Here is a 57,671-nt window from a genome sequence, read left to right on the forward strand (position 1 = left end):
CGACGGTGACACGGCGCACGCCTTCAGCTACGGGAACTGGCTGCTCGTGCGCGAGGCGGCCGAAGGTGGACCGACCTGGACGGGCACCGGCTACTACGACGACGAGCTGGTCCGCACCGACGAAGGCTGGCGCATCAGGCGGCGCGTCTGCCGACTGCTGTCCTGGACCGGCAACCCCTCGGTGCCCGAGCCGCAGCGCGAACACCAGCCCGACATGAACGCGATCGGCCTGCACCAGTTCGCCGCGAAGGGCGACATCACGTTCCTGAAGGCCATCACCAAGAAGTAGAAGTGAGTGCACCTGTGATCCTCGTGACCGCCGCACACGGCAACCAAGGAAAGCGTCTCGTCCCACGGCTGGTGGCGGCAGGAGCCGAACTGCGCGCCTGCGTCCGCTCCGACACGTCCGCGCGAGCACTGCGCGCCGCGGGCGTGACCGACGTCCTCGTCGGAGATCTCGCCGATCCGGAGGTGCTGGCCCGCGCCATGCGCGGCGTGGAGAGGGTGTACTACGTCGGGCCCGCCCTGCATCCCGATGAGCGGGCGACGGGGTTCGCCGCCGTAGACCTCGCGAAACGGGCGGGCGTGACGCACTTCGTGTTCAGCTCGGTGCTGCACGCCATCACCACGGACCTGATCCAGCACGAGATCAAGCGGGACATCGAGGAGCACCTGGTGTCGTCCGGCCTGGAGTTCACCATCCTCCAGCCGGCCAACTACATGCTGCGGCACCGGCTGCTCCCCGCCTTCCAGGACGGCGTCTTCCGGTTGTCGTGGTCGCTCGACCGCCGCCAGTCGATGGTCGACGTCGACGACGTGACGGAGGTGGCGGCGGCCGTGCTGGCCGACCCTCGCAGACATGCGGGCGCCACGTACGAGCTCGTCGCACCCGGCCGTTTCACGGCCCACGACCTCGCCCGTGTCGTCTCCGAGGTGACGGGCCGTGAGGTCACCGCAGAGGAGATCGACGCGATGGACTTCCTCAAGGCGTCCCTCGGCGTGCTGTCCCTTGAGGATGTCCCCTACCAGGCTGAGGTGTTGCGCGCGATCAGCGCCCGCTACAGCAGCCACGATTTCATCGGGAACCCCAACGTGCTCACGTGGCTGCTCGGCCGGCGACCCACGTCTTTCGAACAGTTCGTCCGCAGAGAGTTCCGCGCCTTCGAAAAGCAGATGGAGAAGCCATGTCCGGGCCCGTAGACGCCGCCCTCTTCCGTGAGACCTTGGGCCACTATCCGACCGGGGTGGCCGTCGTCACGACGGTGGCGGACGGCGGGGCGCCGGACGGCATGGTCGTCGGGACCTTCTCGTCGGTCTCTCTCGATCCGCCGCTGATCGCCTTCTTCCCGGCTGCCGACTCGCGCAGCTTCGATCGACTTCGGACAGCCCCGGCATTCTGTGTCAACGTCCTGGCCTCCGACCAGGAGCCACTGTGTCGGCAGATCGCGACCAGCCAAGAAGGGAAGTTCGACGGAGTGGGCTGGCGCCCGGGCCCGTTGGGCTCGCCCGTCCTTGACGGGGCGGTGTCGTGGGTCGAGTGCACCTTCGAGGAGGTCCGCGAGGCGGGGGACCACTTCATCGTCCTGGGCCGGGTGCACGGTCTCGCTGTCGAACGGTCGACGCTGCCGCTGCTGTTCTTCCAGGGCGGCTACGGGCGCTTCTCACCCGGATCCTTCGTCGCCGCGCCCGACCCGGAGCTCATCCAGGCGGCCCACGTCGCCGAGACGATCAGAGCCCAGGTCGAGGAGCTCAGCACCGAGTTCTCGGTCACCTGCAGCGTGCTGGCCAATATCCGCGACGACGCGGTCCAGGTACTGGCCACCAACCAGGGCGTCGCCGACGACTCGCCCCCGCTCGGACACCGGCAGCCCGTCATTCCGCCGATGGGAGCCGTCTTCATGACGCACGCGACCTCGGCCGAGGTGGACGCGTGGCTGCGTCGCGCCCCTGACGACGACGGCGAGATGCGGGATCTCCACAGAGCCTTGCTCAACAAGGTCCGCGCGTGCGGCTACTCCCTCCTTGCGACAGAGCCGCTCCTGCTGGAGAGCCATCGGGCGGCGCTGTCCGCGTTCGAGAAGTCCGACCGTCTGCCGCGTCAGGAGCGCGTGGTCCAGCAGGCGACAGCGAAGCTGGCGGAGCTCTTCTGTCCCGACTTGGTGCCGGGGGAGAGCTACGACCTTGCTTCGATCGTCGTCCTCCTCCCCACGAAGGCCGATCTGCCCCAGATGGCGCTGCGGATGACCGGGCTGCCCGGATCCGCGTCGGCGGCTCAGGTCGAGTCGTGGATCGAGGGGCTCCAGCGGGTCGCTCAGAGCGTGCCCACCGCCTGATCGGCTCTCTCGACGCTGCGGGGAATGCGGCTACGCGCCCTGCCGGGGGTGCTGCGCCGCAACGGGGGCGTGCGGTGTGTCGCCGAGGGCGCCGAGAATCGTCCGCAGCTGGGTGAGCGCGTTGCTGAGGGCCGCGGTCGGTACGTCGGACAGAGCGCCGTGAAGCGCGGCGGCCGCCGCGGTGGTGACGGCGTGCGCGGCGGTGACACCCCCGGGCGTGAGGCGCACGTTGTGGCTTCGCCCGTCATGGGGGTTGGGCACGCGCGACACGAGGTCGCGGGCCTCCAGCCGGCGTAGGACGTTGCTCAGCCCGCCGGTGGTCAGCAGCAGGCGCGTGACCAATTCCTTGGGTCGAAGCTGGTAGGGCTCACCGGCGGAACGCAGCGCGCCGAGCACGTCCAGTTCCGCGGTCGTGAAGTCCTGTGCCGCAAGCGCTGGGGCGATGGCGCGCTCGAGCAGGCCCTGCAGGCGAACGACGTGTTGGGAGAGCACGAGCGTCAGACGTTCGCCGCTCAGCTCCAGCTCACTGTCACCGGTCATGGTCCGATCATAACCAACAATGCTTTCGTGATACCTTTCAGGAAAGGTATATCAAGGAGGTCCTGATGGCGGCCATAACCGCGATCGACGATGTCCGCGTGTTCAGGGGTGACGGCCTGACGGCGCCGCGGCGGGTGTTCGTCGACGGCGGGGAGATCGTCGCCGACGGAATCCCTGACGTGGTGGTGGCCGGCGCGGGCAAGTTCCTCCTCCCCGGCCTGATCGACTCGCACGTGCACACGCTGGGGCGGGACGATTTGGCGAACCTGGCCCGGTCGGGTGTCACCACCGGCCTGGACATGGCGACCTGGCCGCTCCCGTTCGTCACCGAGATGCGTGCGCAGGCAGGCGTCGCACAGATCCGTAGCGCGACGACGCCCGCGGTCGGCCCGGGCGGCAACCACGCGAAGATGCCTGGCTTCCCCGCTGACGGCATCGTCACGACCCCGCAGGAGGCGCACGCCTTCGTCGAGCGGCGGATCGCCGACGGCGCCGACTACATCAAGATCGTCACGGAGGCCGCGCCGCCGGAAGGCATGGACCAGACGACCGTGAACGCCGTCGTCGAAGCGGCGCACGAGCGCGGTCTCCTCGTCGTGGCGCACTCGATCACCACCGGCGCTTTCCGGGTCGCGGTCGAGGCCGGCGTCGACATCAGTACCCACGCACCCCTCGACGCCGTCCTCGACGACGACACCGTGGTGCGCATGCGGGACGCCGGGATGGTGTCCTCGCCCACCTTGACGATGATGAAGGGCATCGCAGGCGCCCGGGCAGGGGCAGGGCTCAAGTACGAGTACGCCCGCGACACGGTGACCAAGTTCCATGAGGCCGGCATCCGCCTCCTGGTCGGCACCGACGCGAACTCGGCACCCGGCGTCCCCTTCGCCCCCCGGCACGGCACCTCCTTCCATGCCGAGCTGGAGCTCATGGTCGAGGCCGGACTGACGCCCGTCGAGGCACTGCGCGGGGCCACGACGCTCACCGCGCGCACCTTCGGACTCGACGACCGTGGCGCGATCGAACCGGGCCGCCGCGCCGACCTGGTTCTGGTCAGGGCGGACCCGACCGCCGACATCACCGCGACGCGCGCCATCGATGGAGTCTGGATCGCCGGGGAACGCGTTCGCTGAGCGGCGGACAACATCTGAGGCTGCCGACAAGTGGCCCGTGCACATACGCACCATGAGGACAACAAGCAAGGACATGGCAATGGCCCACGCCGGCAAAGGCTCATCACCGCGACTGCGAACCGCGCTGGACGCTGTGCCGGTCTATGTTCCCGGCAAGGCGGCCGCCTCCGGCTGGAAGCTGTCCTCCAATGAGAATCCCTACCCTCCGCTCGCCGGCGTGCTGGAGGCCGTCACCCTTGCCGCCGGGCACATGCACCGCTACCCGGACCCGCATGGCACCGAGCTGACGGACCGACTGGCGGAGCAGCTCACGGTTCCCGCAGCGCACGTCGCTCTGGGTACGGGTTCGAGCGGGCTGCTGCAGCAACTGATGCAAACAGCCGTCGACCCGGGCGACGAAGTCGTCTATGCCTGGAGGTCCTTCGAGTCCTATCCCATCGTCACGCGCCTGTTCGGTGCCACCCCTGTGGAGGTGCCGCTCACCGGGGACGAGACACACGACCTCGACGCGATGGCACAGGCGATCACCGACCGGACCCGCCTGGTGTTCGTGTGCACGCCCAACAACCCCACCGGAAGGGCCCTTCGGCGGGACGAACTGGCGCGGTTCCTCGACGGTGTGCCGGTCGACGTGCTGATCGTCCTGGACGAGGCGTACGTGGAGTTCAATACCGACCCCCACTGCGCCGACGGCGTGGAGCTGTACCGGAACCGGCCGAACGTCGTCGTCCTGCGAACCTTCTCCAAGGCCTACGGTCTGGCCGGGCTGCGGATCGGCTATGCCGTCGCCCACGCACCGGTGGCCGAGGCGCTGCGCAAAACCGCCGTACCCTTCGGAGTCTCCACCGCGGCGCAGTGCGCCGCGCTCGCCTCCCTCGACCGGCAGGCCGAACTGATGGAACGCGTCGCCGACCTCGTCAGCGAACGGGTACGCGTACGCGAGGCGCTGCTGCGACAGGGCTGGACCGTGCCCGAGAGTCAGGCCAACTTCCTCTGGCTGCGCCTCGGCGAACAGACCACTGCTTTCGCCGAGCACTGCCGTGAGGCCGGAGTGATGGTGCGGCCCTACGGCCAGGACGGCGTACGGATCACCATCGGTGAACCGCAGGCCAACGACGTCCTGGTGGCCGCGGCCGCTCGGTATCGCTGAGTTGCAGGCGGCCAGAGGCGTCTCGGTCGCGAACGGTTCTAGGGCTCTTGTGGTGGAGGTGTGTTCGCCGGCCGGTGGTCGCCCAGGAGCGCAAGGGCGAAAGCGGTGAGGTGATCGGCCAGGACCTCGGCGTCGTCGGCCATGCCCTGCTCCAGCCAGTCGATCACCACCTCCGTCACTCCGGCCACCAGGCCGAGCAGGACGCGCTCGCGGCGCAGGTGATCGGCGGGCCCGGGCGCGGTGTCCTGGATGAGGCGGCCGAAGAGTTCGGCGTCCTTGCGCAGCAGCCCCCGGCGCCGGAGTTCCATGCGAGGGGCGTTGATGTAGATGACCCGTGCCGAGTCCGGGTGATCGGCGAGGAGGTGCACCAGCGCCGTCATCATGGGCCGTAGCAGCGCGTCGAGGTCGGCGGGCTCCTGCGGCACCGCCGCGGCCACGCCGGCGAGCAGCCATTCGTTCTGCTGACGGTGCACCGCGAGCAGCAGGCTCTCGCGGTCCGTGAAGTGTTCGTAGAAATAGCGCTTCGACACCTTCGCGCGCGCACAGACATCGGCAACGGTGACATCGTCGAACGCGTTCGCGGCGAAGAGCTCGAGGCCCGCCTGGATCAGGCGCTCACGCCGTTCGGCCACGCGTGCCTCGCGGGACCGTCCTCCGTATGTCTCGCCCCGTGTGCGTTCGCCCGCCGCATTCCCGCTCAACCCGTTCCCCTTCCCGGACGCGAACCCGTCCTGCTTCCGTGGCCGGTCCGCCGCTCAGACCCTAGTCACCAGCCCGGTGCGGAACCGGGAAATGAATCTGGAACTCTCGCGTTCCTGACTCTTGTGCGGCTGTCGGATCCGCTCACATACTGCTTGCCGCACCGCTCTCCCAGCGCACCCCTGCGCCGCGCCCCTCCATCTGGGGGCCAGCGGTGAAGCCGCACCCGGGCTACCCGGGCCGCTGCGCAGCCCGGCACATCTCTACCCACAGGAGTCGCCGCGTGTCCGTCCCATCCTCCGCCCTGGATGTCCCTACGCCGGGCGTGGTCGCCGCGCTCTGGCACCGAGAGCTGGGCAGCTATCCCCGACCGGCACGCCGCTACACGTATCTCGGGATCGTCGTCGTCACGACCGTGGTGCTGTACTACCTGCTCTACATCCAGTACGCCGTGGCCACCTCGATCATGGCCCACTACGACATGACATTCGGCTACTTCATCATGCTGTCGGTCGTGGGCAACGCCGTCGGCGCCTTCGCCTCCCTGGTGGCGGGCCTCGCCGATCGGTGGGGCCGGGCCAATCTTGTCGTCTACGGCGTGCTGCTGGCAGCCGTCCTCGTCCTGTTCCTCCCGAACGCACCGGACAAGACGACGTACCTGGTGCTGTTCTGCGCCCTGTACTTCATCGAGGGCATCGTCCTCGTCGCGACGCCCGCGCTCATACGCGACTTCTCGCCTCAGCTCGGTCGTGCCACCGCCATGGGCTCGTGGACGATGGGACCCATCGTCGGCAGCCTCGTCGTGACCACAGTGACCAGCGCGACCCTGGACACCGCCACCTGGCAGGACGAACTGCGCTATGCAGGGGTGGCCGCTCTCGTGGTCTTCGTCGTCGCCCTTTTCGGTCTGCGGGAGCTCTCCCCGCGTCTGCGCGACCAGGTCATGGTGAGCCTGCACGACCGTGCCCTGATCGAGGCCCGGGCACGGGGTACGGCCCCCGAAGTGTCAACCTCCGGTCACTGGAGGCAGATGCTGCGCCCCGGCATTCTGGGTCCGGCCTTCGCCATCAGCGTCTACCTGCTGTTCTATTACGCCGCCGTCGGCAACCTCGTGATCTACTACTCGGCCGTTTACGGCTACAGCGAACAGCGCGGGAACGCCCTCGGCAACTGGTACTGGGCGGCCAGTGCTCTCGCCCTGATCGCGGCAGGCGTGTCGTCCGACCGGCTGAAGGTGCGCAAGCCCTTCATGATCGTGGGCGGCGTCGGCTCGGTGGCATGCACGGCCGTCTTCGCCTCGCTGGCCACCCGGCCGGAGACGGGGTACTACACGTTCGCCTGGCTCTTCGTCGCCATGGGCCTTTTCAGCGGGCTCACCTACGCACCGTGGATGGCCGCCTTCACCGAGACCGTCGAGCGGCACAACCCAGCGGCCACAGCGACGGGTTTGGCCGTGTGGGGGTGGATCCTGCGTGTGGTGGTCGCCGTTTCCGCAGCCTTCCTGCCGGTCGCGGTGACCTCGGTGACCCCGATCGCCGAGCACGGCCACGAGGTCCAGATCGCGCAGGCCGAGGCCGGTCCCGCTCTGGCCGTCGTACATGCTCATCCCCAGCTGTTCGCCGAACTCGCCGAACACCCGCCGGGCCAGATCCCGCCCGAGCTGCAGGCGCGAGCCGTCGAGGAAGTCGGGCCGGCCGACCTGGCTCTCGTCCAGAAGGCGCAGCCGCAGATGGAAGTGCTCAAGGCGTACGGCTCCGAGGTGTCGAAGGCGTCGAAGGAGGGGCCCTCCCAGTGGCGTGACTGGTGGTTCGTGTGCATGGGCGGACAGGTCCTTTTCCTGCCGTTCGTCTTCGCCATGAAGGGCCGGTGGAGCCCACAGCGGGCCCGCGAGGACGCCGCGGCACACCAGGAGGCCGTTGACCGGGAGATGCGCCGACTGGAGCAGCCGGTCTGACCCTCAGCGCCCTGCCCGTGAGCGAGGGAGCCCATCGCGGCCCCTCGCCACGGTGGGCGCCGCCGCATCGGTATCGGCACGACGAACCAGAAAGTAGAGACCTCCGTGGCATCACATGCCCAAGTCCTCATTGTGGGAGCCGGATTCTCCGGCATTTCCCTGGGACACGCGTTGCGGGAATCCAAGTTCACCGACTTCCGCATCCTCGAACGTGGATCCGACGTCGGCGGCGTATGGCGTTCGAACACCTATCCCGGATGCCGCTGCGACGTCCCGTCCCACCTCTACTCCTTTTCCTTCGCCCCCAATCCCGACTGGACTTCCACCTACTCACCCCAACCGGAGATCCAGGACTACCTCCGGCGCTGTCTGGACCGCTTCGGGCTCCGCCCTCATCTGCGCACCGGAGTCGAGGTCGAGGAAGCCCGCTGGGACGAGGGCGACCAGCTCTGGCACGTGACCACGAACACGGGGACGTGGACCACCCAGGTCCTCGTCAGCGCCGTGGGGCCGCTCACCGAACCCAAGCTTCCCGAGGTGCCCGGCATCGACCGCTTCAGGGGCACGATCATGCACTCGGCGCGATGGGATCATGCGCACGATCTGACCGGGGAACGCGTCGCCTCGATCGGCACGGGCGCCTCCGCCATCCAGTACGTGCCCGAGATCGCCGACCGCACCGGCAAGCTCTTCGTCTTCCAGCGCAGTGCCCCCTGGATCACCCCGCACGACAAGAGGCCGATCCCCGACGCCGAACGCGCCAGATTTCGTGCACGCCCGTTGCGGCAGAGGATCGAGCGCGGAAAGGCCTACATTTCCAAGGAGTTGCTCGTTCTCGGCTTCGCCAAGCACCCACGCCTCATGGGGCTGCTCCAGAACGTCGCGCGCAAGCACCTGGAACGTCAGGTGAAGGATCCGATGCTGCGCCGCTCCCTCACTCCGGACTTCACCCTGGGATGCAAGCGGATCGTCCCCTCCAACGCGTGGTACCCCGCCCTGCAGAAGCCCGGTGTGGAGCTCGTTCCACATGCGCTGCGCGAGATCCGAGAACGCAGCGTGATCGACGCCGCGGGGGTGGAGCGCGAGGTGGACACCATCATCTTCGCCACCGGATTCCATGTCACCGACCTTCCCATCGCCGACAAGATCCGAGGACGAGACGGTGAGTTGCTGAGCGACGTCTGGGCGGGATCGCCGCGTGCCTACCTCGGAGTGTCCGTGCCGCGCTTCCCCAACTTCTTCATGTTCCTCGGCCCCAACTCCGGCCTGGGACACAGCTCGATGGTCTACATGATCGAAGCCCAGACCGCGCACGTGAAGAACGCCATCCGCGCCCTCGACGTCACCGGCTCGGCCACTGTCGAAGTCGACCAGCAGACCCATGACCGGTACAACGCCGAACTCGACCGCAAGCTGGCCGCGACGGTGTGGGAAACGGGCGGCTGTCAGTCGTTCTACCGCGACGCTAACGGCCGCAACGCCACCCTCTACCCCGACTGGACATTCACGTACCGACGGCATGCAACCCGCTGGAAACCGGACGCCTACCACCTGACCCCGCCGGCACCTCGATCCCCGTACCGGCAGCCCAACACCACCGTGGACGCCTCATGAAGGCCACGAGCCTCAGCCGGGGTCTCCTGCAACTGGTCGACCTGCCGACACCGCGGCCCAAGGCCGGACAACTCCTGCTCGACGTCAAGCGGTGCGGAATCTGCGGCTCCGACCTCCACTCCCGTCTCCACGGCGACGACCTCGCCGACGCGCTCGAACTGTGCGGCTATCCGCGCTACATGCGCTCCGACCAAGACGTCGTCATGGGGCACGAGATCTACGGCGAGGTGGCCGAGCACGGGCCCTGGACCTCGGACAAGCTCAAGCCGGGTACACCGGTGGTCACCATCCCTCTGATCCGGAGCGGCCGCCAGGTCGACGGCCTCGGCCTCTCCGCCCACGCTCCCGGCGGCTACGCGGAACAGGTCGTCGTCCAGGAGTCACTCACCCTGCCCGTCCCCAACGGCCTGCGTCCCGATGTGGCCGCGCTCACCGAACCCATGGCGGTCGCCTGGCACGCCGTCAACCGAGCCGAGACGACCCGCAAGGACACCGCGATCGTCCTTGGCTGCGGTCCCGTCGGCCTCGCGGTCATCTCCGTACTCAAAGCCCGTGGCGTGGCGACGGTGGTCGCGAGCGACTACTCCGCGGGCCGGCGGGCGCTCGCGAGGAACTGCGGCGCCGATATCGTGGTCGATCCCGCCGTCGAGTCGCCCTGGGCCACAGCGCCGGCAGCGCGTAACGGCTTCAGAGCCACCATGCCCGAGGAGTACAACGACGGCATTGACGCCATGGAGAAGATGGCACGGCTGCCCATGCCCTGGTGGACCACCTGGCGCGCTTTGGAGAAGGTGGGCGCGACCACCCCGAAGCGTCCGGTGGTGTTCGAGTGCGTCGGTGTCCCCGGAATGCTCGATGGCGTCCTGGCGGCTGCGCCGCTGCACTCGCGCGTCGTCGTCGTCGGCGTCTGCATGGGGGCCGACACCATCCGGCCCTCTCTGGCGATCAACAAGGAAATCGATGTGCGCTTCGTCGTCGGATACACACCGCTGGAGTTCCGTGACACCCTCCACGCTCTGGCCGACGGCTCCCTCGACGCCTCGCATTTGGTCACAGGAAAGGTGGGTCTCGCCGGCGTTCCCCAGGCTTTCACGGCGCTGAACGACCCGGAGACCCACGCCAAGATCCTCATCGACCCAGCCATCGGCTCGGAGCAGATCGCGACAACGTGACCGGGGGAGAAGCGCGGTCAGGTGCCGAGTCGCCGCAACCGTGTGGATGACCGCGGGCGGATCTCAGCCCGGAGCAGGCGGTGTGGGCGACTGGTGACTGTGGGAGGGGAGCGTTCTACTTGACTGGGCTGTCAGCGCTTTGTCGGCATCGGCTCGGTAGGGGGCGCGCTGGTGTTGTGCGCGTGAATGATGCGGAGCGCCTTCTCGCGGTCCCGCTGATCAAGGGCGTCGACCAGATCGCGATGGAGATCGTGCCGGTGCGCGATGTACTCGCCCAGCGGCTGGTCACTTGCAGGCAGAACCGACAGGGTATGCGACTCGATCAGGTCCAGCAGGTGGGTATAGAGCGAGCTGAGCAGCGCGTTCGGGCTGATTGCGGCAATGGCTGCGTGCAGACGCCAGTTGGCGTGGACGAAACCGACCGCGTCAGCGGCCGTCACGGCCTTCTCCATGGCGGTGATGTGCCGGCGCAGCCCGGCAACGTCGGCCGGTGAGGCGTGCCAGAGGGCGTCTTCGATCAGGAGCGGGTCAAGGGCGTCGCGAATGCGGACGGCTTCGGCGACGTCGTTGTGCCGGGCGTCGAGGGCGAGGACCGAGTTGCCGAGCCGGACCATCGGTGACTGTTCGGCACTGAAGATGCCACCCCCCGGGCCGGGCTTCACGGTGACCAGACCGCGCGCCTGGAGCAGGCGCAGAGCTTCGTTGAACGTGCCGACGGACACCGAGCACAGTGTTCGCAGCTCTTCCTTGGTTCCCAGGCGGGAACCCGGCCCGACGCTTTCGATCAGTTCTGCCACCCGGTCGGCGGCCCGATCGGCTCTGCCGGTCCCCCCGCCTCGGAGCGAGGTCTCGCTGCGAACTGCCCCGGGTTGTACGGAACCCGCGAAGCCGCGCGGCTTGTCGCCGGAACGGCTGGACACGGAGCGGCTGGGCCTGTCGGGATCCACCGATGTCTCGGTGGTGCTCTGGGCTGCGTGATCGGGGGTCGAGGGCACGGTGACTCCTTCAAGCCTTCATATTCATCATGCTCATTATGCTCGAACCTCTTGACGTTCGATATGCGGGGCTGCAACATCAAGGGTAATCATCATGATGAATTGCTGGTGGGTGGGCAAGGGGCCGTTGTCGCCGACGGCAGCCTCGCCGGCTCAGTGACAAGGCGCCCCCTTGTCGACATGGCACCGAGGGCCCGCTTCCCTTCCCTTCGGGAGACACATCGTGCGTATCGCCAACCTCTCCGGCCGTCTGGCCCTCATTGTCGACGGTCAGGCCGTCGACGTCGAACAGGCCAGTGCCGGACACTTTTCCGCCGACCCGCAGGCCGTCTATGAGCGATGGGAGGAGTTCCGCGCCTGGGCAGCAACCAGGCGCCTGCCTGAGGGCCGGGCGTTCCAAGCGGCCGAACTGGGCTCGCCCGCTCCTGCACCCCGGCAGACCCTGGCCATCGGGCTGAACTACCGGGACCACGCATCCGAGTCCGGATTCGCCGTGCCCGAAGGCCTGCCGCCCGTCTTCACCAAATTCGTCACCAGCATCAGCGGTCCGCTCAGTGAAGTGAAGCTGCCCGAAGGCGGTGACACCGACTGGGAGGTCGAGCTGGTGGCGGTCATCGGGCCCCGTGCGGAGGCCGTTCCGGAGGAGGACGCCTGGGGCCATGTCGCCGGACTGGCGGTGGGGCAGGACATCTCGGAACGGATCACCCAGCTGGCCGGTCCCGCACCCCAGTTCAGCCTGGGCAAGTCGTTTCCCGGATTCGCTCCGATCGGGCCGTGGCTGGTCACGCCGGACGAGTTCGACGATCCCGACGACCTGGAACTGAGCTGTGCCATCAACGGTGAGGAGGTCCAAAAGGGCCGCACGCGTGACCTGATCTTCTCCGTGCCCGCCCTGATCTCCAAGCTGTCCGCCGTGCTGCCTCTGCTGCCCGGCGACGTTGTCTTCACCGGCACGCCGGCCGGCGTAGGCCTCGGCCGAGATCCGCAGCGATTCCTCTACGCGGGCGACGAACTCGTCAGCACGATCGAGGGCATCGGCGAACTGCGTCAGACATTCACCGTCTGAGCCACCCGGGCCGACAGACGAAGGAGTCGCGAAGTCCCATGGCACTACACCGTCTGACCTCCATCACCATGGGGGTCCCCAACATCGTCGAGACCGCCGCCTACTACACCGACTTCGGGCTCGCCGCAGACGGCGACGGCTGGTTCACCACTCGCGACGGCGGACGCCAGTTGCGTATCGTCCACGCCCCGGCCCGCCGCCTCGTGGAGGTCCGTGTCGGCGTGGACGCGCCGGACGACCTCGCGGAAGCGGCTTCGCGTCTGAAGCGGCTCGGCAGTGACAGCGTGATCGAGGGCGGCATGCTGACCGCGTACGACAAGGCCACCGCCGTACGCGCCGTTCTGGAAGTCGCCCCCCGCCTGGCCCAAGCTGCGGTCGCGGCCACCGTCTACAACGGACCCGGACGCACCGACCGCACCGGCAGCCGTGCGCCCGGCGTCCTGCGCACCGACCGGGTCCGGCCTCGCAAGCTCGGGCACGCCGTCATCGGCACCACCGACTTCGATGCCACGACCGCGTTCTTCCGCGACGGGCTCGGCTTCAGGGCGTCCGACTACATCAAGGGCCATGGCGCGTTTCTGCGCTGCTCCACCGACCACCACAACATTCTGGTCCTGGCCGCGCCGGTCGCCTTCCTGCACCACTCCTCCTGGCAGGTCGATGACATCGACGACGTCGGCCGGGGGGCCGCGGCCATGCTGGAGGACAACCCCGAGCGGCACATATGGGGTCTCGGACGCCACCACGCCGGATCCAACTTCTTCTGGTACCTCAAGGACCCGGCCGGCAACTTCAGCGAGTACTACTCCGACATGGACTGCATCGTCGACGACCAGCGATGGACGCCCGAGGTCCTGGAGGGCGCCAAGGGCCTGTTCAACTGGGGACCGCCACCCCCGCCGTCGTTCCTCGCTCCTGACGATCTCGCAGCGCTGATGACCGGCAGCCACAGCGAGTCGAGGTAACGCGGTGAACACACCATCATCGAAGGTCCACGACGTCGCGATCGTCGGCTACGGCCCGGTCGGCCAAATGCTGGCCCTGCTGCTGGGCAGGGCCGGGCACGACGTCATCGCCTTGGAGCGCTGGCCCAAGCCCTACCACCTCCCGCGTGCGGCGCACTTCGACCACGAGATCGCCCGGATCTTTCAGGGGGCGGGGGTGGGACAGCAGGTGAACGCGGTCGTCGACCCAGTGCCGGACCACTACGAGTGGCGCAACCCGGCAGGTCAGGCCCTGGTGCGCATCGACTGGTCCGGCAACGGCATCTCCGGCTGGCCCATGGCGAACTTCTTCAACCAGCCCCAGGTGGAGGACATCCTCACCGCGGCCGTGGAGAACCTCTCAACGGTCGCCGTCCGCCGCGGGTGTGAGGTCGCCGGTCTGCAGCCGACCGGCGACCACGTCCTATTGACCACCAAAGGCCAGGACGGCGCAGGTCAGGTCCGGGCCCGGTACGTCATCGGTGCCGATGGTGCGAACAGCCTCGTCCGCTCCCACATGACGACGTCCGTCACGGACCTCGGCTTCTTCTACGACTGGCTCATCGTCGACACACGGCCGCACGACCAGGCCGAATGGTCTCCGAAAAACTGGCAGTTGTGCGATCCGAAGCGCCCCACGACGATCGTCTCGGGCGGCCCCGGCCGACGCCGCTGGGAATTCCTGCGCCTTCCCCACGAGAGTGTCGACGAACTCAGCACCGAGCAGATGGCATGGCGCCTGCTGGAGCCCTGGGGCCGCACGCCGGACAACACCTCGATCGAACGACACGTCGTCTATACCTTCCAGGCCCGCTGGGTCGACCGCTGGCGTGAGGAACGGCTCCTCCTCGCCGGTGATTCGGCGCACCTGATGCCACCCTTCGCCGGACAGGGCATGTGCTCCGGAGTACGTGACGCCCTCAACCTGGCCTGGAAACTCGACCTTGTTCTCCACGGCCTTGCCGATCCAGCGCTGCTGGACACCTACACGTCCGAGCGCAGCGAACATGTGCGGCACGCGATCGGTATGTCCATGGCCTTGGGGGAGGTCATCTGCGTCCTTGACCCGGACGAGGCCGCGGCGCGTGACGCCCGCATGATCGCCGCAGGTGCCGACCCCCGGCACGCACTGCCCCCCACTCCACCTCCTCTACTCGGCGACGGCATCCTCCAGCGAAAGGCCGACGGCACCCGGGCCTCCGACGTCGGCCACCTCACTCCGCAATACGAGCTGACGCATCAAGGCCGCACCGCTCTGCTCGACGACTTCACCGGTGGCGGTTTCACACTCCTGACCGATGGCGCCGCACAGCTGGGGGCCCTCGACACCGCCGACCGGGACTTCCTCACCACCATCGGCGTCGCCGTCGTCGCTCTGTACGAGGACAGCTCCCCGCGTGACGGCTACCTCGACGCTCCCGACGGCTACCTGTCGCACATGCGGGAAAACAGGCAGGTCGCGGCCCTGGTCCGCCCCGATTTCTACCTCTTCGGCACCGCAAACGACGCGACAGGCCTGCGAGAACTAGTGGCCCAACTGCGCGGACAGTTGCAACAGCCTGCCGCTCCCTCCGACCGCACAACGGCGCCCGACGCTTTGAGGGCCGTCTCCGAACAGTGAAACCCGCTCGCAGACGGCGCCGTCACCGACCGTGGCGCGCGGGAACCCCACACCCGTGAGCCATCGCGCCTCCGGCACCACGAGCCGGGAGCACGCCTCCACGCCCGGGCCCCCCTACCACCGCTGCCGGCCCCGGGCCCGGGCGCAGCCGGGCGCCAGAATCCGGACGCGCTCGATCAGATCCTCGAAGGACGTCAATGGACAAGTCATCTCCCTCCGCGGCTGACGCCGTGGCCGACATCGCCAACGGTGCGTCACTCGCTGTCGGCGGCTTCGGCCTCTGCGGCATACCCAGCACCCTCATCTCAGCCCTCTATGTGCAGGGTGCGGGCGGCCTGCACATCGTCTCCAACAACTGCGGCACCGACGACCACGGACTCGGCATGCTGCTCGGCGCGGGCCGCATTGCCCGCGTCACGGGCTCATACGTCGGTGAGAACAAGGAGTTCGCCCGCCAGTACTTGACCGGTGAGCTGGAGGTCGAGCTGGTGCCTCAAGGCACCCTGGCCGAACGGCTGCGGGCAGGGGGCCATGGCATTCCCGCCTTCTACACTCCTGCGGGCGTGGGCACTCCCTTGGCAGAGGGTGGCATCCCCTGGCGGCACAACGCTCACGGTGATGTCGCCGTTGCTTCGCCGGCCAAGGAGACTCGCGTCTTCGACGGGCGGGAGTACGTCCTGGAAGAGGCCCTCATTTGTGACTTCGCTCTGGTGAGGGCGGCACGGGGGGACCGGCACGGCAATCTCGTCTTCGACAAGTCCGCCCGCAATTTCAACCCCCTGGCCGCGATGGCCGGCCGGGTCGCCATCGCCGAGGTGGAGGAGTTGGTCGAGCCGGGTGTCCTGAGCCCGGACGAGATCCATCTGCCTGGGGTCTTCGTCCAGCGCGTCGTGGCGCTCACTGCGCAACAGGCCGCCGACAAACAGATCGAGAGGCGCACGGTCTCGGCGCCCGAAGCACGAGGAACGGTGGCAGTCTGATGGCCTGGAACCGCGAGGAGATGGCGGCCCGCGCGGCGACCGAACTGCGGGACGGCGACTACGTCAACCTCGGCATCGGCCTGCCCACCCTGGTCCCCGGCTTCCTCCCCGACGGCGTACACGTGGTCCTCCAGTCGGAGAACGGCATCCTCGGCACCGGGCCCTACCCCGCCGAAGCCGCGGTGGATCCGGACCTGATCAACGCGGGCAAGGAGACCGTCACGGTCCTTCCGGGCGCCGCCTTCTTCGACTCGGCCCTCTCCTTCGGCATGATCCGGGGCGGACACATCGACACCGCCGTCCTCGGAGCCATGCAGGTGTCCGCCTCGGGCGACCTCGCCAACTGGATGATCCCGGGCAAGATGGTCAAGGGCATGGGCGGCGCGATGGACTTGGTGCACGGCGCCCGCCAGGTCATCGTCCTCATGGAGCACACCGCCAAGGACGGCAGCCCCAAGATCGTCGAGGCGTGTTCCCTTCCGCTGACCGGACGCGCCTGCGTGCAGCGGATCATCACCGATCTCGGCGTTGTCGACGTCACCGACCGCGGCCTCGTGCTGACCGAGACGGCGCCGGACGTCACGCCCGAGCAGGTAGTCGCGGCCACCGCGGCAAATCTGCGGATATCCGAGACGGTCATGGCAGCGACCGGGTGAGATCCTCCGCCGGCCCGGTGTGTCCCCAGCTGCCACCGCTGACGGTCTCGGCGGACACCCTCCCGCTGCCTTCCACGTCGCCGGGGTCGAGGGCGCCGTTGAACGCGATGTGGGTGGCGAGGTCGGCGCCCACCGCAAGAGCCCTGGTTCAGGTGTCCGGTAGGCGGCCGGGGTGTCGTCGATGGGGGTTCGACCGCAGCCATGGTGACTGCTTGCGAACCTCCGTGCGTCGGAGGTCCTCCCCGTCCGCACTCGCGGACGCGTGCGATCAGGCTGGTCCGTGGCAGCCGCCCCGGAGCGGATCGTCAGCACGGACTTGAGATCGTGATGGTGGTGTCCCAGACCTTGCTGGCCCACCGAGGGCCCGGCACGTACGCGGCCGTCTCCCGGCACCCGATGGAACGTCCCAGGCGAAGAGCGGCCCCACCGTGATGGTCGCTGCTTTCCACCCGGACCTCAGGCCGAGAGGTGACAGGCGTTGGCGTCCGCAAGACGCTCGTAGACACGACGCACCGCAGGCACCAGCCCGGCGGCGGCTTCCGGATCGGCGCGCTCGTCGCGGAGGCGCAGGATGTTGCCGTTGCGCCGGTCCGAAGGAACGTGGGCGTCGCGCGCGGTGATCAGCGCGTGGAAGTGCGGATGGTTCTCGCCGAACACCATCAGGTACGTTGCCGGCGCACCGGTCGCTTCGGTGACTGCCCCGACCAGGTCGCGTGCGCGGCGACCGAATGAGGCCAGTTCGGTGTCGTCGAGGCCGGTGATGCGTTCGGCGTGCCGACGTAGCCGCAGGACGAACCAGCCGGGCACGTCGTAGCCGGGCACCACTTGGCCGGACCACAGAGGGTCGCGGAACACGACGGCACTGTCTTCGGTCTGTTCCAATCCGCACATGAAGCAGTCGGCGTGATGGCTGGAGGCGCTCAAAGGTTCCCCTCGACAGTGGTTAATGGGGGCTGCACCGGTGTTTCGGGGCACCCCAGGGTGCCGCCTCGTGTCGGCACCCCTGGTGATCCGGCCTTGTGGCCCGCCGCGTGCTCAGACGGCGCCGGTGAGGACGAGCATCGGGTCGGGCATGGGCGTCCTGAGGGCCCAGGCCCGGTGCACCAGGTCGTCGACCGCCGCCCCGGAACGACGGGCGGCGAGCATGGCCTCCGGGTCGAAGGCAGGGCCGACGGCATCGGCGCTGTACTCCGGACCCCTCATGTAATGGGTGGCCTCGTCAGGATCGGCGAAGTTGTCGATCTGCATCTCGACGAAGCCCCCGTCCGGATCCTGGTAGTACAAGGACGTGGTGACACCGTGCGCGATGCACACCGCAGGCGCCACCCCCTTGTCGCGCAGCAGTTCATAGCGGCCGAGAAGGTCGTCGAGGTGACCGAAGGTATAGGCGACGTGGTGGGCCGAGGCCGTCGTGGGCTTCTTGCGTTCCAGAGGCACCGGGGGAGTGAGCAGGGCGACGCGGTGGTGCTCCTCGTCGTAGGTGATGAAGCAGAGGCTGTCGTTCTGGAACACCACGTGGCCGTCCAGAACGGCGCAGTACCAGTCCCTCATGGCGGTGGGATTGCTGGTCTGGAACACGACGTGCGCGAACTTCGGTGTGGCGGTCATTCGATCCTCCTCGATCGAATCTGCGGGCGTGCGCCCGGGCGGGCTGTCACCGGGCGGCGGTCAGGCGGGCGATCCGGTGACGCGTTGGCGCTCTCACCATCTGTCAGCTCCCAGGTACGCGGGAGCGTGAGGCTGGGGGGTGTCAGGTCTGGGCGACGAAGCGCTGGCGCAGTTCGCCGATGCCCTCGATGGTGCTGACCAGCTCGTCACCGGGGGCGAGCCAGCGCTGTGGATCGCGGCCCAAGCCGACGCCGGCCGGCGTACCGGTGAAAATGACGTCGCCGGGCAGCAGCGGGATCACGGAGGACAGACGGGCTACCAGCTCGGGCACGGAGAAGATCAGGTCGCTGGTGCGGCTCTTTTGTACCTCTTCGTCGTTCACCGTGCACCGCAGCGCGAGGTCGTCGGGGTCGTCGAACGCGTCGGGAGTGACCAGGTAGGGGCCTATGGGGGCGAACCCCGGGAAGGACTTGCCGAGACTGAACTGCGGTGCAGGTCCTTCGAGTTGGGTGATGCGCTCGGATATGTCCTGTCCCACGGTCAGGCCGGCGACATGGCCCCAGGCCGAGTCGGCGCAGACATGATGGGCACGGGTTCCGATGACGGCGACGAGTTCGATCTCCCAGTCGGTGTGGCCGCCGGGCGGCAGGACGACATCGGTGACCGGGCCGGTGATGCTGGTCGCGAACTTGGTGAAGACCGGTGGCATGGTGACGGGGAGGGCGAAGCCCGACTCGGCCGCGTGGTCGCGGTAGTTCAGGCCGGCGGCGATGATCTGCCGCGGGGCGGGCGCGGGGGCGCCGAGCCGGACCGGATCAACGGGGTTCCCTTCCGGCAGGCGGGCTTGCGCCGCCCACGCGCGGAATTCCTCCCACTCCTCGTAAACGGCCTGCGGGTCCGCGGCGAAGCGGCCACTGCTGGCCTTCTCGACGTCGACGGCGAGACCGTTGACGATGAGAACCAGGCGGCCGGAGAGGTTGGCGATGTGCACGGAGCTGCTCCTGAGTTTCTTGGGTGGAGTGGCGCTCGACGCCAGGCAGGGGCCTGCTGCGGCGAGAGCCACACCGGATCCGCCAGGACTGCGCTGAGGTCGGCAGGGCTGTCGTAGAGCCCCGCACCGTCGGGCCGCGCGGCGGACGTGGTCCTGATCACACACTAGGTAGCTATATGTGATAACAGCAAGGACTTGGATCGACTTTTTTCGTTCACGTAGTCAGCAGGCCTGCATTGAGGGCAGCGCTGGCACCCGAGGACGGGCTGGTGCGCCGCTGGATCAGCGGGCCGCGGTCCGGCGCAGTAGCGGGGCGAGCCGGAAGGGGACCAGCTGACGCATGACGAGCGCGGTGCTGGTGCGTTCCACTCCGGGGATGTCGAGGATGCGGCCTGCCACGCGGTACAGGTCCTCGGCGTCGGTCGCGGCCACATGGACCAGTAGGTCGGTGTCGCCGCTCAGCCCGTGCACCTGGAGGACCTCGGGAATTGCAGCGAGCGCACGTGCGACCTCGTCCAGCCTGCGTTGGGCGACCTGGGTGGTGACGAACGCGCTGAGCGGATAACCAAGAGCCGCAGGATCGATACGTCGCTCGAAGGACTGCACGGAGCCGTTGCGGTCCAGGGCCGCCAGGCGTGCCTGGACGGTGTTGCGGCTCAGTTCGCTCGCCTCGGCGAGGGCCACCGTGGTGGCCCGGGGCTGAGCGGCAAGGGCGAGGAGCAGGCGCGCGTCGGTGGGGTCGATCCGCTCGGAGCTGGGCACGATGGGCACCTTTCGAGGCTGGGAGGACGGGGGATTGGGCATTCTGCGCAATTTCTCAGCTGGTTCTTGTGCAGCATCCCTGCCCGGTGGTCAGCTCGTCCACAACGATCCTGCCCCTGGCGGCACGCCGCCGACCGTGATCCGGTCGTGAGCCGGCCCGATGTGCGCCGGGGCACCCGGTGCGCGCCTCCACGCCGCCGTGGCACGTCCCAAGTCACAGCCAGCCGCTCGTCCGCGGGCTGGGTGTGCCCAGCGCGAGGGAGACCGTTTCGCCATGACCACCGCACCAGCCGCCCCCCGGCGGACCACAGCCGTCGCCCACGACGTGCTCCACGAGATCGAGGACCGCCTGCTGTGGCTCTCCAGCGCGATCGTGCACCACGCCAACCGGGTGCGGCCGAACCCGTCCGGACTCAAAGTGGGTGGTCACCAGGCCTCGTGTGCCTCGATGGTGTCGATCATGACGACCCTCTGGTTCCGTCATCTGCGCCCTGAAGACCGGGTCTCCGTCAAGCCGCACGCCTCGCCGGTCCTGCACGCCATCAACCATCTGCTCGGCGAACTCGACGCCTCCCACCTGACCACGCTGCGTGCCTTCGGCGGGCTCCAGAGCTACCCGAGCCGGTCCAAGGACCCGGACACGGTCGACTACTCCACCGGCTCGGTCGGCATCGGCGCCACGGCGACGATCTGGGGTGCCCTGGCTCGCCGTTACGTCGACAAGCGCGCTGATGGGGCCTTCAAGGGCCGCCAGTACGCGCTGGTGGGCGACGCCGAACTGGACGAGGGCGCGGTGTGGGAGGCGGTGCTCGACCCGCAGGTCGCCGACCTCGGTGAACTGGTCTGGATCGTCGACCTCAACCGGCAATCCCTGGACCGCATCGTGCCGAACATGTCCGCCGGGCGACTGCACGCGATGTTCGCCGCGGCGGGCTGGCAGGTGCTCACCGTCAAGTACGGCACCCTGCTGGAGCGGCTGTTCGAGCGCCCTGGCGGTGCCTCGCTGAGAGCCCGAATCGACGAGATGGCCAACCCTGAATACCAGCGTCTGCTGCGCTGTTCGGCCGATCAACTGCGTGAGCGGTTGCCCGGTACGGGCGCGGAGGCCTCGGCGATCGGTGCACTGCTCGCGGAGACCGACGACGACACCCTGATGAGGGCGGTCCGCAATTTGGGTGGCCACGACCTCTCCGCCCTCGACAACGCGCTGTCCGAGGTGGATGACCACCGTCCCACTGTGATCTTCGCTTACACCATCAAGGGCCACGGCCTGCCCACCCAGGGGCACCCGCAGAACCACTCCTCCCTGCTGACCGATGACCAGATGCGGCAACTGGCCGACGAGGTGGGCACCGACCTGGACACCCCGTGGCAGGGTTTCCCCGGAGACTCGGCGGCGGCCCGCCTGTGTGCCGAGACCGGGACGCGGTTGCTTCGAAACCCTGTCACCGAGGCGCCGCCCCCTGCTGTCCCCACCGACATCGGCCGTACGCCGACAGGGGTGGCGACGACCCAGGCAGCCCTTGGCCGTACGCTGCTCGACCTGACCCGCAGCGCGCCCGAGGCGGCCCGCCGCGTGGTCACTGTCAGTCCCGACGTCAGCTCCTCGACCAATCTGGGCGGCTGGGTCAACAAGGTCGGCGTCTGGTCGCCCACCGAGCGCGTGGACTGGTTCGCCGACGACACGGAGACCATCCTGCACTGGCGTGAACGCCCGACCGGCCAGCACATGGAGCTGGGCATCGCCGAGACCAACCTGGTCGGTGCGCTCGGCGAGTTGGGCGCGACCTGGAGCCGCTGGGGCGAGCCGCTGCTGCCCATCGGCGTGATGTACGACCCCTTCGTGAACCGTGCTCTGGAACCCTGGTCCTACGGCATTTACGCCGGCGGCCAGTCGATCCTGGTCGGTACGCCGTCCGGCGTCACCCTGGCCCCCGAGGGCGGCGCCCATCAGTCCATCACTACGCCGTCCCTCGGCGTCGAACAGCCCGGCTGCACGACCTGGGAGCCCGCGTTCGCCCTCGACACCGAGTGGACGCTGCTGGCCGCCCTGTCCCGCCTCGGCAGGGCCGACGGAGGTTCCGCCTACCTGCGCCTGTCCACCCGGCCCGTCGACCAGGCCCTCGCCCGGATCCCGAGCGACCCGGCGGCGCGGGAACGCCGCCGCCGCCAGGTCGTGGCCGGCGCGTACCCACTGCGCCGGCAGGGCGGGGCGAAGGTCACCATCGCGGTCATGGGCGCTCTGGTGACCGAGGCCCTGGCCGCTGCGGACCGGCTCCAGAACCTCGGTATTCCGGCCGACGTCATCTGCGTGACCAGCCCGGGACTGCTCTACAAGGCCATGGACGCCCGCGCCGGCCATGGTGAGGCGCCCGACTGGATCCTGGACCAGGTCTTCCCCACGGAGCGGGCCACACCACTGGTCACCGTCCTGGACGGGCACCCGCACACACTGGCCTTCCTGGCCACGCTCCACCGCGTGCCGAACCGTCGCCTGGGCGTCACCCGCTTCGGGCAGTCCGGGTCCCTGGACGAGGTCCACCGGTACCACGGCATCGATACCGACAGCATCGTCAGTGCCGCTCTGGACCTCACGCAGTGAGCCGCCGACAAATGCCCTTCGGGGCCGACGCGTTGTCGTCGGCCCCGGAGGGCTGCAGGCCTGTCACTCAGTCCACTTCAAGGACGTCTCGACAGCAGATTCGAACAGGCGTGGATGCCGCGCATGTGCGGTGGCCCCGGCTGGTCCGGCACGGAGCCGACACCGGCGCCCAGGCAGGAGTTGCGGCCGGACCCGGCGCTCCCACGGTGTCCGCCGCGGACTTCGTCGCCGGTCCGGCACAGCCCGGGGGAGCACGCTGGACAAGAGGTTGAACGTGCCTGACGGCTGGGCAGCAGATCGTGGATCACGGGTACACAGCCGTATGTCCCCTCGCTGTGTGCGGACGACCAGGGGACACACGGACACCGTGGTGGAGCGGGGAGGAGGTCAGCCGGTGACAGGTGCGTACTCGATCCCGCCCACCCACACGCGCCGGACGGCACGTGTGGCGGTGATGTCGGCAAGTGGGTCGCCATCGATCAGCACGAGGTCGGCGCGATTGCCGATGCGGACGGCGCCGCGGTCCCGTAGGCCGAAGGCCTGGGCCGGCAAGCTCGTGGTGGCCCGCAGCGCCTCACGGGTGGTGAGCCCGGCACGGACCAGCAGCTCCAGTTCGTGGTGCAGGCTGATGCCGTAGGGCGGCTGCACCGGGATCCCCGGTGTGAGGTTCGAGTCCGTACCGGCCAGGATCCGCGCCCCCGCCCGGCGCAGAGCGGTGACGCTGCCTTCGGCAGCCGCGTAGTTCATACCCGGAATCCCCAGGTTCCCGAATCCCTCCATCATCGTGAGAGTGGGGACCGCGACGGTACCCGAGGAGACGTACCGCGCCGCCACCGAGGCCGACAGTGCGCTGTCCATGGGCACGTGATGGATCATGTCGACGCCCGCGTCCAGGGCGCGCACCACCGTTGCCGTCGAGGTCGCGTGGGCCATGACGAGCTTGCCTGCGGAGTGCGCCGCCGTCGTCACCGCCTTGATGGTCTCCGGCGACAGCCCCGGTTCGTCGATGATGATCTTTATGTAGTCCGAGCCCTCGGCGACCCGGGAGCGTACGAACTGGGTGGCCTGCTCGGGCGCGGTCAGCACCGCGTCCGAAGGGAAGGCCGGGATCTGGCTCTGCGGACTCCCGGGTGCCACCGCGGGCGTTCCTGCGCTCCGGATGTCCGTCAGACCCGGCAGTCCGCGCAGCGAGTTGACGAGCGACGGCGGAAAGGTGGCCATGTCCAGGCCGGTCGTCACGCCGGAACCGGCCAGCGCGTGCAGGGTGTTGACGTCGCGCAGGTGAATGTGCGCGTCGGTCAGACCGGGGAGCAGCACCGCACCGCCGCAGTCGATCCGGCGCGCACCGAGCGTGCTGATGCCGATTCGTCCGTTCTCGATGACGACGGTGCGTCGGGAGGTGATCTGATCGCCGTCGAAGATGCGGACATTCGTCAGGGCCATCTTGTCGCCTGGCTGGGCGGCGTGGTCGTGCGCGTCCGCCGAGGCGGGCGCGGCCAGCGCCGACACTCCCGCGACGGCGGCGCCGGTCGCGGCCGTGATCTTGAGGAAGTCACGCCGGTTCGTGTGGTTGATACACATCGTTGTGCCTTTCTGCGGGGCGGGTGCGGAAAGAACAGCGTTCGTGTCCCGGGCTGCGCTGAACACTTCGCAGATGGCCGTCCGCGCGTCGTGTCCGAGGGAGCGGCCTGCGCCATCCAGCCTGGCCGTGCGGGCGTGGACGGTCAGAGGGTGGCGGTGCCGATGGAGCGCGGCTCGGCGCCGCCGGTCGAACAGCGGGTGCCACGAAGACGCACCGACCGTAACCGCTATATGTGATAACAGCAACCCTTCGGCATCCTCATGTTCATCCGCCGACTTCCCTGTTGGATCGGCCCGTTCGGATTCGGCCTCGCCCGGGCATTGACACGAGCAGGGAAGGGACTTCAGCATCACTCCCAGTTCCCTGCGGTGCGACCGCGTCGGATGGAGCTTTCCACGTTCCATCCGGGTCCGTACCGCCATCACGTCCGTGCGCCCAGCGACGCTCACGGCGACCTCACGCTCCGCCTGCGGCACCGTGTCGGTGTCTCCAGGAGCGCACCCTTCCGAACGCAGATGCCCGCCGCTGCGCTGCGTGGCCCACGGTTGCGAACGAACCTCTCCTTTCCGTACCGCTGCGCGCGGTCCGGTGTCGTCGGGCAGCCGTGCTCACCCACACCGCACCGAGTCTTCGACGGCTCGTCGTGCCTTCCCACGCGCGCATTTCCACATGAGGAGTACGGACATGAACCCCACTCCCGGCACACCCACGGCCGGGGCTCGCCCCGCGGCCGCGGTGGCCCTCGGGATCGTCATCCTGTGCATCGAGGGCTACGACCTCTTCATCCTGGGTGCAGTCGGCCCCTCCCTGCTTCACCATTCCGACTGGGACGTGACCAAGTCGACGCTCGGTCTCCTGGGCGGGATCACGGCACTTGGCATGCCCCTGGGCTCCATCGCCGCCGGCTGCCCATGGTCATCAGCCTCGCCTGGCTCTCCCTGGCCATGCTGCTGAGCGCCGTGGCCGCCGACCTTGCGCAGTTCGGCGCGACCCGCTTCCTTACCGGTATGGGCATCGGCGCTCTGATCCCCTTGGTCACCGCGTACGTCAGCGAGGCAGCTGACCCCAGTCGGCACTCCCTGCAAGTGGGCACCGCCACGACGGGGTTGGCCCTGGGCGGCATCGTCACCGGCGTCGCCGGCCGGCTGCTGCTGCCCGAGTGGGACTTCCGCACCCTGTTCCTCTTCGGCGTCTTCCCCCTGATCCTGATCCCCGTGGTGTGGCGTCTGGTGCCCGCCGCGCTCCAGGACCACCCGGCGGAGCCACTGATGGAGAGCGCCCCGCGCGCCGAGCCGGAGCAGCCCGGCAACCGGCTGCGCGAGCTGCTCGGCCCGCGGTACCGCCGTTCCACCCTGCTGTTCTGGGCGGCCACGTTCGCAGGCCTCGTCATCGTCTATGGCGCCAGCACCTGGCTGCCGACTTTGATGGTCGACAGTGGGTACGACCTCAGCTCCTCGCTGGAGTTCTCCATCTCCTTCAACGTTGGAGCGGTCATCGGCACTCTCGGGGCTGCTCTGGTCGCCGATCGTGGACTGTTGAAGATCTCCACGATCGTCAGCTTCCTTCTCGCCGCCGTCGCCATGATCACGTTGAGCACCCCGCAACCCCGCCCCCTGCTCCTGGCCGCCTCCGCCCTTGCCGGCTTCGGCGCCCTCGGCACCCAGGCACTCGTCAACATCTACGTCGCCCACGCTCACCCGGCCCGGCTGCGGGGCACCGCACTGGGCTTCAGCCTCGGCGTCGGCCGCCTCGGAGCCATCGTCGGCCCCAGCTACGTGGCCGCCGTCACCGTGCTGATCCCGTCGTCCAAGGCCGGCTTCTACGCCTTCGTCGCCCCCGCGCTTCTCGGCGCGCTCCTGACAGGCCTGCTGCGCGCGGGACACCGCACGCCCGCCGCGGCGCCCGCCGGCGCACCCGCGCCGGCGGAACCGCCCCTCGCTCATTAGCCCCGGCCCTCACGCGAAATCCCCGGCGATGCGCGACCTGTAGAGCAGTCGTGCACCGCCGGGGCGACGGCGTTCAGGACAGGGCGGAGATGGCGATCTTCTCGTTGCGCGCGAGGTGCTGCTCGACGGCGGCCGCGACCGCGGCGGGGTCGCGGGTGCGGAAGGCGGCCACGAGGTCCATGTGCGCCCTGCCGCGTCGCTCGTGCTCCGCGGGGTCGGGGTCGAGCTGGCCGAAGCCGATGCGGATGTAACGCTCACCGGCTCGCCACAGCGTGGTGAGGACCCGGATGTCCCAGGTTGTCGCGGCCGGCGCCAGAAGCGCCAGGTGGAAGGCGTGATGGTCGTCGTAGATGTCGGCCATACCGTGCTCCCGGGCGCCGAAGTCGGCCGCTCGGGATTCCAGCCGGTCCAGATCCTTGTCGGTGAGAAGCGTGCACGAACGCTGGGCGATTTCCGGCTCCAGGGCGCGCCGCAGGCGGTAGATGCCATGCAGGTCGTCGAGGTTGAGCGGGGCGATGACCGCACTGCGGCCGGGCCGCAGTGTGACCAGGCCGTCGCTCTCCAGGCTTCGCAGAGCCTCGCGGATGGGAATGAAGCTGATGTTGAGCATCCCGGCCAGCTCCCGCAGCGAGTATTCCTCGCCGGGAGCCAGGTCTCCGGTGAGGATCGCGCGCCGCAGTTCCTCGGTGGCCTGTTCCACCACGGACCGCGACATGATGGGCTGGATCCCCCCTCGGGGTGTCGCCACGCTGCATCCCTCGCTTCGGCCGCCCAGTGGTAGAGGCCAACTATAACGACGACCCGCCGCTGAGCTGTGCGCATGGCAGAGGTGCGAGGAGGTGGGGCCGTCGCACGACATCGCCCCGCGTCGTGACGGGCACGACGTGGGGCGGGAATCATCGAGTGGCGGGGCAGTCAGAGCTTCAGGATGCGCTCTGCGTTGCCGCCGGCGATCTTCCTGCGGTGGCCCGTCGACAGGCTCGCGTTGCGTAGAAAACCGACGGCCTGCTCGCTCTTCTCGAAGGGGTAGTCGATGGCGAAGAGCACATTGTCGATGCCCACCGATGTGATGGCGGCCTGGAGCATGTTGTCGTCCATCACGCCCGAAGTGGTGATGGCGACGTTCTGCGTCAGGTACTCGGAGGGCTTCTTCTTCAGGGGCACCTTGGTGTTGATGTTCTGGATCTGCACATCGAGCCGGGGGATCATATAGGGGAGGAACTCGCCCATGTGACCCACGATCAGCTTGGCACCCGGGAAGTCGTCGAAGACGCCGCCGAGGATGACCCGCAGGGCATGCCCGCCGGTCTCCGCTGCCCAGCTGTACAGGGGGCCGACCAGCTCGGGGCGGTCCTTCAGCAGTCCCCAGTCACCGGTCGGGGCCGGCGTCGGGTGGAGGTAGACGGCGGCTCCCAGTTCCTCCAGCGCCGCCCATACAGGCCGGAACTGCGGCTCGTCCAGGTAGTGGCCGCACGTGTGTCCGTTGACCAGGAAGCCGGCCATTCCGAGGTCGCCCATGGCGCGGTGGGCCTCGCGCACGGCTGCCTCGGGGTCTTGGAGGGGCAGCGCGGCGAGCCCGCCGAAACGGGTGGGGTGCGCGTCGATGACGGCGGCCAGTGCGTCGTTGGCGACCTGCGCATCCCGTACGGCGATGGCTGCGTCCGCCTGCATCTGCACGCCGGGCGGTGTCAGGGAAAGCACTTGCATGGTCACGCCGTTGGCGTCCATGTCGGCGAGCCGGTACTGGGTGACATCGGGGAGTCGCTTGAACCACTCGGCGGTGACCTCGGGCTTGAACGGGATCACGCCATTCAGCGCCGTGCCCTGAGTGATGAGTCCCGGCAGGATGATGGCTTCCTCAATGGCGATGATCCGCAGTTTGCCGTGCGGGTCGGGCCTGCCGCCGTGGGCCTCGGCGGTAGCCGGCGTCATCAACGTGGATGCGCCGGCGAGTGCCGCCGTACCGGCCGCGGTGTTCAACACCTGACGTCTTGTCCACTGGTCAGCGCTCATAGGTACTGCTGTCCTCTCGGCAGAAGGGGGCCATCGGCAGAGTGCCGTTGCGTATGGGCCGCCCCGGCCGCGAGGCAGGTACCTCGGACAGGACGCGGCCGGGGCGGGGTCTGGTGGGCAGCGCGCGGACGCACCGGTCAACGGGGCGAAGCAGCCGCTGTGTCGACCGTGCGGGCAGGATGCTCATCGGTGAGGCTCAGGGACTGCGGAATGCCTTCTCGCTCCGCTGGGCATCGCCGATCAGGATGTCGACGAGGGCGAGGGCGTCCTGCGGGGCCTCGTCGCCGAGCCAGGCCACTACCTGGTCCGGGCGGACCAGGGCGAGGCGGGCGCCCAGGAGCTTGGCGTACTCGACGGCCACCGGCCCGGACAGCCGGACCACGGTGAGCGGGACCCCTCGTAGCCGGGCGGCCTCCTCGACCGCGGGCACCAACACGTCCGGCGCGAGGGCGAGGAGTGTCATGTCGGTACCGAGGAGGTCGTAGAGGGACTGGCCGCCCTCCAGGAACAGATGGGGCAGGCGGGCACCCGCCCACGTGGTTCCGTGCTGTCCCTCCGGCTCGGCGGGAACGATCGGGGAGGCGGCTGTACGGAGGCCGAGGACCAGGTCGAGCGAGTGGAACTCCGCCTTCTTGGTCTCCTGGATTCGCCTGCCCGCGGCCCGTCGAGCCTGAGCGCCCGCCTCGTCGTCCGCTTCCAGGTTGTCGGCGAGCAACTCGGTGGACAGCACGCGCATGTTGGCGGTCGCCTCGCGGATGACGCGCTCCTGTACGGGGCGGCGCTCGCTCTCGTAGCTGTCGAGGATGTCTGGGCCGCCCCAGCCCTCCAGCACGGCTGCGAGCTTCCACCCCAGGTCGACGGCGTCACCGATGCCCGTGTTGAGTCCGTGTCCGCCGAACGGCGGGTTGAGGTGAGCGGCATCACCGGCGAGGAAGATCCGCCCGTGCCGCATGCGATCGACGATCTGCATTCGTGCCGTCCACGGGTCGGTGGACAGTACCTTCGCCTCTATGGGGCGGCCGGCTACTCCGTCGATGATCTGCTGCGCGTCGTTTTCCCCGGTCTCCCGGTCGACGCCGAAGCCGATCGCCCACCATGTGTCGGTCCGGTCCAGTGGCCCGACCAGCGCCGGCGCCGTCGCGTTGATCACCCAGTACTGCACGGCCGGGCCGTGCGCCACGTGTTCCCACAGGCCGGGGCTTTCGAAGACCATGCCGAAGTTCGGCCGCAGGGCCTGCTCGCCGACGTAGCGGGCACCGATCTCGTCGCGCACGACGCTGCGCGGGCCGTCACAGCCGACGACGTAGTCGGCGGTGACGGTTGTGAGTTGACCGGCGCCGTGCTCGACGGTCACGGTCACCAGGTCGTCGCCGTCGCTCACGCCGACGACTTGCGAGCCCAGGACGAGCCGGCCCGGGCTCGTTTCCTCCACGGCCTCACGCAGCACCTCCTCCAGGACGTACTGCGGCGCCTGTTGGCCGATCTCCGCAAAGCGGCTGCCGTCCGGGACCAGTCCCAGGACGCCGGTGAAGCGGGACAGTTCCCTGCCGGTCAGTGAGGTGCAGAACACCACGTCCTGGGCCCAGGAGGCGGGCAGCGGGGCGCGCTGACGCAGCCGCTCGGCCAGACCCCAGCGACGTAGGTGCTCCATCGTGCGTACGTTGAGGGTTTTGCACCGCGGGCGCGCGCGGGACACGGTGACGCGAGGTTCGACGACCAGGCAGTCGACGCCGCGCCGACCCAGCTCGACGGCGGCGGCGAGTCCGACCGGCCCGCCGCCGGCGATGAGGACCTGCACGTGTGGTGGGATGCGCTTGTCGTCGGTGGAGGGCATCAGGCCTCGTTCATCTGTCGTGTGGCCCACTGCGTGCACTCCTCGGCGAACGCGAGCTGGCGCAGCTGCGTCGCGAGGCCGAGCGTGTGGTGATCGATGCAGTGGCCCGTTCCGCGTGCGACGCTCGCGTCGACGAAGGGTGCGGCGGTGAACAGGGCGGCGAAGTCGGCGACGTTTTCCGGGCTGCAGCTCCACAGGGCGTCGAACTCGGCGAGTGCGTTGTGCACGGGCACACGGACCTTGGGCGCGACCGTGGGTAGATGTTCCTTCGGCCACTTCGGCGCCTGGACCAACTCCCGTACCGGCGTGGGCGCGTAGGACTCGTGCGCCTGGCGCAGACCCTCCGTCCGGTAGGTGTGCTCGGGGCCGAACATCACCTGGTCCCGCTGGTCGTACGGCAGGTCCACGGTTGCGTCCGCGGGCAGGGAGCCGAGAGCCTCGGCGGCTCCACCACTCGGGATGACGGCACCCATGCCGGTCGCCGAGACGCCGATCAGCGGGATGTCCGGCTCGGAGGCGGCGATCATCAGCGCGATCATGCCACCGATCGAATGCCCGACCAGGAAGACTCTGTCGGCTCCCAGGCGTTCGACGGCCTGTGCCAGGGCGGTGCTGAGTAGCTCTGCATGGTGGGAAAACGTGTTGGCGTCCGGCTCGAGCGCGGTGCTGCCGCCGTAGCCGGGGCGGTCGAAGGCAACCACCGGGTATCCGTGCGCGACGGCGACGTCCAGGAAGGATCCCTCGGGGGAGCCGGCGACGTCGTAGTACCGCGCCGTGTACGTGCCGCCGTGGAGGGCGGCGATCAGTGGTTTTCCGGAGGACTCGACGGGACCGGCGACCAGCGCCGTGATCTTGTGCCCGTCGGCCTCGAAGGTCAGAGAGTCACGCTGCTTGGCCATCTTTGGCCTCCTGCCAGGGTGGTTTCCGGCGTGCTGCATGAACAGGGCGCTGCGTGCGGCTGATGACGACGCACGGCTCCCGAAAGAGCCGGCCGCCCGGATGAGGGCGCAAAGCGGTCCCGGGTGCCTCAGGGCTTTGCGAGCCTAGGCGCTATATGTAATAACAGCAAGAGTCTGTGTGTGCTACCGGGCATGGGCGTCGGCCCCACTGAACCAGCACGGACCAAGGCATCGGCGAGCGGGACAGCCCCGCGGGCCGGACGCTGCGGACGCGGTGTCCGGCGTGGCCGGAGCGTCCCGTCAGTGATGCTGCGGCACGTAGTCCTGTGTGATCTGCTTGTACTCCAGGAAGTCCTCCAAGGACGCCAGGCCGCCCAGTCGGCCCACGCCGCTGGACTTGAAGCCGCCTTCCTCGAATTCGATGGTCAGGTTCGCCCAGCTGTTGATGGAGATCAGACCGGCGTCGAGCCGACGAGCGACCCGCATCGGACGGTCGGCGTCGCGGCTCCAGACACAGGCGCTCAGTCCGTACGCGGTGTCGTTGGCGAGGGCGATGGCCTCTTCCTCGGTATCGAAGACCTGGACGGTCTGGACCGGGCCAAAGGTCTCCTCCTGGACGATCGGCAGCGAGGAGTCGGTGACCGCGAGCAGCGCCGGGTGGTAGAAGGCGCCGCCGGCCAGCTCGGGCCGGGAGCTGGGTCCGCCTCGGACGATGGGCTTGGCGCCTGCCGCGATGGCCGCTTCCACGGCGGCGTCGACGCGCGCCACCGACGCTGTGTCGATCAGGGGGCCTATCTGGCTCTCGGAGTCCGCGGCCGGGCCTGGCCGCACGGCCTCCAGGCGCCCGGCCAGGGCGGCGGTGAACTCGTCGGCGATCTCCCGCTGGACCAGGACGCGGCTGCCGGTCATGCAGAACTGGCCGGCGAAGACCGTGCACGACGCGACGGCCGTGGCCAGTGCGGCCTCGATGTCGGCGTCGGCGAAGACCAGGTGAGGAGTCTTGCCTCCCAGCTCCAGACCCACCCGCTTGAAGTGCGCCGCGGCGCTCTGGGCGATGAGCCGCCCGGTGGCCGTACTGCCGGTGAAACTGATGACAGGCACCTGCGGGGACTCGACCAGCAGGCGGGCGACGTCGGAGCCGGACTCGACGACGACGTTGACGACGCCCTTCGGCAGCTCGGGCACGGAGGCGAGGATCTCGCTCATGAGCGCGGCGGTCCGGGCCGCCTGCCCCGGCATCTTCACCACGGCTGTGCAGCCCGCGGCGAGGGCCGGCGCGAGCGCGCGGATGCATAGGTAAGCGGGGGAGTTCCACGGGACGACGATGCCGGCGACGCCGACCGGCTGACGGATGGACATCGCCTGGCGGCCCGGCTGGGTGTCGGTGACCCGGCCGTGCGGCTGGACCGCGAGACCCGCCGCGAAGCGCAGCGCGCGCAGGATGAAGTGAGCCTCGAAACCTGCCTCGGGGCGGAGCTTGCCGTTCTCCAGGCACAGCGTTTCGATCACCTCGTCCATGCGCGCGGCGTACGCGTCGGCGAGGTGACTGAGGGCAGTGGCCCGCGTCATCGGATCAAGGCGCCAGTCTCCTCCCTTGAATGCCCGGTCGGCCGCGTCGATGGCCCGCTGCCCCACGTCTGCGTCGGCGTCCGCGTACGTTCCGATCACTCCGCCCGTGGCCGGGTTGATGCTGTCGCAGGTACGGGCGGAACCGACCCAGTCGCCATCGATCCAGTGTCGTGCGGTGTTCTCTCGGGTCATGCGGCGACTCCTTGCGTGAGGAAAAAGAGGGAAGGGTGGCGGAATCGAGGGGAGCGGAGCGCGGCGACACGCAGCGCTCCCTGTCACTCGCGAACGGGTCTTCAGAGGCCGAGCAGCCGCTCGGCGTTGCCGTGTGCGATCTTCTCGCGGTCGGCCTCGCTGATCGGGGCCGTCCGCAGGAACTCCGTGGCGGCGGCCATCTCCTCGAAGGGGTAATCGGTGCCGAAGAGGATGTGGTCCGAGCCAAGTGCGAGCAGCGCGCACAGAAGGGGCGGCGCCGAGCACACTCCGCTGGTCGTGATGTACAAGTTGTGCCGGACGTACTCCGAGGGGTTGCCCCGGGCGAGCTCGACGCCCTGGTGGTTGTGGTAGTCCCAGCGGGAGTCCATCCTCCACAGCGCGTAGGGCAAACCTTCGCCCATGTGCCCCAGCAGCATCTTGGCATCGGGGAAGTCGTCGAAAACGCCGCCGAACACACACCGCATGAAGTGGGTGGCGGTGTCCGTCCCCCAGCTCCACATCGGTCCGATGAGTTCCGGGTGTCCTTGGATGACGTGCGGGACATCGACACTGTTGGCCGGGTGAAGGTAGAGGGGCACGTCCAGGGCTGCGGCGCGCTCCCACACGACGCGCAGCTCCGGGTGGTCGAGGTAACGGCCCTGGGTATGCGCGTTCACCAAGGCGCCACGCATGCCCAACTCGGAGACGGCGCGCTCCAGTTCGTCGGCGGCCGCCTTTGGATCCTGCAGGGGCAACGCGGCGAAACCCGCGAAGCGGGCGGGGTGGTCGGCCACCACACCGGCGAGCAGGTCGTTCACGGCCGTCGCCTGGGCGACGGCGGTCGCGAGGTCCTTCTCGGCCTGGATGCCGGGTGAGTTGAGGGACAGCACCTGCGTGTCGAGACCCACCGCGTCCATCTCGGCCAGCCGCTCGCCGGTGATGTCCAGGAGTCGCCGGGATGCCTCGCGCCACTTGTCCGGCTGAAGGATGGCCGCCGCCGAGGCGCCGTACTTCTCGAGCTCGGGCGTGACGAAATGTTCCTCAAGACCGATGGTCCGCACCGCGACTCCTCATTTCACTTATGTGCATTGACTTCACCGATCGTGAAACGTACGTTCCGTCGGTGTCAACCCTTTGGAACGCCCGAGTAGCTGGAGGTGCCCGATGACCGGTACGGATGTCACGGTGGTGGATCCGGTCCAGAAGCCGACCGCGGTGGATGTGGTCGTGGTGGGGTACGGCCCGGTGGGCATGGTGGCGGCCGCCCTGCTGGGACAGGCCGGTCACCGGGTCCTGGTCCTGGAGCGCTACCCGGGCCTGTACAACCTGCCGCGCGCCGCGAGCTTCGACGACGAGACCATGCGCACGCTCGCCCGTCTGGGTGTGGCCGAGAAACTGCTGCCCAAGCTGCGCGTGCAGCCCACCTACGAATGGCGCAACGGCCAAGGTGACTTGCTGATAGAGCAGACCTTCGCCGAGAACGGGCGCAGTGGCTGGGCCGAGTGGCACATGATGTACCAGCCCGACCTCGAAGAGGCACTGGACAACGTGTGCCGTTCGATGCCCGAGGTGCAGGTTCGGCACTCCCACACCGTCGTCGGCCTGGAACAGACCGAGGACGGCGTCACAGTCATCGTCGAGGGGTCCGAGAACCGCGAAAAGGTCGCGGCCCGGTACGTTCTGGGCTGCGACGGCGGCAACAGCTTCGTACGGACGGCCATCGGTGTGAACCTGCACGACTACGGCTTCTCCGAACCGTGGATGGTGTGCGACTTCCGCTTTCGACGCCCGGCCGAGGTCCCGTGCGCGCTGCAGCTCGGAGACCCGCTGAGCCCCACGTCGATCATCTCGCTCGGTCCCGCGCACCACCGGTTCAGCTTCATGCTCGACTCGGTCGACGACTTCGAGACCGAGCGCGACCCACAGCGCGTCTGGAAGCGGGTCGCCTCTCACCTCACTCCCGACGACGCCGACCTCATCCGCGTTGCCACCTACACCTTTCGGTCCCTCATCGCCGACGAGTGGCGCCGCGGCCGCGTCCTGCTCGCCGGCGACGCGGCCCACCAGATGCCCCCGTTCCTCGGCCAGGGCATGTGTTCCGGCTTCCGTGACGCGCAGAACCTGGCGTTCAAACTGGACCTGGTGCTGCGCGGTTTCGCATCGGACGACATCCTCGACACGTACCAGTCCGAGCGTGAGCCGCATGTGCGCGCGGTGACCGAGAAGGGCATCGAGCTGGGCCACCTCCAGACCCTGCGCGACCCGGAGCGGGCCGCCGAGCGCGATCGGACCCTGCTGGCCCGTCGCGCGGAGTCCGCCGTGCCCGAGCCCACCCGATTCCCGGACCTGGTCGACGGCCTGTTCACGCGGGGCACGGGTGCCGGCCGGGGCCAACTGTCCGTGCAGGGCGTCGTCGACGACGGCACCCGCCGCGACCGCCTGGACCAAGTCGTGGGCGGCGGCTTCCATCTGCTCGTCGATGAAAAGCATCTCGCAGCACTCGAGAACCGCCGGCTGCTCGACGACCTCGCCAGCGTGGGTGTCCGTGTCATCGTCCCCGGTGAGCGGCACGCCCAGCATGTGCAAGCGGCTGTCGTCCAGGACGTCGACGGCATCTACCGCGCGTGGTTGGCCGAGCTGGACTGCTCTGCCGTCGTGGTCCGGCCTGACTTCTACGTGTACGGCACGGCGAGCGGATCCGACGCCGTGGCCGGACTCGCGACCGAGCTGCTGGGCGCGATCCACGGAAACATGACAGCCCAAGGGACGGGAACGGGTGTCTGATGTTTCCCTGCCGCGGTCACAGGAAGCCCTGGGGTGTCCTGTGCGTACGGTTCAAAGGCTCGGCGGGGGCGCGATCACTATGATCACCTCTGTGAAGACACAGCGTCCCGACTCCGAGCCCAGCGAGGCATCGCCGGCCAGGCAGGGCATCCAGTCCGTCGAACTGGCGATGACGGTCCTGCAAGCCCTTGAGGAGGGGCGGGGCCCGATGAGCCTGACGCAGATTGCCACCGCCAGCGGCATGCAACCCAGCAAAGCTCACCGCTACTTGGTCAGTCTGACCCGCGTCGGTCTCGTCGCCCAGTCGCCCAGCTCCGGGCACTATGACATGGGACCGGCCATGCGACGACTCGGTGTCGAGTCGCTGCGCAGGATGGACGAGGTGGCCCTGGTGAGCGAGCACCTGCCCGGGCTGCGGGACAGTACCTCGCACGCGGTCAACCTGGCGGTGTGGGGCGATCACGGTCCCGTCGTCGTGCGGTGGGAATACGGTGCCCACGCCTTGCCGATCACCGTCCGAGTCGGTGCCACCATGCCCGTACTGACGTCGGCCATGGGAGGTGCGTTCCTCGCGTACCTGCCTGAGCAGCTCACGACCCCAGTGCTGTGCGAGCAGTTGGAGGTGGAGACGCTGGATGCGGCCACCCGCGAGCGCGTCGACCGAATCAAGGCCGGGGTGCTCCGGAAGGGCGTTGCCAGCACCGTCGGAGGGGTCATTCCCGGCATCACGTCGGTGGCTGCTCCCGTGTTCACTGCCGGTGAGTCCTTCCCGCTCGTCGTGACCCTGGTGATGCCCGTGCGGGGGGTTACGGAACAGGACGTCGAGCGCCTTTCGTCCGAACTGCTGACTTCGACCCGTGCCATGTCCGAAGTACTCGGCCACGCCGTGGACCTGCACCGACGTTAGGACGGCCGCGTTCCTGTGCCCCGCACCTCAGGAAGGGAACCCGCGCGACACCGGATCGCTGCACGGGCTTAGGAATGTGGGGACCGTCCCGGTCTCACCCCAGGAGAGGGGCAATGATCGCCCTCGGCTCGTGCCTCAGGAGACTTCGTCAAAGCACCACAGGGCGTCGCAGTGTATTGCGGATGCCAGGCCATGGACGTCATTTTCGTCGCGAAGAGGCTGGGGATCTCGTCCTGGCGCCAGATCCTCACGCGCCTTTCGCGAAAGCGGGCCACGCCGCTGTACCTGTGTGAGGGGACGTTCGTCGAGCACTACCGGGTGCTTCCTACGGAAGAGGACTTAGCGCGTTGAAAACCTACGAAAGGGCACGCCGAACATGAGCAAGCTGGAGATCATCGTGGCGAGTACTCGGCCTGGGCGCGTCGGTCCGAGCGTGGCCCGCTGGATCGGGACAGAAGCCGTGACGCACGGCGCTTTCACGGACATCGAGGTGGTGGATCTCGCCGACGTGAACCTCCCGTTCATGAACGAACCCCACCACCCTCGGCTCGGCCGCTATACCCACCAACACACGCGTGATTGGAGCGCCAAGGTTGCCGAAGCGGACGCATTCGTGTTCGTCATGCCGGAGTACAACTACGGCTACAACGCCGAACTCAAGAACGCGATCGACTATCTCCATAAGGAGTGGCAATACAAGCCGGTGGGCATGGTCAGTTACGGCGGTGTGTCCGCGGGCACGCGTGCGGCCCAGATGATCAAGCAAGTTGTCACCACTTTGAAGATGACCCCGGTCTTCGAGGCCGTATCGATACCTTTCGTGCAGCAGTTCCTTGACGACGACAAGCGACTGGTGCCCAACGAGGTCATGACCAGCTCGGCCACGGCGATGCTCGATGAACTGGTGCGTTTCGCCGACGTGCTGCGGCCGCTGCGCGACTCCGCGAGACCATGACCTCCGAGTCGCCGTCGCGAGGTGGGACCGCACGCCCACGACGGTGGTGGGCGTCGGGGCGAGCATGATGCTCTGCCCGGTGTTCCCGGCGACGGCGCCTGTGCCCGAGGCGGCGCTGATCATGTCCGGACAACTGTGTTCACGGACAGCGTGGTCTTCTCGAATCGCCTCGGCCACGGTGAGGTCGTCATAGGGTCCCAGCCTGCCCGATTGTGTTGGCTTGGCTGTCCGCACGGACCAGAGGTCGGTCCGTGCGGACAGCCAGTTCACTCAGGAGCGATGGACAGGACGGTTTGTCAGCCCACCTTGACGCCGGACCCGAGGGTCCAGTTCTGGTTGGCGCCGCCATTGCAGTTCCACAACTCCAGGCCGGAGCCGTTGGGGTTGGTGGTCCCGGTGACGTCGAGGCAGAGCCCGGACTGAACTCCGGTGATCGTGCCGTTGGAGTTGACGGTCCACTGCTGGTTGGTGCCGCCGTTGCAGTCGTAGATTTCCACGTGCGTGCCGGCGGTGGTAGCGGCGCCGTGGGCGTCGAAGCACTTGCCCAGCACCTTCAGTGTCTTGGCCGAGGAGCTGTAGGTGATCTTTTGGTTGGCGCCGCCGTTGCAGTCCCACACGTTCAGCTGAGTGCCGTTCACCAGGGTGCTGTTCGGGTCGTCGGCACAGCGGCCGGAGAGGCCACTGGTCAGGCTGCCGCCGACGGGAGTCGAGGAGCCGGACGGAGTGACCTTGAACAGTGCGGACTCGTGCGGGGCCAGACTCCGGCTGACGGAGTTGGTGAGAGTCTCGTTCGACTTGCCCCAGAGGTTGCGGACCGTGGCGGAACCGCTGAACCCGAGGTCGGAGAAGTTGGCCGTCACCGTCTCGTTGCCGGCTCGGTCGGATCGGTTGAACAACGCCACGGTGTAGCTGCCGTCCGGGTTCTTCTGCCTCGTGGCCCACACCTGCAGGTCGTTGTTGTTCGAGATCTGGCTGGCCACTACGGAGTCGGTCTGGTTGACGTTGGTGACCTCGGCATTCTTCAGCATGTTGAGATCACCGGCGTCCAGGTTGGTCAGGTCGCTCCCCAGCATCATCACCGACCGCGTGATCGCCCACAGAGTGATCACACTCTGCCGCTCGTTCACAGTCAGACCGTTGTGGTCGCCGTTGCCGACCTCGATCGAGTCCGGGTCGTTCCAGCCGCCCGGGCCGGCGTACTGCCCCCACTGAGCCAGGTTCGCCCAACGCGGTCCGACGTTGCTCCAGTTGGTGAGGGTCGAGCAGTAGCACTCGATGTCGCCTCCCGTCCGCCAGCTGTTGGCGTACTGCTGCCAGGTTCTGATGTTGTTGATGTCCAGGGTGTTCGACAGGCCGTAGTGGATGGTGCGGCCGGTCTGGTTCAGCGCCTTCGACCAGGCGATGACGTCGTCCTGGTCGCTGGTGTGCACGCCGTCGATCTTGATGTAGTCGACCCCGTAGGAGGCGAACAGGTTCGCCCACGAGTTCACGAACGCCTGTGCCGCGGTGGGGTTCTTCTTGTAGTCGATGAAGTACATGACATCGCCGAACCCACCGTAGTTCGACTCGAAGGTCGACGTGCTCGAGACGATGTCCCGTGTGTGGTACGACGTGCCCTCGATCGGGGTGTTCTGGTCGTACGCCGCCTTCGGGATGCCCGGCGTCACGTACATGCCGAACTTCTCGCCCAGTCCGTGGATGAAGTCGCCCAGGTTCTTCATACCGTCCGGGAACTTGCCGGTGTCGACGACCCAGCGACCGTACTGATCGACGGTGGTGCCGGGGTTCTTGATGTAGTAGTCGTCCAGGTTGATGTATCGGTAGCCGGCAGCCATCAGGCCCGAGTCGTGCATCGCCTGAGCCTGGGCCTTGATCTTGGCCTCGGTCGGGTTGTTTCTGACAGAACTCCAACTGCTCCACCCCATCGGGGGTGTCCGCGACGCGCCGTTGTCCTGAGCTTGCGCCGGGGGAGCACTGACGGCGCCTGCACCATAAAGGAAGGAGCCCAGCAGTGCGGCCGCGCCGAGAAGACTCGTCCACCCCCTCCGCCGGTGTCTGTCCTTCTTGTGTGGCCGTTGCCGCGTCGGGAGGGTCATGGCGACTCCTTGCACAGGTTGTGGGAGAAGTACGGTCTGGCGGAACCCGTGTGCATTCGTGTCGCACTGTGATGGAGTTTGAGTGAACCTGTCAACAGAGCTGACGTGATCCAAACACAAAGGATCAAACACCCATGGGCTCGCACGAGGATGGGGGCAGGCAACCCCCGAATCCCCCGGGCATGTCGTCGAGTTGGCGCGCGGTCTCGGAGGCGGCATCGTCGTCAGTGCCGGCCTGTCGGCATCGCTCACGATCGTCGGAAAGCGGCCCCGGCCATGACCGGGCGGATGCCGCGGGCCCGGAACAGTCGGCAGTACATGTCGTGGTCGTGGGGGCGGTCGGCGAGCAGGGCACAGGGCCGGCCGACGGCGCCTGGTACCAAGCAGAAGAACGTCGACGGGCGCTCCTCGATGAACAAGCAGCAGTTGGCGAAAGCGCTCGGCCGCTGATCGAACCACTCGCGACGGAAACGAGTGCCGTCCGTTGCGGCGGGCGGGGCGGCGCCCCTGAGGCGATTGTCGACGGATCACTCCGAGGAGCGCTGTTCAACCAGCTGGCACGCGGTTGTCCCTGGCGTTGGGAGTGTCGGCGGGTTCCTGGCGCAGTCGGGGTCTGGGGGCGTGGGTGAGGCCCGGACCTTCAACGGACACTAGTCCGGGCCCCCACGTTTCGCGCAACGGCGAGCGCGACCCGCTGGCCGCGGTTCCGACTACCGGCGGACCGAGCGGCAAGATACGGGCAGGAGGCTCACCGACCCTCCCCCCAACCATGCTCCCCGAGTGGGGTGCATGCGACCCACAGGACTCCCCGCGGGGCGCCGTGGTCCGCTCGCGCTGGTTGGTGGCTTCTCAGGCTGACGGGCCGGGGACGGCATGGAGGCGAGCGGTCCGCCTGGGCGGAGATACCCGTCCGAGAGCTTCTCAGGCCTCCGTATGTGCTCTCTCTTCCAGGGCTGCCCCAGCAAAGCTGCGTTTGCGGCCACTCCTCACGCTGCCCCCACACGCGTGGCCAGCTTCGCCCGATCGCCGGGATTACCCAGTGGTGAGGAGGCCTGTGCCGGGTCTGTGGCACCCGTGCCACCGGTTGCGAGCACCCTGCCCGGCGACGCTGAAAGCCCGCACCAACTGGTTCCAACGCCGACCGCGCGGGCGCGAGTGATGAGGCTGCCCGGGACGGCCATGCGCGCGAACGGCAACTGAGCCGACGCCACAACCGGCGAGAGGAAGCGCAGGCGACGCATGGACCCAGCAAGTTTCGGCGTCAGTCTCTGCCGGGATCTGGCAATGCCCGGCCATGGCGTGTGTGTGAGGCTCCGGGCCACACGAGACACCTTCGGGCTGCGGGGGTGGGGCCGCGTGATCGGTCGGACGTGCTCGCAGAGCGGCTGAATTTCCAACAGTCGGTGCTCGGGACGTCGACCGGGCAAGAAGGATGAGGGGCATTGAATATTCCGAGGCGGCAGGCACCCAAGCATCGGTGGTATGCGTGCTTCGCCGCGGTCTGCCTCGGCACCACCTGCCTCACGGTAGGCATGTTGGTGCACGAGTGGCGGCAGGCGGAGCTCCTCGACAGAACAGGGATACGGGTGACGGGCGTTGTCTCTCGCATCGTTCCCCCTGGCAGAGGCGGTGGGAACGACAGCGGTGAGATCGTGTACACCGTGGCGGGCCACCGGCACACGGTCGTGAAGGAACTCGGCGGCAAGCATTACGCCTCGCGTAAGGGTCAGAAGGTGTGCCTGGAGGCATCAGGCGAGCGGCCTCTGCTGACCCGGCTGTGCGGTGACCGATACCCGGACGGAGACGACGGCTTCCCCTGCGGTGTGCTGACCGCGGTGGCGGCCACGATCGGCTTCTTCTTCGTCATCGGCCGCTGGGGCATCAGGCGCCGTGAAGCGCTGGCCGCATCTCCGCCTCGTCCGCAAGCTCGGCGTGTGGGGATCAAGCACTGACAGTGGCGAACCCTAGCGGTCTCCGGCAATCGAGCGTCGCGTCCTGAACTGCTGCCTCCGACAAGCGGGCTTGCCCAGCAAAGCTTGGCCCTGAGGCGGCACCTTCGGCTGATCCCGCATTCAACGATGACGCGGTCTATCTCAGCCGCCTGCCGGCCGATGCCCTGCGATCAGGCGCAGATCCTCGGCACGGTCGTCCGGGTCCTGCGAAATCCCTTGGCGAAGAGCCGGCCGGCCATGCCACGCTGACTCCTAACGAAGGGGCGTAGCTCAGTTGGCCAGAGCGCCGGTCTCCAAAACCGGATGCCGCAGGTTCGAGTCCTGCCGCCCCTGCCAGACGAAGTCGGCGCGGAGCCACCGGGTTTCACATCGCCGGCGTCACGCCGATCCCGACAAAGCTGATGAGGACGGCCACCAGGGCCCGGTCTCGCGCAAGCAGATCTGACGCTAGGCACGTTACGGCTGGACGATCAGTTCGCGGGGCTGACGTTCGGACTGTTGGATGGCGCCAGCTGATCAGCTTTCAGCCTTCGGCCTTCCCGACGATCCCCGTGCTGCTGGGGAGGCGCGGCGGCACGTCCGGGAGCAACTGGGCCTTCGGGGATTGACCGATTCGGAGATGACCACGGAGCCCGTGGTCAGCGAGCGGGTCGGCAACGTGGTCCGCCGCGAGCGGCCCCATGAGGATGCGTACGCTGCGCGGACCTCCCTGATCTGCGAGGTCTACGACAGCAGTCCCACCACCCCGCGCATCCGGCGTGCGGCCGCCACCGACGAGGGCGGACGAGGTCTGCAGCTCGTGGTGGCCGTGTCCCGGCGCTGGGGCACGCGCTTCCTGCCCGAGGGCAAGTGCATCTGGTCCGAACGGCCGCTCACGGCCTGACGGGGATTCAGCGCCCGGCGCCGAAGGCGAACTCCATCCAGTTGGACCACTCGATGGCCAGGTGCCGGCGGTGCTCGGAGAGGATGCGCGGGAGGGTCGTACGGGGAAATTCGACGCACAGGCGCGCGTGGAAGCCTCCCGGCACGTCCCGGAACTCGTGGCGCACGCCGCCGATATGCAGACCCCTTTCGCTGATGGCGACGCCCGTCGCGTCGGCGTCAGCGTCGGGATCGGATTGCGTGGTGAGCGTGGAGAGGTCGGTGTAGTCGATGAGGAATCGGGTGGGCAGGGGGCTGCCGCCGGTGGTTTCGATCACTTCCTGCCGCCCGTCGGGTAGGGCTTGGATGAGGAAGTGGTCGGGGTGTGCCGCGGTCATGGAGCGGATGTAGTCGTCCCGGTAGGTGTCCTCAAACCACTGGACGAGCCCGGCCGCGCTGCCTCCAGTCACCTGGAGCTCACACACGGATGTGGCACGCCCGCCGCGGGAGATCCGGGCGGTGGCGTTCGCTACGACGTCGCCGACGCGCAGGTCACGACGCAGACGGCGCTTGATTTCGTCGGCTCCCAGGGCGAGCTTGTCGTCGGCGAACTCCACGCGCTGCCGGGCGAGGTCCCCGGTCGGCACCGGGATGCCGATCTTCGAGGCCGCCGCGGGCAGGCGTTCGGCCTCCCACGCCAGCACATGGTCGCGGCTGAATAGGCGGCCGCCGATGATCGCGTGCACGGTGGGCGATGCGCTGCTCATGGTGCTGCTCCGTTCTTGTGAGGTGAGCTCCGATGGTGGTGCGTTGCCGTGCCGTCTCAGCCGTCGGCCGTCGGCGACGCGGGACGGCCAGGCATCGATGCGGCCCGGATGCCCTGACGGCTCAGTGCGAGCTCGACCGAGCGGTCGACGAGGCGGTCATCGAGCGGCCGGCCCGTGACGAGCAGCCGGAAGTACGCGGGGGCGGCAAGATCCTCGATCAGCTCGTACGGGTCGGTGTCCGGAGCGAGTTCACCACGCTCCACAGCACGGGCCACGATCGCGGCAGCTCCGGCGAACCGCGCCTCCCAGAAGGCCCCTTTAGCCGCCACCACTTCATCGTCCGCCGCGAGGGACACGATGGTGAGGATCACCCGCCGGACCTCGGGCCGTTCGACAAGCGCGACGACCTGGCCGAGCAGTGCCCGCAGGTCCCCTTCGAGCGAGCCGGTATCCGGTATCGGGTTCCCGGCTCTCGCAAGCTCGGACAACGCGTCGGCGGCCAGGTGGGCCTTGCTCGGCCAACGGCGGTAGACAGTGGTCTCCGCGACCTGGGCCGCGGCGGCCACGCGGGCGATCGTGAGGTGCTCGTAGCCCTCCTGGAACAGCACCTCCGCGGTGGCACGGAGAACGTTCTCACGGTTGCGGGCAGTGCGACCTCCGGGGCGACGCTGCACGGACTTCTCAGTCATGGATTCCTTCGCGCCACGGTGAACAGCCGACGGTGATTGCCATCAACGGCTTCTTAGTGCAAGAGTTCTTGCATTAGGGTACGACATGCAAGCTCAACCAGCAGCAGGGCAACAGGCACGGAACTGACTCCTCCGCGCCGCGATGCCCTTCCCGGCCGTCCAGTTGACAGCGGCTGGGGTCCTCAATGCGGCACCGGCTCCAGTGAGCCATCGCCGCCAAGCCCCTGTCGCACGGCACTGCATGTCCCAGGCCGTCGCTCGACAGCCGACGAGCCGCTCACCTCGCGTACACGCCACGCCCGGGTGACTGACACAGGCGACCTGTCCCCACCCGGTGACAGCGCCCCGTACGGACCCTCGAGGACGAAGGCACAGGACTCCGCCCCCGCCCCTCGGCGAGGTGCGCACAGATTCTGCTGACCCGCACATGCCCCCGTGGGCGTCGTCGACGGGCCGGGGCCGGCGCGGCGGACATTTGCATGCGGGACTGGGACGAGCACACCGTTGAGGTGGAGCGCTCGGCCGTCGCGCTCCCGGAGGCCGTCACAGTCCTGCCAGGGAAGTTGGACGTGTGGGTCGAGAAGTTGGCGAAGTCCTCGCCGCGGCGGCGATCCGCGCTGCTTGGCGCCTGGAGGTCCTCGCGGCGCAGACCGCGTACTGGCCCGCCCGCGACGCCTGCAGGACGCCGACGCCGGGCAGGCCGCCGCGGCGCCGGGTCTGGACGAGTCCGGGGCCCGGGCGGTGCTGGCCCGCTTCGGCCGCTGAGGCCCCCTACTCCTGAGGGCATCGATGGTGTCGATGAGTGGTACGACCGGCTGGGGTGGAAGTACGGGCTGATAGCGATCCGGCTGTACGTGCTGCGGTGCTCGTCCGTCTTGCTGACGCCGCGAGGAACACCCGGGATGCCTTGGACCGGTACAACAGGACGTGGCGACGGGGGTATTCGCTGAGGCGGAAAGCGGCGAGCAGGAACTACGAGGAGATCCGCGAGTATGCGCTGCCCGAAGCGCTGTGGGACCGTCCGGCCGGTCCCGACATCGTCGCGTGGCCGGGTCTTCCCTGCGCACTGCTCTTCCTGGAGCGGGAGGCGAGATACCCACAAGAGTGGACACAGCATGCCAAGGCGTGGGGAACGAAGCACCCCGCCTCAGCCCACAGGCCAGCCCTGTCTGCGCGTTGGCCTGGATCCTGGGAATGGCGCTCACTGATGGCTGTACGTCATGCGTGATGAACTGTGGCCCGGCTTCGAGACGTTGATCTCGTGTCGAACGAGAGAGTGGGAGGGCCCGTGGACCTTGGTGGGGGGACGTGGCAGCGGCTGACCGCCGTGGTGCTCGTCATGGCGGTGGCGGCCGGGTGTACGGGGCAGGGCGAAGTCTCGGGCGGCGGAAACGACGTAGACCTGCTGCGGAAACACGACTGGACACAGATGCCGGGCATCACCGCGCGGAACGACATCCTGCGGGTCAGCGCATTGGATCGGCACATCGTGGGGCAGGACTCCTCCGGCGGCCAGCCCAACCCCCCACTGAACCTGGCCGGCCCGCATCTTGAGTCCGATGGCGACTTCACCGTCACCGCGCGTATGTCCGATGTGGGTGGCGATGCCGGCGGCTCATGGCTACGGCTGTACGGACGGGCACCGGTCATCTACGACGAGTGGCGGCAGGAGCGGCCCTCACTCCGCGTCGGCGTGACCGGCGACGGACAAGTGACGATCCAGATATGGGACGGCGAGGGCGATGAGCCCGCCACCTCTCAGGAGTTCGACTGCGGCTGCTCCGGGACGGTGACGCTCACCGTGTCGAGCATCGGTGACACATTCCACGTAACAGCCGACGGGCGGCGGCTGGGAACCGCGCAGGACCCGGGGGTGTAGCGCAGCTTCCAGAACTGCCAGTTGGCCGCCGTCCGCGGAGACGACCGGACTGGGCTTGATGCGCCGCGCAGCTCCACGGCCGACCCCACCCTCCAGCTGAGCCCCATAGCGGACACTGGAGAAACTCCGAGCGTTTGACGGTCCAGCGGTCATATCGTTTCGGCCATGGATGCAGAGCAGTTGAAGGGTTCATCCCACAGATGGATGAATGCCGCACTGGCGGCCTTTGTCGAGGGCCCCGCGAGCCACGACTTCGCCGTTCACCACGCTGGAGTCGCTACGGAGCACCTGCTCAAGGCATACCTCGCCGGGATTCACCCCGCTTTGATCGTCGACGGTCGCCACTTCGACTCATTGCTCCGTGCCACGGGCCTGGGCTCCCACGCAGGCCCACTGACCAAGGTCAAGACCATCGGCCTTGTTGACGCCTACCTGCGGGTGGTCAAGCTCCTTCCCAAGAAGATCCCGATCAGCAAAGTGGATCTCGAACCCCTGGCAGACGCCCGCAACGGAGTTGCTCACAGCGCGATACACGACTCGGCGCAATCTGAAGCAGTGTTCACGGCCTGTCTGCGCTTGGTCGACCCGGTTCTCGAAGAACTGAAAGTTGACCCGATTAGCTACTGGGGCCCGTACCTGCTCCTGCACGACAAACTGGTCGATGAACAAGTGCGACTGGAACGCGTCGCGGCGGAAGCCCTGCTGATCAAGGCTCGTTCGTTGTGCGAGCAGCGCTTCGGTCACATGTCACCCAAAGAACGTGATGTGGTTCTGGCTGCGATCACCAGCAAGCCGATGATCATCATGGGCCGAGAAGCGCCCATGGAGTGCCCGGCGTGCGGTTCTCAGGGGTGGATGGCTGGCGAGGTGGAGGCCATCCGCCGCTACGACGACGGCCAAGTCACCGTCGACACGGAGGAGGTTTTCCTCTCGCCCTATGGGTTTCACTGTGCAGCGTGCGAACTCGAAGTGGGCGCCAACCTTCTCGCGCACTTCGGCGACCTGCCCCATGGCATCTTCTTGGATGCCGACCCTCGTGACTCGTCGACGATAATCCGCCAGTAGACCAAGGCGTCCACATGTCGGCGTACACGTGAACGCCCCAGCCGCGTACGGGTGAAAGTACAGAGTTCTCGATGCGCTGCCCCCGCAGGAGCTGGTCCGGCGTCCGATCATGGCAGTGGGGAGGCTGGTCCGGCGGGCCGTGTTCCGCGCGGCAGCGCCTTGCCCGTGCAGGTGGACGACGTAACGCCACAGAAGGACGGTGTAGCGGCGGCGGGCGCTTTTGAGCTGCACTTCCTTGGACTCGACGTCGGTGATCACGCGAGGTCCTGCGGGGAGTGGCGGTCCTCCTTCACGCGCTGGTCGGCCAGGTTCGGCAAGGCCATCACGGCGGCCCGCAGGAGTTTCAGCCGTCCGGGCCGACGAGGCGCCTGGGACTCTTGTCTCCCGCAATCTGCCGGATTCCCCGGGGTGGCGACCGCGGAGAGCATAGGATTCCGGAAATATCGATCATGGGCCGTGCAGCCTTGGGGACTCCTTCCCGGAGAAGAGGGCGCCGCGGCCCCGTCGACGGGGGAATCTGTGTACTTGGCGCATCTTCGGGTCGAGAACTTCCGGGTCTTCGGAGCTGCGGCCCAGAGCGAGGGCGAGACGGACGCGTCGCTGGACCTGTCGTTCACGGCCGGGACGAACGTGCTTGTCGGCGAGAACGACAGCGGGAAGACGGCGATCATCGACGCGATCCGGCTGTGCCTGCAGACTGCGGCGACGGACTACTACCGGGTCTCCCAGGACGACTTCCACCTCGGGAAGAACGGGCGGGCGGAGACCTTCACCATTGTGTGCGGGTTCACCGCCCTGTCGACCGAGGAGCAGGCGGTCTTCCTGGAACTGCTCACCCACGACCCCGGCGGCGCTGCCTGGCTCTGCGTGACGTTCAAGGCCCAGCGGATGGATCCGGTCCGGAACCGGGTCTCGGTCACCACCCGCACCGGACCGGACGGCAACGGCCCCGCCCTGGACGGCGCGGCACGCGAACTCCTGCGCGCCACCTACCTTCGCCCCCTTCGCGACGCGGAGGCGGAACTGCGTTCGGGCCGCGGATCACGGCTGTCCCAGATCCTCGCCGGCTACCCGGCGATGAAGGACCAGGGTATCGATGACTACGACCCCGAGGGCGACAATCCTCCGTCCACTCTGGTGGGGATCCTGCGCCGCGCCGAGCACGACATCCGATGCAACGATGCCGTCTCTGAGGTGAGCCAGGACATCAACTCGGCTTACCTGCAGCGGTTTGCCATCGGCGACGACGTCCTGCGCGCCAAGATCAGCGTCGCCACCGACGCGACGCTGGCCCGCGCGCTGGAACGGCTCGAACTGAATCTCTTCGCTGAGTCCGACGAATGGACGCGCCGCGGGCTTGGCTACAACAATGCCTTGTTCATGGCCGCGGAGCTCCTTCTGTTGGGCAAGAGCGAACTGGCACCTCTGCTGCTGATCGAGGAGCCCGAGGCGCATCTTCACCCCCAGCTCCAGACCCGGATCATGGACCTGCTCCGCGACAGGGCGCAGGGTCCGCAGGAAGGTGGCATGGCCCCGGTCCAGGTCATCCTCACCACCCACAGCCCCAACCTCGCCTCGTCGACGCCGGTTGAGTGCCTGACTCTCGTCGTCGGGGGCCGCACCTTTCCGCTGCGGCGTGGTATCACGCGTCTGACTGGGGAGGACTACGCGTTCCTGACCCGGTTCCTGGACGTCACCAAGGCCAACATGTTCTTCGCCCGAGGCCTGGCGATGGTCGAGGGCGACGCCGAGGCAATCTTCCTGCCCGCTCTCGCCGCAGCCCTGGGCATGCCTTTCAACGAGCACGGCATCAGTGTGGTCAACGTCGGCCACGTTGGCCTGTTCCGGTACAGCCGCGTCTTCCAGCGCTCCGACGAACAGATTCCCGTTCCCGTCGCCTGCATCCGCGACCGTGACCTCGTCCCCGCCGGGACGTCGGAGAAGATGCGCGGCAGCCTGAATTGCTGGGACGAGATGACGGAGCAGGAGATCGCCGCGCACGTTGCTGACCTCGCCAGCGAAGACGACGGGCCAGTGAAGACCTTCGTGTCGAACTGGTGGACGCTGGAGTACGACCTATCCGTCACCTCCTGGACCATGGCCAGGCTGATGCACCGCGCGGTCAAGCTCGCATCCGTTGCAGAACGGTCCTGGCCGGACGCCGCCAAGACCGAGCAGGTCATCGCGCGGGCCGACAAGGTCGTCGACCGCTGGCTGCGCCAGAAGGTCCCCCTTGAGCAGGCTGCTCTGGCTATCTACAGACCGCTCAAGCTCAACAGCGCCAGCAAGTCGATCACCGCGCAGTTCGCCGCGCAGCTCATCGCCTCCACTTCGGTGACGGAGGGCGATGTTCCGCCCTATCTGGTCGACGCCTTCAAGCACCTGTGTGGCGAGGTGGCTCTGTGACCAGTACCTACCTGCCCGATGCCTTCGCCACGCACAAGGTGGAGACCATGGTGAAGCTCCTCGGGCTTGACCCGCTTGACGCCGAGCAGTGGGATTTCCTGCAGAGCGAGACCACACAGGACCTCCAGGCCGCTCCGGGGTCGGGCAAGACCACCTTGATCGGGCTCAAGCTCGCGCTCATGGCCGACGCATGGACCTCTACGACGTGCGGGGTGTGCGTGCTGTCCCACACCAACACGGCCAAGAACGAGATCGCCGACCGAGTGGCCTCCCTCGCCGCGGGGCGGAGCCTGCTGCGCTACCCGCATTTCATCGGCACCATCCAGTCCTTCGTGCACACCTTCCTCGCGCTCCCGGCCGTGCGGGCCAAGGGCGTCGAGGTCCGGTCCGTTGACGACGCGGCCTTCGAGACGGCAGCGATCCGGCTCCTGCAACACCCCGATTACTCCACCCTGCGCAGCTACGTAGAACGCCAGCGCGATGGCACCGGCATCGTCACCGGGGCGACGTTCACCTACAGGGACGGCGAACTCGTGGTCACCGGCGCGACCAGGGAACTGCCCTTCCGCGCCGAAACGGCCAGCGGTAAGCAGTTGTCCAGCCTCAAGCGGACTCTGGCCCGTCGAGGGGTCTTCCGCTACCAGGACATGTACGCCATCGCCCAGCGGTACCTCGCCGAGCACCCCGGGATCGTCCCTGCTGTCTCCGCGCGCTTCCCGTTCGTTCTCCTCGACGAGATGCAGGACACCAGCGCCACCCAGCACGAACTGCTGGACCTCGTCTTCACCTCCTCGCCCACTGTGGTGCAGCGGGTGGGCGACACCAACCAGGGCATCTACAGCGACGCCGGCGCCGTGCACGGGCCCGCATCGGCGTTCCCGCTGGCTGGCGCTGCGGAGCTGCCGGTCAGCCGCCGCTTCGGGCCGCAGATCGCGGCATTGGCCAGCAGCCTGACGGTCCGGCGCCCCCAGCAGGTCCGTGGAGTTGGTCCCGACGGCCAGGTGGCGGTATTGCTGTTCGACGAGGCCACAGTGATCGATGTCGTGCCGACCTTCGAACGCATGGCCGCCTCGATACTCCCCAAGGATGAGCTCCTCAGGCGTCCGCCGCGCGTGCTGGGCGCCCGGCAAGGCCGGGGAGGCTCCCAGGCTTACCCACAGTCGATCTCCTGTTACCTGCCCGGCTACACCCCGTCCGGCCGTCCGACGGCCCACCGCGCCCTGATCGACGCGGCCCGCGCGGCAGGGACCCAGTGGAGGTCCGGCACTGACAGCTACGAAGCGGCCACCGAATTGTGGAACGCCCTGCGCGCGTCCTTCACGCCCCTGACCGGGGAAGGGCTACCGGCACTCGGCCGCCTGGGAAGGTCTGCAGCGACCCCCGACGGCAAGGTGCGGATCCTGCTGCGCGAACTCCTCGCCCACGGAGCCGCGTTCGACGAGGCAGGCTGGAGCATGATCACCGAGCAGCTGGCCGTCCAGATGAAGCTTCTCGCCGACCGGCCGCTGAAAGCCGTCGGCCTGGAGTTCACCCCGGCGGCCGAGGAGGCCGCAGCAGTGGGCGGCGTCCCCAGGAGCTCCGCCGCAGTGTCGGTGGTGCGGGCCGTACCCGGGACCATCCAGAGCGCGAAGGGCGAGACCCATGCGGCGACGCTGATCCTGGAGTGCCTTGAGAAGAACGGCAAGAAGTTCGACGTGACCGAGGCGCTCCGCATGGTCGCGGAGGGGCGCGACCCACAGCGGGAGGTGAAGAGTGTTCAAGCCGCTGTGCAGCTCGTCTTCGTCGGGGCGACGCGCCCTACCCACCTGCTGGTGTTCGCCGCCCATCGCGACCGAGGCAAGCAGTACGCGGAGGTGATGATCGACGCGGGCTGGGACATTCGGGACCTCTCCGAGCACTGACCGTGACCGTGGCGCCGAGCTCGTGGAGCCTCTGGGCGACAGAGAGGGCAGGCGAGTCGCGGAAGTCGTCGGTCTCGGGCTTGAAGGCGGCGCCCCAGACGCTGATCCGCTTGCCCATAAGGTTGCCGTCCAGCTGTTCGCGGGCAAGGTCGACCATGCGCTCGCGGCGCCGGTTGTTGATCGCGTCGACCTCGCGGAGGATCGTCAGAGCCTGGTCGACGCCGAGCTCGCCGGCGCGGGCCATGAAGCCGCGAATGTCCTTCGGGAGGCATCCGCCGCCGAACGAGGCCGGGCCGCATGCCGCGCCGCCCGATGCGGACGTCATGACCGAGGATGTCGGCGAGCTGGCCGACATCGGCGTCGGAGGCTTCGCAGACCTCGGCCATCGCGTTGATGAACGAGATCTTCGTGGCGAGGAAGGCGTTCGCGGACGCCTTGGCGAGCTCGGCCGGGTAGGGACGTTCACCTTTGCCCCCTGTCGCCGTGTGCGGGGCGGGCAGGGTTGAAGACCCACGGGAAAGTCCCGCTCGTCCGCTACGGGGGAGGGGGCGAGCGGGGCCGTTCTGGTAGGTCAGTGGGCCGTGGGGAGGGGCCAGCTAGGACCGTCTGTGTCCTCGTAGTACACGATCTGTCTGGTCGGTGTGATGGTCAGCAGGAAGGCGTCTCGGGCGGGTTCGTCCGTGAACTCTTTTGCCAGCTTCTCGATGGTGTCCCACAAGCGCTGTGGGCCGATCTGCCGCACAGATCCTGAGACGTGGACCACTGCGGTCGAGCCGTCAGGAGTCCACAACCCGACTGCTTCGAGCTCGCCTTGGTCGCTTCGCCAGCTGCATGACGTGTAGCTGGGGATTGCCACGGAGGCGGCGAACTTGAGCCGGCCGAGCACGTCCGCCGGCGGGACGCTTGTCGTGGTCGGGTCCTGCTGTGCTGTTGCGTCGAACTGCGGCGCTGTGCCGCTTGTGCGCCGGGCCATGAAGTAGGCGGGCGTGGGCAAGAAACGGCCGGTGGCGTGTCCGCGGCCCGTCATCGTGATGCGGAGGATGCCGTATCCGAGCGGGGCGACGATCACGGCGCCGGGCGCTGCCTGCTCCAGCAGCGGTCGGGGGATGGCGTGGAGGCCGACGGTTGCGATGATGCGGTCGTACGGCGCGTTGCCGGGGTAGCCTTGTGCGCCGTCTCCAACCACGATGGTCGGGTTGAAGCCTGCGTGTTGAAGCCGCCGGGTGGCTGTCTCGACCAGGCCCGGGTCGATGTCGACGCTGGTCACGTTCTTGTCGCCGAGGCGGTGGCAGAGGAGTGCGGTGTTGTAGCCGGTTCCGGTGCCGAGTTCGAGTACGCGGTGACCATCGCGGACGTCGAGAGCGTCGAGCATCGTCAGCATGGTCGACGGCTGACTCGAGGAACTGTTGGGGATGCCCTGGTCGTCGAGTTGGATGGTCAGTGCCGTGTCGCTGTAGACCGCGTCGAGGAAACCCGGGTCGCCGGCCGCGATCCCCTGCCACGTTCCGGTGTGATCCTGGGCGTAGAAGCAGGGCACGAACGGGTGGCGCGGCACAGAGGCGAACGCTGCAGCCCACGCGCTCGGGTGATCGGCTGTGAGTCCTGCGGTCATGCGCTGGCGGGCTGATGTAGTGGCGCCGTCATCGGGCAGGGTCATGTGCTGGTTCCCATCAGGTAGTCGGCGTGTGCCGCGGCGATCGGCAGGCCCGTTCGGTTCTCAACCCAACCCCATGTTCCGCACGGATTGTTCTCGAAGAACACCCACTGCCCTGCGGGAGTGACGGCGAAGTCGAACGCCCCGAAGACGATCCCGTACGAGGCGAGGAATCTGCGCACACCGGTAGCAACGTGGCCTGGTACGGCCACGGTGTCGTAGTTGATGTGGTCGTAGTCGGTGCGCCAGTCGGTTCCGGCGGCCTCACTCGTCGTCATGATCTTGCCGCCGAAGATCTGACCGCCCACCGCGATCAGCCGTACCTCGTACTTCTTGGGGATGTCCTCCTGGAAATAGTGGGCGGTGATGGCGATGCTGTCGTCGAAGTCGGCCGGGTCGACGCGGTGCGTGGCGACCATCAGCCGCCTCTCGCCACCGACGTCGAGGCGTCCGCCGAGGATCGGCTTGCAGATCAGCGGGCCATCGACCTCCTTGGCGAACGCTCGGGCCGCGGCTGGATTGTTCGTGATCACGCTGCGGGGCACCGTCATTCCGGAGCGCGTCGCAGCAACGAGCTGCTGTGGCTTGTGGGCCGCGATCCGGTCGTAGTGCGGGTTGTTGATCCATGGCACGTGGGGGAGAGCGGCGAGCAGGTTGAGGATCGCGGCGTCGGCCTGGTTCTGTGCCCATGTGGCGTACGGCTCGGGGACGGTGTCGGCGATGCGGGGACGTGCGGGCCGCCGCCAGTAGACGGCCCGCACCTCCTCAAGCCGCGCCGTCCGGCGCCCGTCGTCTATGAGCCCTGTCCAGCCCGAGTCCTGGGGCTGGTGCGAGCCCGTCAGGGTGACCTGCTGGGGGAACTCGGCGACGTCGAACCGCATCACGGGTACGTCGCGCTGGTTCAGCGCGTCGACGACCATGTCGGCCGCCGCGTCGAGCTGTTCAGCGACGACGAGCACAGGGCGGGCGGCATTGGTCATGACGCCGGCGCGAAGTACGGGTCGGCTACGTCGTCGCCTTGGCCGTCCTGGTTGGTGTCGGTGGTCGACGCGGCCTGGGCCTTGGTGTGCCAGGGGGCGCCGTCCGCCGCGACGTTGATCTGGCGGTGCTCGTCCCACTGGACGCCCGCGATCGACGTCTTCACCAGGTGCGGCAGGGCCGCCGCGCGAGCGGCGAACGGGATGGCTGCTGCGGACACTTCATGCTCCTTGGATCGGATTGTTCTGGACGACCTGCTCGAGCCCATGGACCGCAGTCCGAGCAGGGCTTGCTACCTGGCGCCGAGCTTCCGTATTTCGGCATCAGGAGTCTTGGGAGAGAAAGGTCAGGAATACTGCGCGCTCGTTCAGGAACTCGAGGACGTCCCGGTAGGCGTCGTTGTCCAACGTGATGGCGGGCCGGCCGATGGCGATGATTCCCTCGGCGGACCCCTGCGCGGCGTACTTGCATGCGGCGCCGAACCCGGACCGTCGCGCGATCGGCAGTGGCTGCCCAATGTCTCCGAAGGTGCTGCGGGTACGGAGCCAGCCGCGAGCGCCTACATACGTCTCGATGGGCTCGAGGTCCGCACACCGCTCGGCCCCCGGCATAGTCAGCGTGTAGGGAGCTACGCGGATCGTGCGTCCATAGTGCACCGCTCTATCGATGGCTTCCCTCTCGAAGTGCCTTCGGAGGGCTTCCAGACGCGCATCACCAGACCGAGAAGTGGTGATGCGCGCAGAAGTTCCGCAGTGGTAGGTCACGTCGCTTCCTCTCAGGTCAGGCCCGTACCAGCGAGGGGAGTCAGGCCAGATGCCCGCGCGGGGGAATGGAACCGTGCGCGGCGAAGGGTCCGAGGTGGCAGCACCTTCGCCGCGCACGGAGATCAGGAGATGGAGCTCACGAACCGCCCAGCAGTTCCTCATGGGGGATCGGGCCGGGCTGGAAGCGGTCGAGGAAGTCACGCAGCGGGTGGTGCGGCACCAGACGGTCTCCACGGCACGGACGCAGCCAGTACGGGCCCGGGGGCTCGGTCTGGGTGATGGCTGGAAGAGCGAGTTCATACGGGGCGCCCAGACACGTGCCGTACCGGTGCGGTTCCCAGATTGCGTGTGTACCCGGAGGGACCAGCCAGATCAGCCATCCCCGCTCGTGATCCTCAATCACCGGTCCGCACGAAGGGACACCTGCGCGCCGGCCAGGCACATGCTGCACCTCGTCCAGGAGGCTCATGACCGCGTAGCCTTCTGGACCGTTCGCGGTGACGACGATGTCGAAGAAGCGTCCCCCTAACGGCAGTGTCAGCGGTGCACCACGCTGGAGATCCATCAAACTCCGCACGCGCGCGGCGAGATCCTGCATGTCCGGTGCGACGTCCTCGGGCGCGATGACCTCGGGCCGACTCGTGAACTCGGCGCGAGCGGCCGGTGCTCTGCCGTTCCACGATGCCGGGCGGTGGGGGAGCGGGGTGCGCGTCATTGGGAACCGTCCCAGGTTGCGGGGATGAGGGCCTGAACGATCTTGCCGACCACTCGGCCGTTGCCGTCCTTCGTCACGTCCCAGGAGAGGCGGCCGCGGTAGTGGGCCACCCACCACAATCCGGTGGGTTTGCCCCGGACTTCGCCGCTCTGGTTTTGAGCCTCCTCGAACCCAGGGAAGTCCGGGAGAGCGTCCTCGACCTCAATGGCCAGATCGTTGGAGTCGGAGAGGCCGAAAACCCGCAAGAACACGAGGTTGCCGGGCTGAAGAGGCGTGCCGTGCCTGACGGCGTTCTCGACGAGATGGCTGGCAACACGTGTCGCCTGGTCGACGTTGCCGATCCAGCGCATGACGGTGAGCCATGTGCGCAAGTGGATCCGGCTCATCGGAGCCGAATTGGCGTCGGCTTTGAGCGGCCAAGTCTGGCGGAAGCGGGGCTGCCCCTCAATATGTGGCAGCAGGGTGGGGGAGTTGTTGATCCTGCGTGGTTCGGTGATGGGCGAGGCCTCCTCCGGGGGTGCCGTTCTGCCGGCAACTTCCATGCGCTGCTCTACAGGCTTCACTGTGGGCTCCAGCTCACGACTGCGTTCGGAAGGCTCTGCTCCACAGCGACTGGGTCGATTCGGTGACCGCTATCAAGTGAAGGAGCCGGAGCCTGCGCGCAACAGGAAAAGTTCTGGGTTGCACTCTGCTGCCACCCGGAAGACTTTGCGTTTGCGTTACCAAGCGGGTGGTCGCCGCAGGGGCGACGGGGCTACCTTCATTTCATGGGAGCGAACGTCACCCTCCAGAGTCGTATGGATCAACTCGGTCTTACACAGGACGAGTTGGCGTCTCAGTGCAATAAAGCCCTGCTGGAGATCACCGGCCGGCCCGGCGAGATGTCGGCCAGGACGGTCCGCAACCTCCTCAATGGGGCAAGCCGCAGGCCAATCGGTCGTACTTGCGCGGCCCTTGAGCGTGTGTTCGGCTGCTCTGTATCGGACTTAGGGTTCAGTGCACCCAGCTCAATGCAGCATCCTCCGGAGGATCCCGTGCGGCGTCGCGATTTCATCGCTAGCACCACCGGAACGGCCGCCGCCGCCGTTCCTCTCGTCAAGCAGCGCCGTACAGTTGGGATGTCCGACGTATCTCGCGTTGCCGCTGGCGTGAACGCGCTCGTGGAGGCTGACGACCGTCTGGGCGGCCATCGCTCATTGGCGCATGCGGCGCTTCAAGGCCGTGCGCAAGTGCTGGCACTTCAAGAACGCAACGCTAGCGAACGGGTCCGTCGGGCTCTCTACGCTCTCGCGGCCGAGTTCACCACCATTGCGGCTTGGTCATGCATCGACCTGCGCGAGTTGGACACGGCGCAGCGATATCTCCACGAGTCGGCAACGTTCGCCGGTCTTTCCCAAGACCCCCCTGCGGGGATGCGCGTGTGGGTCAACCTGGCGATGTTGGCCTATCAGCGGCAGAACTGGACGGAGCAACTTGCCGCGGCTCAGGCCGCTAACGTAACGACTGCTGCACGCAGAGACCCTTTCTTCACGTCGATGGGGCGCATGCGTCTCGCTCTTGCGCACTCGTCGCTGGGCGACTCGAGAGCAGCGTGCAGCTCACTGTGTGCTGCACAGGATGCTCTGGATAGGGCACCGGAAGACAACCGCCCCCGTTGGACTGCGTTCTACGGGCCTGCCGAGCTGAGCCACCTTGGGGCCATCATCCTCAATCACAACGGAGAGTTCTCCGGCGCTGAAGCCATGGCACACCGTGCTCTTGCAAGGATTCCTGCTGAGTTTCGGCGTAACCGTGCCCTGGCTACCTGCCAACTCGCGCTGGCGCAACTGCGCCAAGGAGAGCCCGAGCAGGCCACGGCAACAGCAGCCACCGTCTTCACCATCATGGAAGGCGCCTCGCTGCCTGGACGGATGAGATCACTCATCGGAGACTTTCACCGAGATCTGTTCCGGCTGGCGCCGTCCACGACGTACGCCCGTAACTGGGCAGACCGAATGCGCGAAGGATGGAGTCGAGCGTGACCAACGTGATAGACCTGCGGCACTACGGCCATGAAAGCCTTCCGAATGACTTCAGGCAGATGCTCATCGACGTACACGCAGATGCTTACGCCGATGCCATGGACCTGGAGTTCAACCGAAAATTCCCCTGGTTTGTCGATCATTGGTCGCAGATGGTCGGTTTCACCTGTGTCGTTGCTTTCGAGGATGGGGAGCCGACAGGGTTCGCCTACGGCGCCCCTCTCCAGCCGGGCCGCGAATGGTGGCGGTCTACCCCGTATGAACCGAGCAACGGCTACACCGCCACCTACGCGGTGTCCGAGGTCATGGTGCGCCCGAACTGGCGGAAGCAAGGCATCGCTGAGCAATTGCACGAGGCGCTGTTGGCTGAGCGCGACGAGGAT

At 67.9% G+C, this 57,671-nt stretch carries 51 protein-coding genes, 1 tRNA gene and 1 pseudogene (2 of these 53 running past the window's edge); 28 read left to right on the forward strand and 25 right to left on the reverse strand.

All coding sequences use genetic code 11. From position 1 onward, the window contains the following. The 3 genes in view from AB0C62_RS09900 to AB0C62_RS09910 are tightly spaced (at most 2 nt apart) and all read left to right on the forward strand, a layout consistent with a single transcriptional unit that may run on beyond the window. Positions 1-289, forward strand: partial view of a nuclear transport factor 2 family protein gene (locus tag AB0C62_RS09900; RefSeq protein ID WP_362971352.1) — the 3' portion only. 233 nt of this gene lie to the left of the window's left edge; 289 of the gene's 522 nt are visible here — the last part of the coding sequence; its start codon lies off the left edge, out of view; it ends in the stop codon at positions 287-289. Between the two features lie 2 nt (positions 290-291). Continuing rightward, positions 292-1,200, forward strand: coding sequence for an NmrA family NAD(P)-binding protein (locus tag AB0C62_RS09905; RefSeq protein WP_362971354.1), 909 nt, complete (start codon positions 292-294; stop codon positions 1,198-1,200). Then, a complete protein-coding gene (locus tag AB0C62_RS09910) occupies positions 1,185-2,333 on the forward strand; it encodes a flavin reductase family protein (RefSeq protein WP_362971356.1) in 1,149 nt (382 codons plus the stop codon). Before AB0C62_RS09905 ends, AB0C62_RS09910 begins: the two co-directional genes overlap by 16 nt. A gap of 30 nt (positions 2,334-2,363) precedes the next feature. Here the strand turns inward: AB0C62_RS09910 and AB0C62_RS09915 are convergent, their stop codons facing one another. Continuing rightward, on the reverse strand, positions 2,364-2,873 hold the full coding sequence (locus tag AB0C62_RS09915) for a MarR family transcriptional regulator (protein WP_362971358.1): 510 nt from the start codon (positions 2,871-2,873) through the stop codon (positions 2,364-2,366). A 65-nt stretch (positions 2,874-2,938) separates the two neighbouring features. Here AB0C62_RS09915 and AB0C62_RS09920 point away from each other — a divergent pair, with 65 nt between their 5' ends. Together AB0C62_RS09920 and hisC are read left to right on the forward strand one after the other, a co-directional pair. Beyond that, complete coding sequence (locus tag AB0C62_RS09920) at positions 2,939-4,006, forward strand: amidohydrolase family protein (protein WP_362971360.1); 1,068 nt, start codon at positions 2,939-2,941, stop codon at positions 4,004-4,006. Positions 4,007-4,085: 79 nt separating this feature from the next. Then, on the forward strand, positions 4,086-5,156 hold the full coding sequence (gene hisC / locus AB0C62_RS09925) for a histidinol-phosphate transaminase (protein WP_362971515.1): 1,071 nt from the start codon (positions 4,086-4,088) through the stop codon (positions 5,154-5,156). 38 nt (positions 5,157-5,194) lie between these two features. Here hisC and AB0C62_RS09930 read toward each other — a convergent pair whose 3' ends face one another. Continuing rightward, positions 5,195-5,788 carry a TetR/AcrR family transcriptional regulator gene (locus AB0C62_RS09930; protein WP_362971362.1) on the reverse strand — a complete coding sequence of 198 codons (594 nt, stop codon included), beginning with the start codon at positions 5,786-5,788 and terminating at the stop codon, positions 5,195-5,197. A 350-nt stretch (positions 5,789-6,138) separates the two neighbouring features. Between AB0C62_RS09930 and AB0C62_RS09935 the strand changes: the two genes are divergently transcribed. From AB0C62_RS09935 to AB0C62_RS09945, 3 genes are all read left to right on the forward strand, one after another. Beyond that, on the forward strand, positions 6,139-7,809 hold the full coding sequence (locus AB0C62_RS09935; RefSeq protein WP_362971364.1) for an MFS transporter: 1,671 nt from the start codon (positions 6,139-6,141) through the stop codon (positions 7,807-7,809). Positions 7,810-7,941: 132 nt separating this feature from the next. Further along, positions 7,942-9,423 (forward strand): NAD(P)/FAD-dependent oxidoreductase, encoded by a 1,482-nt coding sequence (locus AB0C62_RS09940; RefSeq protein WP_362971517.1) that lies wholly within the window; start codon positions 7,942-7,944, stop codon positions 9,421-9,423. After that, positions 9,420-10,595 carry a zinc-binding dehydrogenase gene (locus AB0C62_RS09945; protein ID WP_362971366.1) on the forward strand — a complete coding sequence of 392 codons (1,176 nt, stop codon included), beginning with the start codon at positions 9,420-9,422 and terminating at the stop codon, positions 10,593-10,595. The genes AB0C62_RS09940 and AB0C62_RS09945 overlap by 4 nt, the downstream gene beginning before the upstream one ends. Before the next feature lie 131 nt (positions 10,596-10,726). Here AB0C62_RS09945 and AB0C62_RS09950 read toward each other — a convergent pair whose 3' ends face one another. Then, entirely contained in the window at positions 10,727-11,590 is an 864-nt protein-coding gene (locus AB0C62_RS09950) for an FCD domain-containing protein (protein WP_362971368.1), read from the reverse strand. Between the two features lie 223 nt (positions 11,591-11,813). On the opposite strand from AB0C62_RS09950, the gene AB0C62_RS09955 reads away from it, so the two are divergent. The 5 genes from AB0C62_RS09955 to AB0C62_RS09975 all read left to right on the forward strand — a co-directional run bounded on the left by AB0C62_RS09955 (position 11,814) and on the right by AB0C62_RS09975 (position 16,896). Beyond that, the gene (locus AB0C62_RS09955; protein ID WP_362971370.1) at positions 11,814-12,656 is read left to right on the forward strand and encodes a fumarylacetoacetate hydrolase family protein; all 843 of its coding nucleotides are present in this window, start codon (positions 11,814-11,816) and stop codon (positions 12,654-12,656) included. A 38-nt stretch (positions 12,657-12,694) separates the two neighbouring features. Further along, positions 12,695-13,621: a VOC family protein gene (locus AB0C62_RS09960; protein ID WP_362971372.1), complete on the forward strand. Its 927-nt coding sequence runs from the start codon at positions 12,695-12,697 to the stop codon at positions 13,619-13,621. Between the two features lie 4 nt (positions 13,622-13,625). Then, positions 13,626-15,260 (forward strand): bifunctional 3-(3-hydroxy-phenyl)propionate/3-hydroxycinnamic acid hydroxylase, encoded by a 1,635-nt coding sequence (locus AB0C62_RS09965; protein ID WP_362971374.1) that lies wholly within the window; start codon positions 13,626-13,628, stop codon positions 15,258-15,260. A 197-nt stretch (positions 15,261-15,457) separates the two neighbouring features. Continuing rightward, the gene (locus AB0C62_RS09970; RefSeq protein WP_362971376.1) at positions 15,458-16,240 is read left to right on the forward strand and encodes a CoA transferase subunit A; all 783 of its coding nucleotides are present in this window, start codon (positions 15,458-15,460) and stop codon (positions 16,238-16,240) included. Next, on the forward strand, positions 16,240-16,896 hold the full coding sequence (locus AB0C62_RS09975) for a CoA transferase subunit B (protein ID WP_362971378.1): 657 nt from the start codon (positions 16,240-16,242) through the stop codon (positions 16,894-16,896). The genes AB0C62_RS09970 and AB0C62_RS09975 overlap by 1 nt, the downstream gene beginning before the upstream one ends. On the opposite strand, the gene AB0C62_RS09980 is transcribed toward AB0C62_RS09975, so the two are convergent. The 5 genes from AB0C62_RS09980 to AB0C62_RS10000 form a co-directional block, all read right to left on the reverse strand. Continuing rightward, complete coding sequence (locus AB0C62_RS09980; RefSeq protein WP_362971379.1) at positions 16,877-17,029, reverse strand: hypothetical protein; 153 nt, start codon at positions 17,027-17,029, stop codon at positions 16,877-16,879. The two genes, AB0C62_RS09975 and AB0C62_RS09980, sit on opposite strands and share 20 nt — an antisense overlap. 323 nt (positions 17,030-17,352) lie before the next feature. After that, on the reverse strand, positions 17,353-17,820 hold the full coding sequence (locus AB0C62_RS09985) for a hypothetical protein (protein ID WP_362971381.1): 468 nt from the start codon (positions 17,818-17,820) through the stop codon (positions 17,353-17,355). Between the two features lie 111 nt (positions 17,821-17,931). Next, complete coding sequence (locus AB0C62_RS09990; RefSeq protein ID WP_362971383.1) at positions 17,932-18,504, reverse strand: VOC family protein; 573 nt, start codon at positions 18,502-18,504, stop codon at positions 17,932-17,934. Positions 18,505-18,646: 142 nt separating this feature from the next. Further along, positions 18,647-19,495 carry a fumarylacetoacetate hydrolase family protein gene (locus tag AB0C62_RS09995; protein WP_362971385.1) on the reverse strand — a complete coding sequence of 283 codons (849 nt, stop codon included), beginning with the start codon at positions 19,493-19,495 and terminating at the stop codon, positions 18,647-18,649. 282 nt (positions 19,496-19,777) lie between these two features. Further along, the gene (locus tag AB0C62_RS10000; protein ID WP_362971387.1) at positions 19,778-20,257 is read right to left on the reverse strand and encodes an Lrp/AsnC family transcriptional regulator; all 480 of its coding nucleotides are present in this window, start codon (positions 20,255-20,257) and stop codon (positions 19,778-19,780) included. 274 nt (positions 20,258-20,531) lie between these two features. Here AB0C62_RS10000 and AB0C62_RS10005 point away from each other — a divergent pair, with 274 nt between their 5' ends. Then, positions 20,532-22,859, forward strand: a complete 2,328-nt coding sequence (locus tag AB0C62_RS10005; RefSeq protein ID WP_362971389.1) for a pyruvate dehydrogenase — start codon at positions 20,532-20,534, stop codon at positions 22,857-22,859. Positions 22,860-23,246: 387 nt separating this feature from the next. On the opposite strand, the gene AB0C62_RS10010 is transcribed toward AB0C62_RS10005, so the two are convergent. Continuing rightward, positions 23,247-24,440 carry an amidohydrolase family protein gene (locus AB0C62_RS10010; protein ID WP_362971391.1) on the reverse strand — a complete coding sequence of 398 codons (1,194 nt, stop codon included), beginning with the start codon at positions 24,438-24,440 and terminating at the stop codon, positions 23,247-23,249. 516 nt (positions 24,441-24,956) lie between these two features. Here AB0C62_RS10010 and AB0C62_RS10015 point away from each other — a divergent pair. Then, a complete protein-coding gene (locus AB0C62_RS10015; protein WP_362971393.1) occupies positions 24,957-26,387 on the forward strand; it encodes an MFS transporter in 1,431 nt (476 codons plus the stop codon). A gap of 73 nt (positions 26,388-26,460) precedes the next feature. Here the strand turns inward: AB0C62_RS10015 and AB0C62_RS10020 are convergent, their stop codons facing one another. The 6 genes from AB0C62_RS10020 to AB0C62_RS10045 form a co-directional block, all read right to left on the reverse strand. Then, complete coding sequence (locus AB0C62_RS10020; protein ID WP_362971395.1) at positions 26,461-27,102, reverse strand: GntR family transcriptional regulator; 642 nt, start codon at positions 27,100-27,102, stop codon at positions 26,461-26,463. A gap of 200 nt (positions 27,103-27,302) precedes the next feature. Further along, on the reverse strand, positions 27,303-28,400 hold the full coding sequence (locus AB0C62_RS10025) for an amidohydrolase family protein (RefSeq protein WP_362971397.1): 1,098 nt from the start codon (positions 28,398-28,400) through the stop codon (positions 27,303-27,305). Positions 28,401-28,596: 196 nt separating this feature from the next. Beyond that, on the reverse strand, positions 28,597-30,234 hold the full coding sequence (locus AB0C62_RS10030; RefSeq protein ID WP_362971399.1) for an FAD-dependent monooxygenase: 1,638 nt from the start codon (positions 30,232-30,234) through the stop codon (positions 28,597-28,599). Next, positions 30,234-31,133 (reverse strand): alpha/beta hydrolase, encoded by a 900-nt coding sequence (locus AB0C62_RS10035; protein ID WP_362971400.1) that lies wholly within the window; start codon positions 31,131-31,133, stop codon positions 30,234-30,236. Before AB0C62_RS10035 ends, AB0C62_RS10030 begins: the two co-directional genes overlap by 1 nt. 300 nt (positions 31,134-31,433) lie before the next feature. Next, the gene (locus tag AB0C62_RS10040; protein ID WP_362971402.1) at positions 31,434-32,894 is read right to left on the reverse strand and encodes an aldehyde dehydrogenase family protein; all 1,461 of its coding nucleotides are present in this window, start codon (positions 32,892-32,894) and stop codon (positions 31,434-31,436) included. Between the two features lie 101 nt (positions 32,895-32,995). Next, entirely contained in the window at positions 32,996-33,955 is a 960-nt protein-coding gene (locus AB0C62_RS10045) for an amidohydrolase family protein (protein ID WP_362971404.1), read from the reverse strand. Between the two features lie 103 nt (positions 33,956-34,058). Between AB0C62_RS10045 and AB0C62_RS10050 the strand changes: the two genes are divergently transcribed. The 3 genes from AB0C62_RS10050 (at position 34,059) to AB0C62_RS10060 (ending at position 37,540) form a co-directional block, all read left to right on the forward strand. Next, positions 34,059-35,678 (forward strand): bifunctional 3-(3-hydroxy-phenyl)propionate/3-hydroxycinnamic acid hydroxylase, encoded by a 1,620-nt coding sequence (locus AB0C62_RS10050; RefSeq protein ID WP_362971406.1) that lies wholly within the window; start codon positions 34,059-34,061, stop codon positions 35,676-35,678. A 91-nt stretch (positions 35,679-35,769) separates the two neighbouring features. Next, on the forward strand, positions 35,770-36,585 hold the full coding sequence (locus AB0C62_RS10055) for an IclR family transcriptional regulator (RefSeq protein ID WP_362971408.1): 816 nt from the start codon (positions 35,770-35,772) through the stop codon (positions 36,583-36,585). A gap of 376 nt (positions 36,586-36,961) precedes the next feature. Continuing rightward, on the forward strand, positions 36,962-37,540 hold the full coding sequence (locus AB0C62_RS10060; RefSeq protein ID WP_362971410.1) for an NAD(P)H-dependent oxidoreductase: 579 nt from the start codon (positions 36,962-36,964) through the stop codon (positions 37,538-37,540). 296 nt (positions 37,541-37,836) lie between these two features. On the opposite strand, the gene AB0C62_RS10065 is transcribed toward AB0C62_RS10060, so the two are convergent. Beyond that, positions 37,837-39,855: a ricin-type beta-trefoil lectin domain protein gene (locus tag AB0C62_RS10065; protein WP_362971519.1), complete on the reverse strand. Its 2,019-nt coding sequence runs from the start codon at positions 39,853-39,855 to the stop codon at positions 37,837-37,839. A gap of 99 nt (positions 39,856-39,954) precedes the next feature. Here AB0C62_RS10065 and AB0C62_RS10070 point away from each other — a divergent pair, with 99 nt between their 5' ends. The 4 genes from AB0C62_RS10070 to AB0C62_RS10085 all read left to right on the forward strand — a co-directional run bounded on the left by AB0C62_RS10070 (position 39,955) and on the right by AB0C62_RS10085 (position 42,471). Beyond that, a complete protein-coding gene (locus tag AB0C62_RS10070; RefSeq protein WP_362971527.1) occupies positions 39,955-40,086 on the forward strand; it encodes a hypothetical protein in 132 nt (43 codons plus the stop codon). 1,202 nt (positions 40,087-41,288) lie between these two features. Next, positions 41,289-41,588, forward strand: coding sequence for a hypothetical protein (locus tag AB0C62_RS10075; RefSeq protein ID WP_362971412.1), 300 nt, complete (start codon positions 41,289-41,291; stop codon positions 41,586-41,588). Positions 41,589-41,847: 259 nt separating this feature from the next. After that, a tRNA-Trp gene (locus AB0C62_RS10080) sits at positions 41,848-41,924 on the forward strand. A gap of 283 nt (positions 41,925-42,207) precedes the next feature. Further along, positions 42,208-42,471 (forward strand): ATP-binding protein, encoded by a 264-nt coding sequence (locus AB0C62_RS10085; RefSeq protein ID WP_362971414.1) that lies wholly within the window; start codon positions 42,208-42,210, stop codon positions 42,469-42,471. A gap of 7 nt (positions 42,472-42,478) precedes the next feature. On the opposite strand, the gene AB0C62_RS10090 is transcribed toward AB0C62_RS10085, so the two are convergent. Continuing rightward, positions 42,479-43,216, reverse strand: a complete 738-nt coding sequence (locus AB0C62_RS10090; protein ID WP_362971416.1) for a hypothetical protein — start codon at positions 43,214-43,216, stop codon at positions 42,479-42,481. Between the two features lie 56 nt (positions 43,217-43,272). Beyond that, entirely contained in the window at positions 43,273-43,905 is a 633-nt protein-coding gene (locus AB0C62_RS10095) for a TetR-like C-terminal domain-containing protein (protein ID WP_362971418.1), read from the reverse strand. A 1,327-nt stretch (positions 43,906-45,232) separates the two neighbouring features. On the opposite strand from AB0C62_RS10095, the gene AB0C62_RS10100 reads away from it, so the two are divergent. The 4 genes from AB0C62_RS10100 (at position 45,233) to AB0C62_RS10115 (ending at position 51,156) form a co-directional block, all read left to right on the forward strand. After that, positions 45,233-45,784, forward strand: coding sequence for a hypothetical protein (locus AB0C62_RS10100; RefSeq protein ID WP_362971420.1), 552 nt, complete (start codon positions 45,233-45,235; stop codon positions 45,782-45,784). A 165-nt stretch (positions 45,785-45,949) separates the two neighbouring features. Continuing rightward, on the forward strand, positions 45,950-46,849 hold the full coding sequence (locus tag AB0C62_RS10105; protein ID WP_362971422.1) for a hypothetical protein: 900 nt from the start codon (positions 45,950-45,952) through the stop codon (positions 46,847-46,849). A gap of 408 nt (positions 46,850-47,257) precedes the next feature. Continuing rightward, positions 47,258-49,255 (forward strand): AAA family ATPase, encoded by a 1,998-nt coding sequence (locus AB0C62_RS10110; protein WP_362971424.1) that lies wholly within the window; start codon positions 47,258-47,260, stop codon positions 49,253-49,255. A gap of 47 nt (positions 49,256-49,302) precedes the next feature. Further along, a complete protein-coding gene (locus AB0C62_RS10115; RefSeq protein WP_362971521.1) occupies positions 49,303-51,156 on the forward strand; it encodes a UvrD-helicase domain-containing protein in 1,854 nt (617 codons plus the stop codon). Here AB0C62_RS10115 and AB0C62_RS10120 read toward each other — a convergent pair. The 7 genes and pseudogenes from AB0C62_RS10120 to AB0C62_RS10150 all read right to left on the reverse strand — a co-directional run. Beyond that, a pseudogene (locus AB0C62_RS10120) lies at positions 51,155-51,611 on the reverse strand (UDP binding domain-containing protein); the annotation flags it as partial. The gene AB0C62_RS10115 and the pseudogene AB0C62_RS10120 overlap by 2 nt on opposite strands. Positions 51,612-51,727: 116 nt before the next feature. Continuing rightward, positions 51,728-52,813: a methyltransferase domain-containing protein gene (locus AB0C62_RS10125; protein ID WP_362971426.1), complete on the reverse strand. Its 1,086-nt coding sequence runs from the start codon at positions 52,811-52,813 to the stop codon at positions 51,728-51,730. Continuing rightward, positions 52,810-53,790, reverse strand: coding sequence for an ATP-grasp ribosomal peptide maturase (gene tgmB / locus AB0C62_RS10130; RefSeq protein ID WP_362971428.1), 981 nt, complete (start codon positions 53,788-53,790; stop codon positions 52,810-52,812). Before tgmB ends, AB0C62_RS10125 begins: the two co-directional genes overlap by 4 nt. Then, positions 53,787-54,008: a hypothetical protein gene (locus AB0C62_RS10135; RefSeq protein ID WP_362971430.1), complete on the reverse strand. Its 222-nt coding sequence runs from the start codon at positions 54,006-54,008 to the stop codon at positions 53,787-53,789. The genes tgmB and AB0C62_RS10135 overlap by 4 nt, the downstream gene beginning before the upstream one ends. A gap of 103 nt (positions 54,009-54,111) precedes the next feature. Continuing rightward, the gene (locus AB0C62_RS10140; RefSeq protein WP_362971432.1) at positions 54,112-54,552 is read right to left on the reverse strand and encodes a hypothetical protein; all 441 of its coding nucleotides are present in this window, start codon (positions 54,550-54,552) and stop codon (positions 54,112-54,114) included. Positions 54,553-54,688: 136 nt separating this feature from the next. Further along, entirely contained in the window at positions 54,689-55,150 is a 462-nt protein-coding gene (locus AB0C62_RS10145; RefSeq protein WP_362971434.1) for a hypothetical protein, read from the reverse strand. Positions 55,151-55,263: 113 nt separating this feature from the next. Then, positions 55,264-55,830 carry a hypothetical protein gene (locus AB0C62_RS10150; RefSeq protein ID WP_362971436.1) on the reverse strand — a complete coding sequence of 189 codons (567 nt, stop codon included), beginning with the start codon at positions 55,828-55,830 and terminating at the stop codon, positions 55,264-55,266. 204 nt (positions 55,831-56,034) lie between these two features. On the opposite strand from AB0C62_RS10150, the gene AB0C62_RS10155 reads away from it, so the two are divergent. Further along, a complete protein-coding gene (locus AB0C62_RS10155; RefSeq protein WP_362971438.1) occupies positions 56,035-57,288 on the forward strand; it encodes a helix-turn-helix transcriptional regulator in 1,254 nt (417 codons plus the stop codon). After that, positions 57,285-57,671: the 5' portion of a GNAT family N-acetyltransferase gene (locus AB0C62_RS10160; RefSeq protein ID WP_362971440.1), read on the forward strand. 141 nt of this gene lie beyond the right edge of the window; the window shows 387 of its 528 coding nt (coding positions 1-387); the start codon lies at positions 57,285-57,287; its stop codon lies beyond the right edge, outside the window. Before AB0C62_RS10155 ends, AB0C62_RS10160 begins: the two co-directional genes overlap by 4 nt.

This window comes from Streptomyces sp. NPDC048643, from assembly GCF_040650615.1.
GTDB lineage: Bacteria > Actinomycetota > Actinomycetes > Streptomycetales > Streptomycetaceae > Streptomyces.

Coding starts and splice junctions, on each gene's coding strand:
- AB0C62_RS10115 (WP_362971521.1), top strand. CDS start 49,303: ATGGTGAAGCTCCTCGGGCTTGACCCGCTTGACGCCGAGCAGTGGGAT.
- AB0C62_RS10010 (WP_362971391.1), bottom strand. CDS start 24,440: ATGTGTATCAACCACACGAACCGGCGTGACTTCCTCAAGATCACGGCC.
- AB0C62_RS10040 (WP_362971402.1), bottom strand. CDS start 32,894: ATGACCCGAGAGAACACCGCACGACACTGGATCGATGGCGACTGGGTC.
- AB0C62_RS10015 (WP_362971393.1), top strand. CDS start 24,957: ATGCCCGCCGCTGCGCTGCGTGGCCCACGGTTGCGAACGAACCTCTCC.
- AB0C62_RS10125 (WP_362971426.1), bottom strand. CDS start 52,813: ATGACCCTGCCCGATGACGGCGCCACTACATCAGCCCGCCAGCGCATG.
- AB0C62_RS10030 (WP_362971399.1), bottom strand. CDS start 30,234: ATGCCCTCCACCGACGACAAGCGCATCCCACCACACGTGCAGGTCCTC.
- AB0C62_RS09990 (WP_362971383.1), bottom strand. CDS start 18,504: ATGACCGCCACACCGAAGTTCGCGCACGTCGTGTTCCAGACCAGCAAT.
- AB0C62_RS09975 (WP_362971378.1), top strand. CDS start 16,240: ATGGCCTGGAACCGCGAGGAGATGGCGGCCCGCGCGGCGACCGAACTG.
- AB0C62_RS10095 (WP_362971418.1), bottom strand. CDS start 43,905: ATGACTGAGAAGTCCGTGCAGCGTCGCCCCGGAGGTCGCACTGCCCGC.
- AB0C62_RS10085 (WP_362971414.1), top strand. CDS start 42,208: ATGACCACGGAGCCCGTGGTCAGCGAGCGGGTCGGCAACGTGGTCCGC.
- AB0C62_RS09915 (WP_362971358.1), bottom strand. CDS start 2,873: ATGACCGGTGACAGTGAGCTGGAGCTGAGCGGCGAACGTCTGACGCTC.
- AB0C62_RS10060 (WP_362971410.1), top strand. CDS start 36,962: ATGAGCAAGCTGGAGATCATCGTGGCGAGTACTCGGCCTGGGCGCGTC.
- tgmB (WP_362971428.1), bottom strand. CDS start 53,790: ATGACCAATGCCGCCCGCCCTGTGCTCGTCGTCGCTGAACAGCTCGAC.
- AB0C62_RS09945 (WP_362971366.1), top strand. CDS start 9,420: ATGAAGGCCACGAGCCTCAGCCGGGGTCTCCTGCAACTGGTCGACCTG.
- AB0C62_RS09970 (WP_362971376.1), top strand. CDS start 15,458: ATGGACAAGTCATCTCCCTCCGCGGCTGACGCCGTGGCCGACATCGCC.
- AB0C62_RS09910 (WP_362971356.1), top strand. CDS start 1,185: ATGTCCGGGCCCGTAGACGCCGCCCTCTTCCGTGAGACCTTGGGCCAC.
- AB0C62_RS10035 (WP_362971400.1), bottom strand. CDS start 31,133: ATGGCCAAGCAGCGTGACTCTCTGACCTTCGAGGCCGACGGGCACAAG.
- AB0C62_RS10070 (WP_362971527.1), top strand. CDS start 39,955: ATGTCGTGGTCGTGGGGGCGGTCGGCGAGCAGGGCACAGGGCCGGCCG.
- AB0C62_RS10025 (WP_362971397.1), bottom strand. CDS start 28,400: ATGAGCGCTGACCAGTGGACAAGACGTCAGGTGTTGAACACCGCGGCC.
- AB0C62_RS10050 (WP_362971406.1), top strand. CDS start 34,059: ATGACCGGTACGGATGTCACGGTGGTGGATCCGGTCCAGAAGCCGACC.
- AB0C62_RS10155 (WP_362971438.1), top strand. CDS start 56,035: ATGGGAGCGAACGTCACCCTCCAGAGTCGTATGGATCAACTCGGTCTT.
- AB0C62_RS09920 (WP_362971360.1), top strand. CDS start 2,939: ATGGCGGCCATAACCGCGATCGACGATGTCCGCGTGTTCAGGGGTGAC.
- AB0C62_RS09960 (WP_362971372.1), top strand. CDS start 12,695: ATGGCACTACACCGTCTGACCTCCATCACCATGGGGGTCCCCAACATC.
- AB0C62_RS10090 (WP_362971416.1), bottom strand. CDS start 43,216: ATGAGCAGCGCATCGCCCACCGTGCACGCGATCATCGGCGGCCGCCTA.
- hisC (WP_362971515.1), top strand. CDS start 4,086: ATGGCCCACGCCGGCAAAGGCTCATCACCGCGACTGCGAACCGCGCTG.
- AB0C62_RS10020 (WP_362971395.1), bottom strand. CDS start 27,102: ATGTCGCGGTCCGTGGTGGAACAGGCCACCGAGGAACTGCGGCGCGCG.
- AB0C62_RS10005 (WP_362971389.1), top strand. CDS start 20,532: ATGACCACCGCACCAGCCGCCCCCCGGCGGACCACAGCCGTCGCCCAC.
- AB0C62_RS10105 (WP_362971422.1), top strand. CDS start 45,950: ATGGATGCAGAGCAGTTGAAGGGTTCATCCCACAGATGGATGAATGCC.
- AB0C62_RS10065 (WP_362971519.1), bottom strand. CDS start 39,855: ATGCCGCCTCCGAGACCGCGCGCCAACTCGACGACATGCCCGGGGGAT.
- AB0C62_RS10145 (WP_362971434.1), bottom strand. CDS start 55,150: ATGCAGGATCTCGCCGCGCGCGTGCGGAGTTTGATGGATCTCCAGCGT.